This window comes from Rhizobium sp. P1_C7 (genome assembly GCF_056406295.1).
Genome location: NZ_JBFUAL010000021.1, coordinates 1 through 55536 on the forward strand (window position 1 = coordinate 1; position 55536 = coordinate 55536).

The 55536-nt window shown below is 59.4% G+C and carries 53 protein-coding genes and 2 pseudogenes (1 of these 55 only partly in view); 23 read left to right on the forward strand and 32 right to left on the reverse strand.

What is annotated here, in order from left to right; all coding sequences use genetic code 11:
- Window positions 1-574: 574 nt before the first annotated feature.
- The 11 genes from AC1D2R_RS25315 to AC1D2R_RS25365 all read right to left on the reverse strand — a co-directional run bounded on the left by AC1D2R_RS25315 (window position 575) and on the right by AC1D2R_RS25365 (window position 10794).
- Window positions 575-1852, reverse strand: a complete 1278-nt coding sequence (locus tag AC1D2R_RS25315; protein WP_477971654.1) for an L-fuconate dehydratase — start codon at window positions 1850-1852, stop codon at window positions 575-577.
- 79 nt (window positions 1853-1931) lie between these two features.
- A complete protein-coding gene (locus AC1D2R_RS25320; RefSeq protein ID WP_477971656.1) occupies window positions 1932-2777 on the reverse strand; it encodes a fumarylacetoacetate hydrolase family protein in 846 nt (281 codons plus the stop codon).
- A gap of 31 nt (window positions 2778-2808) precedes the next feature.
- Window positions 2809-3543 carry an SDR family oxidoreductase gene (locus AC1D2R_RS25325; protein WP_477971658.1) on the reverse strand — a complete coding sequence of 245 codons (735 nt, stop codon included), beginning with the start codon at window positions 3541-3543 and terminating at the stop codon, window positions 2809-2811.
- A gap of 13 nt (window positions 3544-3556) precedes the next feature.
- Complete coding sequence (locus tag AC1D2R_RS25330; RefSeq protein ID WP_477971660.1) at window positions 3557-4006, reverse strand: MaoC/PaaZ C-terminal domain-containing protein; 450 nt, start codon at window positions 4004-4006, stop codon at window positions 3557-3559.
- A 3-nt stretch (window positions 4007-4009) separates the two neighbouring features.
- Window positions 4010-5086 carry a Gfo/Idh/MocA family protein gene (locus AC1D2R_RS25335; RefSeq protein ID WP_477971662.1) on the reverse strand — a complete coding sequence of 359 codons (1077 nt, stop codon included), beginning with the start codon at window positions 5084-5086 and terminating at the stop codon, window positions 4010-4012.
- Complete coding sequence (locus AC1D2R_RS25340; RefSeq protein ID WP_477971664.1) at window positions 5079-5408, reverse strand: L-rhamnose mutarotase; 330 nt, start codon at window positions 5406-5408, stop codon at window positions 5079-5081. Before AC1D2R_RS25340 ends, AC1D2R_RS25335 begins: the two co-directional genes overlap by 8 nt.
- Before the next feature lie 11 nt (window positions 5409-5419).
- Entirely contained in the window at window positions 5420-6532 is a 1113-nt protein-coding gene (locus AC1D2R_RS25345; RefSeq protein WP_477971666.1) for a mandelate racemase/muconate lactonizing enzyme family protein, read from the reverse strand.
- 1 nt (window position 6533) lies between these two features.
- Window positions 6534-7631 (reverse strand): ABC transporter ATP-binding protein, encoded by a 1098-nt coding sequence (locus AC1D2R_RS25350; RefSeq protein ID WP_477971668.1) that lies wholly within the window; start codon window positions 7629-7631, stop codon window positions 6534-6536.
- 3 nt (window positions 7632-7634) lie between these two features.
- Window positions 7635-8501: a carbohydrate ABC transporter permease gene (locus AC1D2R_RS25355; protein WP_477971670.1), complete on the reverse strand. Its 867-nt coding sequence runs from the start codon at window positions 8499-8501 to the stop codon at window positions 7635-7637.
- Window positions 8501-9397: a carbohydrate ABC transporter permease gene (locus AC1D2R_RS25360; protein WP_477971672.1), complete on the reverse strand. Its 897-nt coding sequence runs from the start codon at window positions 9395-9397 to the stop codon at window positions 8501-8503. Before AC1D2R_RS25360 ends, AC1D2R_RS25355 begins: the two co-directional genes overlap by 1 nt.
- Before the next feature lie 77 nt (window positions 9398-9474).
- Entirely contained in the window at window positions 9475-10794 is a 1320-nt protein-coding gene (locus tag AC1D2R_RS25365; RefSeq protein WP_477971674.1) for a type 2 periplasmic-binding domain-containing protein, read from the reverse strand.
- A 169-nt stretch (window positions 10795-10963) separates the two neighbouring features.
- On the opposite strand from AC1D2R_RS25365, the gene AC1D2R_RS25370 reads away from it, so the two are divergent.
- On the forward strand, window positions 10964-11764 hold the full coding sequence (locus tag AC1D2R_RS25370) for an IclR family transcriptional regulator (protein ID WP_477971676.1): 801 nt from the start codon (window positions 10964-10966) through the stop codon (window positions 11762-11764).
- Between the two features lie 39 nt (window positions 11765-11803).
- Here AC1D2R_RS25370 and AC1D2R_RS25375 read toward each other — a convergent pair whose 3' ends face one another.
- The 3 genes from AC1D2R_RS25375 to AC1D2R_RS25385 are packed head-to-tail and all read right to left on the reverse strand — an operon-like array spanning window position 11804 to window position 14653.
- Window positions 11804-12940 carry an extracellular solute-binding protein gene (locus tag AC1D2R_RS25375; protein ID WP_477971678.1) on the reverse strand — a complete coding sequence of 379 codons (1137 nt, stop codon included), beginning with the start codon at window positions 12938-12940 and terminating at the stop codon, window positions 11804-11806.
- On the reverse strand, window positions 12937-14097 hold the full coding sequence (locus AC1D2R_RS25380) for a CaiB/BaiF CoA transferase family protein (RefSeq protein ID WP_477971679.1): 1161 nt from the start codon (window positions 14095-14097) through the stop codon (window positions 12937-12939). The genes AC1D2R_RS25375 and AC1D2R_RS25380 overlap by 4 nt, the downstream gene beginning before the upstream one ends.
- A 4-nt stretch (window positions 14098-14101) precedes the next feature.
- Window positions 14102-14653, reverse strand: coding sequence for a MaoC family dehydratase (locus AC1D2R_RS25385; RefSeq protein ID WP_477971681.1), 552 nt, complete (start codon window positions 14651-14653; stop codon window positions 14102-14104).
- Window positions 14654-14816: 163 nt separating this feature from the next.
- Here AC1D2R_RS25385 and AC1D2R_RS25390 point away from each other — a divergent pair, with 163 nt between their 5' ends.
- Window positions 14817-15005 carry an FCD domain-containing protein gene (locus AC1D2R_RS25390; protein WP_477971683.1) on the forward strand — a complete coding sequence of 63 codons (189 nt, stop codon included), beginning with the start codon at window positions 14817-14819 and terminating at the stop codon, window positions 15003-15005.
- 165 nt (window positions 15006-15170) lie between these two features.
- Here the strand turns inward: AC1D2R_RS25390 and AC1D2R_RS25395 are convergent, their stop codons facing one another.
- Window positions 15171-16067 (reverse strand): LysR family transcriptional regulator, encoded by an 897-nt coding sequence (locus AC1D2R_RS25395; RefSeq protein ID WP_477971685.1) that lies wholly within the window; start codon window positions 16065-16067, stop codon window positions 15171-15173.
- A gap of 670 nt (window positions 16068-16737) precedes the next feature.
- On the opposite strand from AC1D2R_RS25395, the gene AC1D2R_RS25400 reads away from it, so the two are divergent.
- From AC1D2R_RS25400 to AC1D2R_RS25410, 3 genes are all read left to right on the forward strand, one after another.
- Window positions 16738-18174, forward strand: coding sequence for a DUF6880 family protein (locus AC1D2R_RS25400; RefSeq protein WP_477971687.1), 1437 nt, complete (start codon window positions 16738-16740; stop codon window positions 18172-18174).
- Window positions 18175-18317: 143 nt separating this feature from the next.
- Complete coding sequence (locus tag AC1D2R_RS25405; protein WP_477971689.1) at window positions 18318-19139, forward strand: SHOCT domain-containing protein; 822 nt, start codon at window positions 18318-18320, stop codon at window positions 19137-19139.
- 148 nt (window positions 19140-19287) lie between these two features.
- Window positions 19288-19737 (forward strand): universal stress protein, encoded by a 450-nt coding sequence (locus AC1D2R_RS25410; RefSeq protein ID WP_477971691.1) that lies wholly within the window; start codon window positions 19288-19290, stop codon window positions 19735-19737.
- An 81-nt stretch (window positions 19738-19818) separates the two neighbouring features.
- Here AC1D2R_RS25410 and AC1D2R_RS25415 read toward each other — a convergent pair whose 3' ends face one another.
- The 8 genes from AC1D2R_RS25415 to AC1D2R_RS25450 all read right to left on the reverse strand — a co-directional run bounded on the left by AC1D2R_RS25415 (window position 19819) and on the right by AC1D2R_RS25450 (window position 26912).
- Window positions 19819-20166, reverse strand: a complete 348-nt coding sequence (locus AC1D2R_RS25415; RefSeq protein WP_477971693.1) for a hypothetical protein — start codon at window positions 20164-20166, stop codon at window positions 19819-19821.
- A gap of 363 nt (window positions 20167-20529) precedes the next feature.
- Window positions 20530-20859: a cupin domain-containing protein gene (locus AC1D2R_RS25420; protein ID WP_477971694.1), complete on the reverse strand. Its 330-nt coding sequence runs from the start codon at window positions 20857-20859 to the stop codon at window positions 20530-20532.
- Window positions 20860-20871: 12 nt separating this feature from the next.
- Window positions 20872-21627: a 2-dehydro-3-deoxy-D-gluconate 5-dehydrogenase KduD gene (gene kduD / locus AC1D2R_RS25425; RefSeq protein WP_477971696.1), complete on the reverse strand. Its 756-nt coding sequence runs from the start codon at window positions 21625-21627 to the stop codon at window positions 20872-20874.
- Window positions 21624-22466 carry a 5-dehydro-4-deoxy-D-glucuronate isomerase gene (gene kduI / locus AC1D2R_RS25430; RefSeq protein ID WP_477971698.1) on the reverse strand — a complete coding sequence of 281 codons (843 nt, stop codon included), beginning with the start codon at window positions 22464-22466 and terminating at the stop codon, window positions 21624-21626. Before kduI ends, kduD begins: the two co-directional genes overlap by 4 nt.
- A gap of 29 nt (window positions 22467-22495) precedes the next feature.
- Window positions 22496-23233 carry an ATP-binding cassette domain-containing protein gene (locus AC1D2R_RS25435; RefSeq protein ID WP_477971700.1) on the reverse strand — a complete coding sequence of 246 codons (738 nt, stop codon included), beginning with the start codon at window positions 23231-23233 and terminating at the stop codon, window positions 22496-22498.
- Window positions 23233-24180: an ABC transporter permease gene (locus AC1D2R_RS25440; RefSeq protein WP_477971856.1), complete on the reverse strand. Its 948-nt coding sequence runs from the start codon at window positions 24178-24180 to the stop codon at window positions 23233-23235. Before AC1D2R_RS25440 ends, AC1D2R_RS25435 begins: the two co-directional genes overlap by 1 nt.
- A gap of 142 nt (window positions 24181-24322) precedes the next feature.
- Window positions 24323-25273: a sugar ABC transporter substrate-binding protein gene (locus tag AC1D2R_RS25445; RefSeq protein WP_477971702.1), complete on the reverse strand. Its 951-nt coding sequence runs from the start codon at window positions 25271-25273 to the stop codon at window positions 24323-24325.
- Window positions 25274-25397: 124 nt separating this feature from the next.
- Window positions 25398-26912: an aldehyde dehydrogenase family protein gene (locus AC1D2R_RS25450; RefSeq protein WP_477971858.1), complete on the reverse strand. Its 1515-nt coding sequence runs from the start codon at window positions 26910-26912 to the stop codon at window positions 25398-25400.
- Between the two features lie 126 nt (window positions 26913-27038).
- Here AC1D2R_RS25450 and AC1D2R_RS25455 point away from each other — a divergent pair, with 126 nt between their 5' ends.
- Window positions 27039-27740 (forward strand): GntR family transcriptional regulator, encoded by a 702-nt coding sequence (locus AC1D2R_RS25455; protein WP_477971704.1) that lies wholly within the window; start codon window positions 27039-27041, stop codon window positions 27738-27740.
- Between the two features lie 784 nt (window positions 27741-28524).
- Here the strand turns inward: AC1D2R_RS25455 and AC1D2R_RS25460 are convergent.
- Window positions 28525-28854 (reverse strand): DUF982 domain-containing protein, encoded by a 330-nt coding sequence (locus AC1D2R_RS25460; protein WP_477971706.1) that lies wholly within the window; start codon window positions 28852-28854, stop codon window positions 28525-28527.
- Window positions 28855-29121: 267 nt separating this feature from the next.
- Here AC1D2R_RS25460 and AC1D2R_RS25465 point away from each other — a divergent pair, with 267 nt between their 5' ends.
- The 4 genes from AC1D2R_RS25465 to AC1D2R_RS25480 all read left to right on the forward strand — a co-directional run bounded on the left by AC1D2R_RS25465 (window position 29122) and on the right by AC1D2R_RS25480 (window position 34245).
- A complete protein-coding gene (locus AC1D2R_RS25465; protein WP_477971708.1) occupies window positions 29122-30264 on the forward strand; it encodes a M24 family metallopeptidase in 1143 nt (380 codons plus the stop codon).
- A gap of 189 nt (window positions 30265-30453) precedes the next feature.
- Window positions 30454-31365, forward strand: coding sequence for a dihydrodipicolinate synthase family protein (locus AC1D2R_RS25470; protein WP_477971710.1), 912 nt, complete (start codon window positions 30454-30456; stop codon window positions 31363-31365).
- Between the two features lie 113 nt (window positions 31366-31478).
- Window positions 31479-32507, forward strand: coding sequence for an Ldh family oxidoreductase (locus tag AC1D2R_RS25475; RefSeq protein WP_477971712.1), 1029 nt, complete (start codon window positions 31479-31481; stop codon window positions 32505-32507).
- A 199-nt stretch (window positions 32508-32706) separates the two neighbouring features.
- A complete protein-coding gene (locus tag AC1D2R_RS25480; RefSeq protein WP_477971714.1) occupies window positions 32707-34245 on the forward strand; it encodes a DHA2 family efflux MFS transporter permease subunit in 1539 nt (512 codons plus the stop codon).
- Here AC1D2R_RS25480 and AC1D2R_RS25485 read toward each other — a convergent pair.
- Window positions 34239-34526 (reverse strand): annotated as a pseudogene (locus AC1D2R_RS25485) (transposase); the annotation flags it as partial. The gene AC1D2R_RS25480 and the pseudogene AC1D2R_RS25485 overlap by 7 nt on opposite strands.
- A 33-nt stretch (window positions 34527-34559) precedes the next feature.
- On the opposite strand from AC1D2R_RS25485, the gene AC1D2R_RS25490 reads away from it, so the two are divergent.
- Complete coding sequence (locus AC1D2R_RS25490; protein ID WP_477971716.1) at window positions 34560-35495, forward strand: LysR family transcriptional regulator; 936 nt, start codon at window positions 34560-34562, stop codon at window positions 35493-35495.
- Here AC1D2R_RS25490 and AC1D2R_RS25495 read toward each other — a convergent pair.
- Entirely contained in the window at window positions 35446-36177 is a 732-nt protein-coding gene (locus AC1D2R_RS25495) for an SDR family oxidoreductase (RefSeq protein WP_477971860.1), read from the reverse strand. The genes AC1D2R_RS25490 and AC1D2R_RS25495 overlap by 50 nt on opposite strands.
- A gap of 478 nt (window positions 36178-36655) precedes the next feature.
- On the opposite strand from AC1D2R_RS25495, the gene AC1D2R_RS25500 reads away from it, so the two are divergent.
- Entirely contained in the window at window positions 36656-37933 is a 1278-nt protein-coding gene (locus AC1D2R_RS25500; protein ID WP_477971718.1) for a DUF3422 family protein, read from the forward strand.
- A 137-nt stretch (window positions 37934-38070) separates the two neighbouring features.
- Here the strand turns inward: AC1D2R_RS25500 and AC1D2R_RS25505 are convergent, their stop codons facing one another.
- Window positions 38071-39174: a saccharopine dehydrogenase family protein gene (locus AC1D2R_RS25505; RefSeq protein ID WP_477971720.1), complete on the reverse strand. Its 1104-nt coding sequence runs from the start codon at window positions 39172-39174 to the stop codon at window positions 38071-38073.
- Window positions 39175-39298: 124 nt separating this feature from the next.
- Here AC1D2R_RS25505 and AC1D2R_RS25510 point away from each other — a divergent pair, with 124 nt between their 5' ends.
- Entirely contained in the window at window positions 39299-39730 is a 432-nt protein-coding gene (locus AC1D2R_RS25510; RefSeq protein ID WP_477971722.1) for an Lrp/AsnC family transcriptional regulator, read from the forward strand.
- 71 nt (window positions 39731-39801) lie between these two features.
- Here AC1D2R_RS25510 and AC1D2R_RS25515 read toward each other — a convergent pair whose 3' ends face one another.
- The 3 genes from AC1D2R_RS25515 to AC1D2R_RS25525 all read right to left on the reverse strand — a co-directional run bounded on the left by AC1D2R_RS25515 (window position 39802) and on the right by AC1D2R_RS25525 (window position 42919).
- The gene (locus AC1D2R_RS25515) at window positions 39802-40752 is read right to left on the reverse strand and encodes a lytic transglycosylase domain-containing protein (RefSeq protein WP_477971724.1); all 951 of its coding nucleotides are present in this window, start codon (window positions 40750-40752) and stop codon (window positions 39802-39804) included.
- A 154-nt stretch (window positions 40753-40906) separates the two neighbouring features.
- Complete coding sequence (locus AC1D2R_RS25520; protein ID WP_477971726.1) at window positions 40907-41896, reverse strand: LacI family DNA-binding transcriptional regulator; 990 nt, start codon at window positions 41894-41896, stop codon at window positions 40907-40909.
- Between the two features lie 18 nt (window positions 41897-41914).
- On the reverse strand, window positions 41915-42919 hold the full coding sequence (locus tag AC1D2R_RS25525; RefSeq protein ID WP_477971728.1) for a Gfo/Idh/MocA family protein: 1005 nt from the start codon (window positions 42917-42919) through the stop codon (window positions 41915-41917).
- Between the two features lie 200 nt (window positions 42920-43119).
- Here AC1D2R_RS25525 and AC1D2R_RS25530 point away from each other — a divergent pair, with 200 nt between their 5' ends.
- The 6 genes from AC1D2R_RS25530 (at window position 43120) to gabD (ending at window position 49817) form a co-directional block, all read left to right on the forward strand.
- Window positions 43120-44412 (forward strand): ABC transporter substrate-binding protein, encoded by a 1293-nt coding sequence (locus AC1D2R_RS25530; RefSeq protein ID WP_477971730.1) that lies wholly within the window; start codon window positions 43120-43122, stop codon window positions 44410-44412.
- Window positions 44413-44495: 83 nt separating this feature from the next.
- A complete protein-coding gene (locus AC1D2R_RS25535; RefSeq protein ID WP_477971732.1) occupies window positions 44496-45383 on the forward strand; it encodes a carbohydrate ABC transporter permease in 888 nt (295 codons plus the stop codon).
- 1 nt (window position 45384) lies between these two features.
- Window positions 45385-46296, forward strand: a complete 912-nt coding sequence (locus AC1D2R_RS25540) for a carbohydrate ABC transporter permease (RefSeq protein ID WP_477971734.1) — start codon at window positions 45385-45387, stop codon at window positions 46294-46296.
- Between the two features lie 21 nt (window positions 46297-46317).
- Window positions 46318-47403 (forward strand): ABC transporter ATP-binding protein, encoded by a 1086-nt coding sequence (locus tag AC1D2R_RS25545; RefSeq protein ID WP_477971736.1) that lies wholly within the window; start codon window positions 46318-46320, stop codon window positions 47401-47403.
- A 13-nt stretch (window positions 47404-47416) separates the two neighbouring features.
- A complete protein-coding gene (locus AC1D2R_RS25550; RefSeq protein ID WP_477971738.1) occupies window positions 47417-48163 on the forward strand; it encodes a ThuA domain-containing protein in 747 nt (248 codons plus the stop codon).
- A gap of 199 nt (window positions 48164-48362) precedes the next feature.
- Window positions 48363-49817, forward strand: a complete 1455-nt coding sequence (gene gabD / locus AC1D2R_RS25555) for an NADP-dependent succinate-semialdehyde dehydrogenase (protein ID WP_477971740.1) — start codon at window positions 48363-48365, stop codon at window positions 49815-49817.
- Window positions 49818-49894: 77 nt separating this feature from the next.
- On the opposite strand, the pseudogene AC1D2R_RS25560 reads toward gabD, so the two are convergent.
- Window positions 49895-50056 (reverse strand): annotated as a pseudogene (locus tag AC1D2R_RS25560) (histidinol dehydrogenase); the annotation flags it as partial.
- 149 nt (window positions 50057-50205) lie between these two features.
- Window positions 50206-51285 (reverse strand): LacI family DNA-binding transcriptional regulator, encoded by a 1080-nt coding sequence (locus AC1D2R_RS25565; protein ID WP_477971742.1) that lies wholly within the window; start codon window positions 51283-51285, stop codon window positions 50206-50208.
- A 161-nt stretch (window positions 51286-51446) separates the two neighbouring features.
- On the opposite strand from AC1D2R_RS25565, the gene AC1D2R_RS25570 reads away from it, so the two are divergent.
- The 4 genes from AC1D2R_RS25570 to AC1D2R_RS25585 all read left to right on the forward strand — a co-directional run.
- Window positions 51447-52430, forward strand: coding sequence for an ABC transporter substrate-binding protein (locus AC1D2R_RS25570; RefSeq protein WP_477971744.1), 984 nt, complete (start codon window positions 51447-51449; stop codon window positions 52428-52430).
- A gap of 81 nt (window positions 52431-52511) precedes the next feature.
- Window positions 52512-54005 carry a sugar ABC transporter ATP-binding protein gene (locus AC1D2R_RS25575; RefSeq protein WP_477971746.1) on the forward strand — a complete coding sequence of 498 codons (1494 nt, stop codon included), beginning with the start codon at window positions 52512-52514 and terminating at the stop codon, window positions 54003-54005.
- 1 nt (window position 54006) lies between these two features.
- Window positions 54007-55005 (forward strand): ABC transporter permease, encoded by a 999-nt coding sequence (locus tag AC1D2R_RS25580; protein ID WP_477971748.1) that lies wholly within the window; start codon window positions 54007-54009, stop codon window positions 55003-55005.
- An 11-nt stretch (window positions 55006-55016) separates the two neighbouring features.
- Window positions 55017-55536, forward strand: partial view of an ABC transporter permease gene (locus tag AC1D2R_RS25585; RefSeq protein WP_477971750.1) — the 5' portion only. The gene runs 464 nt beyond the window's last position; 520 of the gene's 984 nt are visible here — the first part of the coding sequence; its start codon is at window positions 55017-55019; its stop codon lies off the right edge, out of view.

Consider the following 55536-nt stretch of genomic DNA (forward strand, 5'->3'; position numbering starts at 1 on the left):
AGTCAGACCCGGTCGAAATCCCACAAGCTCAAAGCCATAAAGCCCCGAACCACCCATCAGCCAACAAAGCCAATCTGGAAACCTGAAACAAGAGACATCGTCGCCAGCAGCGCCGCCGCCCTCGTTCAGTGAGGGGGCTTATACGGCCAACCCCTTTTCCAAGTCAACACATCCAAACGATGTTTTTTCACAATTTTGTAACATCCTGATTTGAATGACGGATTTCCAGCGTACCCGAATTCACACCCAGAACACACCCAAGCCGGCGGGGATCGGTGGCCGCGGAAAGTGAACCCCGACCCAACCGCATCTTCCATTGAGGGTCTGTTGGGCGGCTTTTGCGTAGGCGGACGGTTTGAGAACGGCGATCGTCCCTCGGTTCGAAGCTCCAGCGCCCATGCTGTCGGGTCCAGCCCGGGAGCCGCGGCTACAATTCCGCTGCGTGATTGGCAGGCTTGGTTTCGGTTGTCAGCGACGCGACCTATTGCGCTTCTTGTCGATTGGCAAAACCGCGCTCAACTGAACGCGGTTCATCTTCTTGCTCAGGATGAATGATTGCCCGCGGATAGCCACGCTACCCCTTGAACATATAACTCTCGATGGAGCCGCGCTTCATCTCGATCGAGAATCCAGGGCTTTCCGGCGGCATATAGGCGGCGTTGCGGATGACGCAGGGATCGACAAAATGTTCGTGCAGATGATCGACATACTCGATCACCCGACCCTCCTTGGTTCCCGAAACGGCGATATAGTCGATCATAGACAAATGCTGCACGTATTCGCAAAGCCCCACACCGCCCGCGTGCGGCCAGACAGGCAAGCCGAATTTGGCTGCCACGAGCAGCACTGCAAGAACTTCGTTAAGGCCACCCATGCGGCAGCTGTCTATCTGCACGATGTCGATCGCGCCTTCGGCGATGAACTGCTTGAACATGATTCTGTTCTGGCACATCTCACCGGTCGCAACCTTGACCGGACCAATTGCCTGGCGAATTTTCCGATGGCCTGCCACGTCATCGGGGCTGGTTGGCTCTTCGATGAAATACGGCTTGGCGAAAGCCAGCTTCTGCACCCAGTCGATGGCCTGCCCAACCTCCCAAACCTGGTTGGCGTCAATCATCAGATAGCGGTCCGGACCGATCACCTCGCGTGCGATGGTGAGGCGGCGAATATCGTCTTCAAGATCACGCCCGACCTTCATCTTGACGTGATTGAAGCCGGCATCGATAGCCTCCTGGCACAGCCTGCGCAGCTTTTCCTCGGAGTAGCCGAGCCAGCCAGCCGACGTGGTGTAGCACGCATAGCCTTCGCGCCTCAGGGTAGCGATGCGTTCAGCCTTCCCGGTTTCCGCCTTTTTCAGAATCTCTACGGCTTCATCGCGGGTCAGTACATCGGTCATATAGCGATAGTCGACGATATCGGCTATTTCCTCGGGCGACATGTCGGCGACCAGCTGCCAGACCGGCTTTCCGGCGCGACGCGCAAGCATGTCCCACACGGCGTTGACGACGGCGCCCGTTGCAAGATGGATGGCGCCCTTTTCCGGACCGATCCAGCGCAACTGGCTGTCGCTCGTCAGATGTCGCCAGTATTTGCCCGGCGCGGCGATGATCTCATCGAGTTCCGTTCCGACGACCAGATGTTCCATTGCCCGGATCGCCATGCAGCAGATGTCGTTGCCGCGACCGATCGTGAACGTCAGGCCGTGGCCTTCAAGCCCCGGCTCGTCGGTGCCGAGAATAACATAGGCGGCGGAATAGTCCGGATCCGGGTTCATCGCATCGGAGCCGTCGAGGCTGAGCGATGTCGGAAAACGCAAATCGAAGACTTGCATGCTGGTAATACGGGGCATTGAAACCTCCAGTGCTGGCGGGTGTCCGGGAATGGCGGAGTGCATCCCGGAGATGCAGGATGTCTACGAATGATGCGGCTCAGATATCGGCAATGACAGTCTGCTTCTGGCAGCCGAGCCGCTCGATGCCGAGTTCGACCACATCGCCTGGCTTCAGGTAACGCGGCGGCTTCATGCCCATTCCAACGCCGGGCGGCGTGCCGGTCGAAATGATATCGCCGGGCTGCAGCGACATGAACTGCGAGAGATAGGAGACCAGATAGGCAACGCCGTAGACCATCGTCTTGGACGAACCGTCCTGCATGGTTTCACCATTGACCTTCAACCACATGCCAAGGTTCTGCGGATCATCCACCTCATCCTTCGTCACGAGCCAGGGACCCGTCGGGCCGAAAGTGTCGCAAGACTTGCCCTTCGTCCACTGCCCCTGCCTCTCGATCTGGAAGGCGCGCTCCGAGACGTCGTGGATGGTGCAGTAGCCTGCAACGTAGTCGAGCGCCTCTGCCTCCGTCACGTACTTGGCCTTCCGGCCGATAACCACACCGAGCTCGACTTCCCAATCCGTCTTTGCCGAACCGCGCGGAATGACGAGATCATCATTGGGGCCGACGATAGCGGAGGTTGCTTTCATGAAGATGATCGGCTCCGGAGGAACGGTCGCGCCGGTCTCGGCCGCATGGTCGGAATAGTTGAGGCCAATGCAGATGAATTTTCCTGTACCGGCAACGCAGGGACCCAACCGCGGCGTTCCCGTTACCGCGGGCAAAGCCTTGATATCGAGCCTCGACAGGTCCGCCAGCTTCTCCGGATCAAGTGCTGAGCCGGACAGGTCGGAGATCTGCCCCGAAAGATCCCGAACCACACCGTCGGCATCAAGGGTGGCCGGCCGTTCATGGCCGGGCTCGCCGTAGCGAAGAAGCTTCATCATATTCTCCTGATGTGGCTATTTGACCGTGTTAGATCGTCCAGCCGCCGTCGATGGCAAAGGCTTGGCCTGTCGTATAGGTTGCGCCAGCGACATAAACCGCAAGATCGGCGATCTCCTCGGGAGTGCCGATGCGGCCGATGGGTTGCCGGGCGATGAACGCTGCGCGCGCAGCCTCGAAGTCTCCTTGTGCGCGCAGCCGGTCCTGCAGCGAAGGGCTCTCGACGGTACCCGGGCAGATTGCGTTGCAGCGAACGCCCCGCGCAACATAATCTGCCGCTATGGCCTTGGTGAGGCCGATCACTGCCGCCTTGGTCACTCCATAGGCGAAGCGGTTAGGAACACCTTTCACACTGGAGGCGACGGACGCCATGTTGACGATCGAACCGTCGTTCCGCTCCAGCATGCCAGGCAGCACAGCCCGTATCGTTCGGACCATGGCCTTGACGTTCAAATCGAAGGCGAAATCCAGATCCTTGTCCGGCATTTCGAGAATGCTGCCGCTGTGAACCACGCCTGCGCAGTTGAAGAGCACATCGACGACGCCGATTTCGGCAATGAGCGCCTTGACCTCCTCATCGTCCAAGACGTCGAGTTTGTGGCTGTTTATGCCATTTTCGCCGGAGATCTGAGAAAGAGCATCCGTGTTGATATCTGTGGCATGGACCCTTGCACCGGCCCTGGCAAAGGCAAGCGCCGAGGCGCGGCCGATGCCTTGTGCTGCTGCAGTGATCAGCACCGTCTTGCCTTTTAGATAGTCGGTCATTGTTTTTGGTCTTTCACTGGGATTTGCGTTCGACGATCAGGATGTGGTCGGCTGCCAGAACGACCTCGTTGCGTTGATTGAGAACTTCGCACCGTTCGACAACCCGACCCATGTGCTTTCGCTTGGGATCGTCCTCCTTGGCCGAAATCGTCACCCGCGTGCGGATCGTATCGCCAATATGAACAGGGCGGACGAAACGCAGGCGGTCGTAGCCGTATGAGAATGCGACCGGATTGATAAGGGATGCCGTCAGTCCGACGCCGATCGAAAAGACCATGGTACCGTGAGCGATGCGCTGGCCGCCCGGCAGGGACTTGGCAAACTCCGCATCCATATGATGCGGGAAGAAGTCGCCAGTATGGCCTGCATGTACGACGAAATCTGTCTCGGTGATCGTCCGTCCGGTGGTTAGCCTTTCCTGCCCGATCTGATAGTCTTCGAAATGAATGACCTGTTCGCCCATGTCTCAAGCTTTCGGAAGGGTTGCGAGCGGCGTCGCCGGCGCGGCGCTCGATTGATAGGCCGCCTCGACTAGCGCCATGGTGTGCCATGCGTCTTCGACCGAGCCGACGAGTTCCGCATCCTCGCCAGAAACAAAGCGCTGGAGATTTGCCATTCGGTTGACAAAGGCGTCCGGGAACCAGGCGCCCTCAAGGGCCACCTCTGTCCAGTCCTCACCTTCGGGCTTGATCCACAAAGCATCGGGCTCGCCGCGGGGGTAGTCGAGATTGATGCCGAGCTTGATATAGGCTGCACCCCCCGTGCCCGAGATGCGGAATTCGCAGGCCTGAAACTTGCGCCCGAAATCGTGGTCGTGATTGACCGACAGGACGCAGCGCACCTTGTTGCCATAGTCCAGGATGGCGGCAGTGCGGGTTTGCGCCACGTCGTGGTTCGGGTGACCCAATGTCTTGGCATGAACGCCGTCGGGGTTGCCCAGGAGACTGCGAACAAAGTCGAAATAGTGGATCGAGTGCATTGCGATCTCGATCCGCGGCAGACCCTTGAGAAAGGGCCACAGCCCCCATGGGGTCGAAAGCGCAAGCCAGGCATCGAAATCGACGATCTCGCCGAGATAGCCCTTGCCCACTGCATCCCTCAGCGCGAGCATCATCGGTGCGAACCGCAGCTGGAAATTGACAGCGGCCCGCAGATCGCGCGCACGGCAGATCGAGAGAATTTCACTGGCTTGCGCCAGATCGCTCCCCATTGGTTTCTGGATAAGGACCGGCGAACCTGGCGGCAGTTGCGACAAAATGCCTGTATGGGCCGCAGGTGGTGTCGCAAGATCGAAGATGGCGCCATCGACGGCGACGGCCTCCTCGCAGCTTGCGAAGGCGGCGATACCCCACTGAGCCGCGAGCTCGCCTGCCTTGTCGCGGTTCGGATCGTAAAGCCCGGCGACAGGAAAGCCGCCCTTCCTGTAGGCCGGCAGATGCGCATCGCCGACGATGCTGCCGGCGCCGAAAATGACAATCGGTCTCGGAGCCGCAGGCCGTGGCCACCATTGCTGCAAATTGCGCGGATCGAATGACTTAGTCATGATGGAAGACCTCCTCCATCATCGCCCACCACTCGCCTTCCTTGCGCGTTTCCAGCGGCTGCTGGCAAGGCATGCAAACCGCCCACCATTCCTTGTTCTTGGGATGGCTGGCCATCCTTGCCATGTCTGCCTCGACGTCCGAGCCAACATAGTCCCATACCCCGAACAACAGGTTCTCCGGTTCCTTCAGGAAAATCGTATAGTTGGCAATGTTGCACTCGGAAATCAGCGCCAGGATTTCTGGCCACACCGCTGCGTGAAGCCGCTTGTATTCAGCGATCTTCCCGGGTTTCAGCGCGATCACCATTCCCATACGCTGCATGGCAATTCTCCTTAAGCGCGGAACTCGGCGGTGAATTCGGTGATCGAGCGCGCTTTGACTGCGTCCCAGTCCCAAGCGATGCCGATACCGCTCTCCATGGGGGCGATAGCCTTCCCGCCGATGATCTCCATGCCTTTCACGGTGAGATCGTCGAGCTGGGGAATATACTCGACAAACCTCCCGTTCGGCACGGCACAGACGAGGCTGACATGCAGCTCCATCAGGAAGTGTGGGCAAACGGGGATGTCGAAGGCCTCTGCCGCATGTGCTACCTTCAGCCACGGCGTGATGCCACCGATCCTGGCGACGTCCACCTGCACGATCGAGCATGCACCCTTCTGCATGTACTCACGGAAATGACGGATCGAATAGATCGACTCGCCCACCGCGATCGGCGTCGGCGTCGAACGTGTGAGCCGGATATGGCCGTCAAGGTCGTCGGCTGGCAACGGCTCCTCGATCCATGCAAGGTCGAGCTCCTTCAGCCGCGCGGCGCGGCGGATTGCCTCGTCAACGGTAAAGCCCTGGTTGCAGTCGGTCATGATCTCGAAGCCATCGCCCAGGGCGGCACGCATCGCGGACAGACGCGCGTAGTCTTCGGCGCCATGCGGCTTGCCAATCTTGACCTTGGAACCCGAAAAACCCTTTGCCTTGGCCTGCAAGGCGTCCTCGACCAGCGCTTCCTTCTCGATATGAAGCCAGCCGCCTTCGGTGGTGTAAAGCGGGCATCGATCCTTGGCGCCGCCGGCAAGCTTCCATAGCGGCAGGTTCTGTTTCTTCGCCCGCAAGTCCCAAAGTGCCGTGTCGACCGCCGCCAGCGCCAGCGCGGTGATGACGCCGATGGTCGTCGCGTGCGTCGCAAATTCCAACTTGTGCCATATGGCTTCGATGCAGTCGGCATCTTCTCCGATCAAAATCGGAACCAGATGGTCCGACAGCAGCCGCATCACGGACGAGCCGCCCGTCCCGATCGTGTAGCTGTAACCTGTACCGACCGCCCCGTCGCTGTCGGTAATGGTGACGATCGGCGTCTCCTGGCTGACGAAGCTCTGGATGGCATCCGTGCGCTTAACCTTCGGGGGAAGGTCGACCATTCTCAGTTCGATTTTTTCTATTTTTGCCATGTCAGATGTCCAGAGTCTTACCGGTCTCGATATCGAAGAGGTGCGCTTTCGACAGATCGAAGCTCATCGGCACCCTCTCTCCAGTTTGCAGTGGTCGCGGATTGAGCATGCGCGAGACCCAGTCGCGACCATTGAACTGTGTGAAAACCAGTGTTTCGTTGCCGAGCGGTTCGGTGATTGAGACACTCAGCTCGGATTGGTGGACAGCACTTGCCTCACCACCGTGCAAGCCATGACCGGTCGGGTAAAGATCGTCGGGGCGCAGTCCGAAGGTCACCCTCTGTGCTTCGCTGACACGGGTGCTGAAGCGTGGCGGGACCGGCAGCCGCGCACCGCTGGAGAACACAAGTTCCCCGCCGCTGACCGTAGCCTCGTCCATATTCATCGGCGGGGATCCGATAAAGCCCGCCACAAATTTGGTTGCCGGCTTCCTGAACACGTCTTCGGGCGTTCCCACCTGTTCGATATGGCCATCCCGCATGATGACAATTCGATCCGAGAGCGTCATCGCTTCGACCTGATCGTGGGTCACATAGATCATGGTCGCCTGCATGCGTGCATGCAGTTTCTTGATTTCGGTGCGCACCTGCGTGCGCAACTTGGCGTCAAGGTTCGACAGCGGCTCGTCGAACAGGAAGACCTCCGGTTGCCGAACGATGGCGCGACCCATGGCCACGCGCTGCCGTTGACCGCCTGAAAGCTGCGCCGGTCGGCGCTCGAGAAGATGAGACAGGTCGAGGATCGTCGCAGCCTCGGCAACGCGCTCCTTTATCTCGTCTGCGGACCGGCCAGCGATCTTAAGGGAGAAGCCCATGTTCTCGGCCACGCTCATATGCGGATAGAGCGCATAGGACTGGAAGACCATGGAGATATTCCGCGCTCTGGGGGGCAGGTCGTTCACCACCGTGTTGCCAATCTCGATCTGGCCGCCGCTGATATCCTCTAGCCCTGCGATCATGCGCAACGTAGTGGATTTTCCGCAACCCGAGGGACCCACCAGCGCGATAAACTCGCGATCCTTGACCTCGAGATCAATGCCGTGAACGACCTCCAAGGCGCCGTAGCGCTTGACGAGTTTCCTGAGCGTGACGTGAGCCATGAGTTATCCTTTTACCGCACCGAAGGTGAGGCCCGAGACCAGATGTTTCTGGATGATGAAGGTGAGCGTCAGCGCCGGGACGATCATGATGACCGCAAGGGCGCACATCCCGCGCCAGTCGATGGTAAATTCTGCGGTATAGTCGAGAAGCCCGACAGGCAGCGTCTTGGAGTTGACCGACCGGGTGATCTGCGAGGCGAGCGCATACTCGTTCCAAGATGTGAGGAAGGCAAATATCCCTGCCGAGGCGATGCCGGGGCCAGCAAGCGGAAACTCCACCTGCCAGAATGCTTGCCAGGGCGTGCATCCGTCGATCTGCGCGGCTTCAGCCAGATCCTTCGGCACCTGTCTGAAGAATCCATCGATCAGCCAGATCGTGAAGGGGACGTTCAGCGCGACGTAGGTGATAATGAGCGCGAAATGCGTATCGATAATGCCGGTGCGCGCATAGATCATGAAGATTGGCAGTGAGAGTGCTATACCGGGCACCGCGCGCGTCAGCATGAAGCCGAGGAAGATCGCCGACTTCGCCTTGAACCGGTAGCGCGCGAAGGCATAGCCGCCGGCCATCCCGATCGCGAGCGCGATCAGCGTCGACGTAACGGATATGATCAGCGAATTGCGGAAATAATCCCAAACCGGAATCCCGCCCTGCCCTGCGCCAGAAAACATGGCGCGATAGGCGTCGAGCGATAGCGTTTCCGGTATCCACACTGGCGGCTTGGCCATGATCTCGACTGTGGGGCGCATCGACGACAGGACAATCCAGATGCCCGGCAGACAAATGACGGTCATTGCCAGGAACAAGCCGATGAGGTGCGCGACCTTGAGTATCCGGCGGCGCAGACGATGTGAGGAGACGACGTCCATTACCACTCCGCTCCGATCTGCTGGCGGGCAGCCGCAAGCTTGCGAAAGAAATACACGGTGAAGAGAATAGAAAGGAGGATCGCGACATAGGCCATGGCATTCGCCATACCCATTCTCGCATCGCTGTAGGCGGTGCGGCCGATCAGGGTCCACAGCAATTCCGTCCGCTTGGCTGGCCCACCGTCTGTCATGATTTTCACGATGTCATAGGCGCGGGCAACGTCGAGCGAGCGAATGGTCATCGCGATATAGGCAAACGGCATCAGGTAAGGCCAGGTGACGTAACGGAACGTCTGCCAGGGCGTGCATCCATCGACATGCGCCGCTTCCACCGGATCCTTGGGCATCGCCAGCAAGCCTGCAAGAATGAGGATCGCGAAGACGGCTGTCGATGACCACACTTCCGCGATGACGATCGAGATCAATGCCAGATTTCCATCGATGAGCCACGGTATCGCCTGATCGGTGATGCCCAGCGACTGAAGTGCATTGTTGACGAAGCCGATATTGTCGTTGAACAGGAATTTGAACTGGAAGCCGACGAGAACCGGCGAAAACATCATCGGAAACATCATCACGGTGCGCAGCACGCGCTGCCCGTGCGTCGCCTTGTTGACCAGCAGCGCCAGGCCGAGGCCAAGCAGCATTTCCGCATTCAACGCAACCGTCAGCAATACCACCGTGCGGGCGAAAGCGATCCAGAACTCCTGATTGGTCAGGACGCTGGCATAGTTTCGCAAGCCAATGAAAACGAAGAGCGAATCGGGCTTTGTCAGCCGGAACGGCGTGAAACTTGAATACAAAGAGAAAAGGAGCGGCAATATGATCACGGCCGCCAATACGATGAAGGCCGGCGTCAGCAACAAGACTGGTGCCGAAAGTCTGGAGATCTTCATCGAAGGTCTTCCTGAAATTCAATGAATGGAAAGGCGGCGCCGACATGCTTGCCGACGCCGCCTCGGGAATGCGAAGTTTAGAGTTTTCCGGCGTCCTGGAGAATGGCTGTGGCTTTTTCAGCCGCAGTATCGAGCGCTTGCTTCGACGTCTTGTCACCGAGGATCGCCGCCTGAAGCTCAGGATAGACGGCATTCGAGATCTCGATCCATTCAGGCGTCTGCGGGACCGGGAAGGCATGCTTGGCCGCTTCCTGGAAGGCTTGCAGAACCTCCGTCTTGTAAGCGTCTCCTTCGGCAGCCTTGATGTTGTAGTCCCAAACCGCGCTGCGGGTCGGCAGCGGTCCGGCCGCCGATTCCAGCTTCTGGCTGTCCTCGTTGGTCAACCACCACACGAGCGAGGCGGCAGCATCCTTGTGAGCGCACGACTCGGTCACCGAGAAGCCATGATGGCCTGACCAGCCGGTGCGCTTGCCGGAAGATCCTGCTGGCTGGACCTTTACGCCAACATTGCCCGCGACTTTCGAAGACTTCGGATCGTTGAAGAAGCTTGCCCAGCCGGGCCAGTCAAGATTGAGCGCGATCGAGCCGGAGGCAAAGCCCTGGCCAAGATCGTCCCACAGATAGTTGGTCGTGCCCGGCGGCACCGCCTTTGCCTTGTAAAGATTGACGAACCAGTCGAGCGCCCTGACACCGGCATCCGAATTCAACGCAGGACGGCCGTCCTTGTCGAGATATTCGCCACCCTCGGCAACCAGCATCTCGAAGAAGCGACCGTTGATGGCCTCTTCCTTTCCTGCAAACTGGGTGCCGTAGAAATTCGGTGGAGACGCGAAGAACTCCGCCTGATCCGTCACCTGCTGCCAGGTGTCCGGCGGCACTAGGTCATAGCCGTACTTCGCCTTGAATGCGGTCTTCTTGGCTTCGTCGGTGTAGAGGCTCTTCTGGTAGTAGAGCGCGGACACATCAAACTGCGCACGCGGCAGCATCACCAGCTTGCCATTCAGCGTCGACGCCTTGATGACGGCAGGAACGAAGGCGGCAACCTCCTCAGCGGGCAACAACGTCGACAGATCCGTATAGATGTCAGGATACTGAGGGGCGAAGGACGAGTGGTTGGAAGCAACGCACCAGCTTAGGCCGCCGGTCGCGATGTCCGACTTGATCTCCTTGTCGAGTTCGAAGTGGTTTTTCTTGGACAGGATGTTGACCTTGGCGCCGGTCTCCTTCTCCCACTCGCCGATCCGCTCGTACAGCTTTTCGTACTGCTGGCCACCGATCAACTTCGCATCGATGGTCACGCCTTCAAACTTGCCCGGCAGGTCGGCGGCATTTGCCGCACCACATGCCAATGCAAGTGCAATCACCCCGGCCGACACGCCGGAAAGCAGCTTGTTCATGTACTTCCTCCTCCCCTCGCCTCGACCTCTCTCGGTTCCGAGGCGTCCTCATGTGTGAGAAACTGATTTATATACAAACAACATTTTCACGGGAGGTCAAGCGGTAAGTTCGTTTGTCAAAGCACCGATATTCGTATACGGCTGGGAGTATTCACGGAGAAAGACTGCCATGGAAAATGACGATTCAGACCGTTATCGCGCGCCCGCGCTCGACAAAGGGCTGGACATTCTGGAATTGCTTGCCAGCGTTGACGGCGGGCTGACGCAGGCGGAAATTTCGAAGAGACTCGACAGAAGCCCCAACGAGTTTTACCGGATGCTCGACCGGCTTGTGCGGCGCGGCTACGTGACGCGTATTGATGGAGACCGCTATTCGCTGACGCTGAAGCTCTTCGGGCTCGCGCAACTGCATGCGCCCGTTCGCCGGCTCGCGTCCTATGCCACGCCGCTGATGCGTGAGCTTGCAAACAACTCCAGGCAAGCCAACCAGCTCGCTGTGTTCGACCGCGGTTCCGCGGTGGTCGTCGCGCAGCAGGAAGCCCCGGAATATTGGGGGATCTCGATCCGTGTCGGCTCTCATATCAGCCTGTTCGACACTGGATCCGGCCACGTCCTTCTCGCATTCCGTTCGCCGGAAGAACGAGAAATGATGATTTCGGAACACGTGAAAAGTCGCAATGACGTTGTCCTGACCGACGACTTCTATGCGCGCCTGGATCAGATCCGCGAGCGCGGCTACGAAATGATGGCCAGTATCCAAACCGCAGGCGTCTACAACCTGTCGGCTCCGGTCCTCGGCCCCGATGGCAAGGGCATTGCCGCGTTGACCGTTCCCTACATCACACTCGTCAATAGCCCAGCCGCGCCCGATATAACGAAGACGATTTCGTTGCTCGTCGAAACCGCCAAGCAGCTTTCCCTTCTGGCGGGATCCGACGTGGCACGCCCGCAGGCTGATCAGGTCACATGAATACTCATATATGAATAAGGGCCTCTTTGGCTGGCGCAATCAGGATGCGAAACTTGCAACGAACAGCCTGTTCAGCATCTCGACGATCTGCTCGGGCGCTTTGCCGCTGAGCAATCCGCTGTTGATGCAATCCGATCCCTGCTGCTGGAACGCCATGTAGCCATCGTGCCTGGGCCTGATCCACGAGGTTTCCAAAGTATCTCGGGTCCCACGGTAGAAGTTTTCAGTTGCAGCGTTGACCGTGTCGTCCTCCCAAGCCAGGGCGTTGCCAGGCTGCCCGCCAGCTGCCGCATAAGGCCCGCTCTGGACGTCGCCGCTTGCCACCCAATAGGCGAAATCGACAGCCTGCGCGCATGCCTCGGAAAACGCCGATACTGCGATACCCGTGCCGCCGAGCGCCGAGCCCGCCGGGCCGAGGTTGCCGGCCGCGGGAATATTGCTGAAGCGCAAAGGGTGATGCCTGAAGCCGGCGATCGAATAGCTGACATAGCCATAAAGCAGCGGTGAGCACGCGACCGTCGAGCCTTGGGCCGACATTCGTTCCAGAACCGCGATCGGGTCCAGGTCAAAGCAGACCGGGTCGAGACGTTCAACCAAGTCACGCATCAAGCCCACCACACGTTCTCCGGCAACAGCATCAATGAGCGGACCCTTGTCGTTGCTGCGGCAAGGCGTACCGAGGTTGGCGGCAAGTGTATAGAAGGTCATCAGCGAATGCGGCGGCCGCAAAGGAAGCAGCACGCGGCCTTTTGCAGCAAGATCGAGAACGTCGCTCCAGCGTGACAGCGGCTGGTCGACAAGATCGGGACGAACGGCTTGAACCTGCGTTGCCGCATCGATCGGGAAAGCCCATTGGCGGCCCTGCCACTCGTAGCTTTCGTAGGAGCCGCCGACGCTTGTCGCGCGAAGTGCCAGCCGTTCAGCCTCTCGCCCGGCAACATCGAGCGGCGCAAGGCAACCCTCGCCGGTGATCTGGCCGACGTGCGGATGATCGATGACAATCAGATCGAAGGCTCGCGCGAGTTCGTCAACGGGATAGGTCTCGAAATCCTGCAGCGACCGCTTCTCCCAGATCACGTTGACGCCGGTCTTTTCCTGCCAGATATGCGAGCAGGCGACCAACGGGTCATATCCGCGCGGATGGCTCCAGGTCATGCCCTTCAACGTGACGCTCATAGGCCGAACTCCTCGCGGATGGCGGCACTGTGCTCGCCGATTCGGGGCGCAGCGCGCTCGAACTTTGGACGCCGGCCGTTTACCCGGAGCGGAGAGCGGGTCGTGTGAATGGTGACATTGTCATCACGGGTGACGGTCTGAAGCATGTCGAGGACGGAGAAGCCTTCGCTTTCCAGAAGCTCGTTCCAGTTCAATACCTTCGCGCACCAGATATCGGCAGGCTCAAGCACCTCGAGCCACTCAGCCACCGTTGCCGTTGCAATCTTCGCGGCGATGAGGGCCTTGATGGTGTCGCGGCTGGTGAACCAGGAGGCCGAGTCGTTGCGGTATGTATCGAGCTCCGGCATATCGAGCAGGTCGGCCAACTTCGGAATCGGCGTCATGGCGATGGCGAGATAGCCGTCCTTGGCAGGATAGACCCCATAGGGCGCAGAAAGATAGGCATGGGCGCTGCGGAAATCCGCGCGCTTGGGAAGGCGGCGGCCGTCGTTCAAAAACGTCGTCAGGACCTCAAACTGAAAGTCGACAAGCGCCTCGAGCAGGCTGGTTTCGACAAGGCTGCCCTTGCCGGTGATGCCACGTCGAACGAGCGCTGCCAAGAGGCCCTGGGCGAGCGCCGCACCGGCCAGCATATCGCCGACGGCAAGACCGAAGGGCACGGGCCCTTGGCTTTCGTCGCCATTCAGCCACATCACACCGGAGCGCGATTGCGCCAGGAGATCCTGGCCCGGACGCTTGACCCACGGTCCTTCCTCGCCGTAACCGCTGATCGAGCCGTAGACGATGCGCGGATTGATCGCCTTCACGGCGGAATAATCAAGCCCAAGGCGCTCGATGACGCCCGGGCGGAAATTCTGGATCACCACATCGGCCTTTGCCAGCAATGTCTTGAGCGACCGCATGTCGGCGTCGTTCTTCATATCGATGGCGAGACTTTCCTTGGCTCGGTTGATCGCGTGGAAAATGGTCGAGTCGCCGCCGATTTCCGTGTCGCTGAGGTAGAGACGGCGGGACAGATCCCCACCGTCAGGGCGCTCGATCTTGATCACCCGGGCGCCGAGATCCTGCAGGCGCAGCGAACAATAAGGACCCGACAGGAATTGGCTCATATCCACGACGACCAGGCCATCGAGTGGCAAGACATTCTCTTCCAACATGTTGCTATTTCTCTGTCTTGCCGATGAAATCGGCGGGATTTGCGTATTTGACGGTCTGAAGATGCTCGCAGTAGAGCACCAGCTCGCCTTCGTTCTTGAAGACCTCGTAGCTCGCCCGGATCAAACCGAGATCCTGGTAACGCGGTCGTTTGTCGAGGTTTGTCCGGATGGTGTAGATCGTGTCTCCGATGAAGACAGGTTTTATAAAGCGCAACCTGTCGTAGCCATAGGAAAACGCGTTCACGCAGTTCGTCGCGACAAGTCCGAGCCCGGCTGAAAAGACGAATGCACCGGCCACGAGCCTGCGCCCGAAGAGACCTTCCGTCTCAGCGAAGATCTGATCCTGCACGTAAGGATGGATGTCCGTAACCAGGGCGTTGAAGAGATGGCTATCGCCCTCACCCAGGGTTCGGCGCAACGATCTAATCTTCTGTCCGACCGGCCAGTTTTCATAATACCAGTTCTCGGCGTTCCACACCGGTATCCGGGCATGATCCTCGGGCATCGTCTTCGTTCCCCTCGAAGACGCGCCGGCGGCGGGCGCAAGTTCGGTCATAGGCTCCTCCTGCTCTCAACCATGCGCGCGGATACCTGCTCGGTAAGCGGCTGGACGGTCGCAACCCACTTCAATCTTCTCATGTGAAGATAATGTTCACATATGGATTTGTTTTACAAGACCGAAATATCCTCGCGCCGTCGTTGCACGAGACGCTTACGCCATGATCGAGGCGAACTGGGAGTTTCACGTCGCGATCGCGGAGAAATGTGGCAATCCGTATATACTGCGTTCTCAATGGTGGCCGCCGAATGCTCAGGCTCTGCTACTCGACCTTCACGACAGACTGCCTCGTCAATATGTGGATGAGCATGGGGCGATAATCGCTGCGATCGAAGGCGGCGACATCTAAACTGCAGATCGCGTGGCAATCGAACACGCCGCCCAGACCGTCCCACAGATCAGGAATTATTGCCCGCGCGGCCGACAATGCTCGCGAGATAGAAAACCCTGACTTGGTCATTTGCCCGTGACCGAAGCGCGAGGCGCCTGCCGGATCGGGCGTTTGCCTCCCGCTTTAACCCTGCCTGCCCGGCCGTGCCAGCGATCGGGCAATATCGACGATGTCATCGCGCGAGGCAGTGGGATCCTCCTTATTCCAGGCAACCCCAAGCCCGATCCGGAAATCAATCCCCCTCACCTTCTTGAGCTCGAAGGCACGGTTGGGCAGATCGCGAACCCACTCAGGGGCAAAGCCGATGCCGAGCCCTGCCGAGACAAGCGACACCAGTGAGTAGGTGTCGTCGCAGGTATAGGCAATATTGCGGGTCAGATCATACGCCTGGAACTTCTCGTTGAAGTACCTCTCGGTGTAAGACAGGTTCTGCCTGTTGAAGGCGATGATCTTCTCATCGCGCAGATCCTCGATGCCGATCTCCTCTTGCGTTGCCAGCGGGCTCGCCTTTGAGACCGCCAGCAGATAGCGCTCATGGGCAATCGAGAAGAACCGCAGCGAGCCGATGTTCTCGACGGGTCGGATGAAGCCGAGATTGATCTGGCCGCTTTCCAGGCTGCGAATGATATCGCTGGTGTTGCCGCTGGAAATATGGATGCGCACATCAGGATACTTGCGGGCAATCTTTGCCAGGAACGCCGGCAGCACCCCTGTGGTAGCCGGATAGACGGTACCGATCCGGATCTGCTTCATCGTCTTGCCGGCAACCGCCCTGGTGATCTCGGTGGTCAGATCGATCTCGCTGAGGATCCTGATGCAGCGATCATAGAAGGTTTCACCCGCCTGCGTCAGTTCGACCCGTCTGGTGGTGCGCACCAGAAGCTGCAGGCCGAGCTCCCTCTCCAGCGCCTGCACCTGCGTGCTCAGCGCCGGCTGGGCAATGCGGATCTTGGCAGCAGCCCGGCCGAAGTGCAGTTCCTCGGCTACTGCCACGAAATATGAAAGCTGGCGTAGTTCCATACAAGGCTTTCCCTTTCGCCTGCCAGTACCGCGAGCAGACAGGAGAATACTCACCAGACGCACGACGCCCAGTGGGGATGTTGATGTAAAAATGGATACAGTGTATCTATATCGACATGGAACATTTGTCAATACCCTGTATCGAAATAAATACGAGGTCTTCGTGAATCCTATCCAAGCTCGGGCAGCGCGTGCGATTTTGAAGCTCGGAGTACGGGAAGTGGCTGAGCTCGCGAAGGTTACTGCGAACACAGTAAGCCGGGTCGAGCAGGAAGATTCTGGTCCGCGCGGTCCCCAGCCGGTCACAATTGACGCAATCAAACGCGTTTACGAGACTCGCGGAATCATTTTTTTCGAAGAGGGACCAGCGCCAGACGGGGGCACCGGGGTTAGGCTTCGAAAGGCTGACGATCTCTGAGCTCGTTCCGAACTATTTCGCTGAACGAGCGAAAGGCAATAGCAGCGTGTTGGGTCATTGCCTGGGCGAAGTCCAAAGAGACGATAAAGGCGCACACGTAAAAATGGAGTCCGATCTTGTCACGTTTTCCTTGAGCCCGGTGCGGCGCGGGAGATCGAGCCGAGCACGCTGCCGAAACCAGCGGGTGAAATTTGCGGGCCGCACCTATGTGGTGACCGGGTGACTTTATCCTTGAAGCGATAGTGGACGCGAATGGCAGCCAAAATAACACTCAATGCGAAGAACCTTGAGGCACTCGGTACGCCGCGCCTCGCCGAGCTGCTGATCGAGATCAGCACCGGTAGCGCCGCCCACAAACGCCGGCTTCGCATGGAGCTCGCCGGCAACCACAGCAGTGCCGAGGTGGCGCGCGAGGTGCGCAAGCGGCTCGCAAGCATCGCTCGCTCTCGCACCTTCATAAACTGGCGAAAGGTGAAGGCGCTTAGGACCGATCTGGAAACGCATCGCAAGACGATCGTCGATCTTGCAACCGCCGACGATCCGAAAGAAGGTTTCGAGCTGATCTGGCAATTCCTCGCGCTTGCCGATTCAATCTTCGCGAGATCCGACGATGGCAGCGGCTCGCTTATCGAGTGTTTCCATCAGGCCTGTACGGATGCCTGCGTCATTGCCAAAGCAGCAAATGTTGCTGCCGACATCTTAGCCGACAAGATTTTCGCAGCCTTGCAAGACAACCCCCACGGCCAATATGACCGGCTGCTAACCGCAATGGTCCCGGTACTTGGTACGAACGGTCTTGAACGTCTCAAGGTCCTGCTCGTGCAATGGTCAAAAGAATTTGACGACAGGCCCGCACAGAGCCAGCGCCAGCTCATCGGCTGGAGCAGCAAACCACAAATCTCAATGGATGAAATCTACGGCAACCATCGGGAGCTGACGGTCCGCATCGCTCTGCAGGAAATCGCCGACGCCCAGGGCGACGTAGATGCATATATTGCGCTGCAGCCTGAAAGGACCCGTAGCGCGCCCTTGGTGGCCGTGGACATAGCTGGCCGTCTACTTACTTCGGGACGAGCTCATGAGGCGCTCGAGACGCTGGATAGGGTCGATACCAAAGGCCGAGCCGACGTTCCCATCGAACTGCAACTTGCCCGCGTCGAGGCGCTCGACGCGTTGGGACGGGGGGACGAAGCGCAGACCTATCGATGGAAGTGCTTTGCGGAGTCATTGAGCGACGCGCACCTGCGTGCCTTTCTTAGACGGTTGCCGGATTTCGACGATCTCGAGGCCGAGGAGAAAGCATTCGGCTATGCCCAGGCTTTTCCAAACGTCCACAGGGCGCTCGCTTTTTTCCTGGTCTGGCCCGCACTCGGTGAAGCGGCGAAGCTCGTCGTCAATCGGAAGTCGGAATTGGACGGCGATCTCTACGAACTGATGACGTCGGCTGCCGACACGCTGGCTGAGAAGCAGCCGTTCGCGGCAACACTCGTTCTGCGCTCGATGATCAACTTCACGCTCGATAGTGGGCGATCCAGTCGCTACAAGCACGCGGCCCGGCACCTCGTGCGATGCGCATCCCTCACCCCACACATCAATGACTTCGAAAACGCCGGGTCTCACGATGTCTATGTCGCGGCACTGAGGCGCCGGCATGGCAAGAAGCACGGCTTCTGGAGCTTGGTGCATTAGCAAGGGCGCCTCGCGACACGGCTTTGCATGGCAGCGTTTTGCGTGCCACGTCCGCCGACGGCTCCGCGGCAGCGCACAGTGCGCTATCCTTAAGGTCACGCAAATGTAATAGATGAGGCCTGTGGCCCAATGGAGAGAAGTCTGTGATCAGAGATCCCCAGGAGCAGAGCGTTATCGAGAGCCTTTCCCAGCGGCACGGCTTCAGCTCTGGCGTCATCGAGCACCTTGTTATGGCCTTGATCGCCGGGAACGCCAGCCAGGCGCAGTTCAACCACGCCGAGCTTGGCGGGATGGGGCAATGGTCAAACGGCGGCATGGTCATGGTCAGTGACATGTTCAATAATGGTCTGAAGCACCGCGTGGACCTGCTTTGCTCGGAGATCGCCGCTTGTATCCGGTCTGGTGAACTCTCCGGCCCGAAGGTAGATCGGCCCTATCAATCTCAGAGCCAGGGAGACGGAAACAGCTTCTCCTACCAAGCAAGTTCGCATAATAGCTCGTGGCCGCAACACCTCGGCCAGCCCTCGTCGACCGGCGCACAGAACAACCTCCGCTACGCCTTCTTTCCCGCAAGCCGCCGCCTGGCCATCGATGTAAACGGGCAGATCACGGTTTACGATACAAGGGAGCATAGTATTGGCGGTTTTTCCCAACAGCAGGGCGGCGACCAATCGTTGACCTTCACCTCGCAGCACGGCCTCGTCCGCGTATCGGACCTGGAGATTGTATCGGAAGCTGATAAGCGGCCGGAGCCGGAAGAGCGGGAAACGCCAGCAAGTCAGAGCGATCGCGTCGAGGTTCCATCGATGGCGCCTCCAAACACAAATATCCTCTCCGCTCGAGCAGGCTTCGATCCGGACGATATCTTCAGCAAGATTGAACGGCTCGCTGATCTGCATTCGAAAGGCATACTTTCCGACGACGAATTCGCGGCAAAGAAGACGGAGCTGCTTCAACGACTGTAGGGTTCAGAGACGCATTTCATAGACAACACGCAGGCAGAGCTCGAGTTTTCCTGGCCTATAAGCGTATCGATTGATGCGGAACAATAGTACCCTGCCGCGAGGCCCAACTTGGTAAATGCCCTGGGTTTGCTGTTGGGGGGAGACAAGGATGTACGAACATATCCTCATTTGCACTGACGGATCCGAATTGGCCCGGAGAGGTGTTGATCATGGGCTTTGGCTTGCAAAGAGCCTCAAGGCCCGCGTGACTATAGTCATGGCAACGGAAAAATCCCCTCTCTACGCGCACGCCGGAATTGTCGGCGCATCTACTCCCGGGCCGACTGATTTTCAGTATGAAGCCGGTCAAAAGGAAACAGCCCAAAAAGTGCTGGCAGCGGCCAAGATGGCGGCAGAAAAACTCGGCGTGACGGCGGAAACGGTGCTTGTCCCGGAGGCCCATCCGGCCGAAGCGATCATTGAATTGGCAATGGCTCGTGATTGCAACTTGATCGTTATGGCGTCACACGGGCGCAGAGGTTTAAGAAAGTTGGTGCTCGGAAGCCAGACATCGGAAGTCCTCGCGCATAGCCAGATACCTGTACTGGTTGTTCGATGAGCCGTCGACGCAGGGCTGAGCCCGGACATCTGGATCCTCCAAAAAAAGGTTCAGATGAGTATTCAAATTCGTCAGTCTAATTTACGGGCAGGGGAAGCGTTCCTTCAGTCCGAGGAGCAAAACCACCGGGAAGCGATGCCAAGTGGCCTCTTTGTAGACCGAATGCTTTTGGACATAGCTTCGCAAGATTGAAACATATACGTCATCCGGAATTTCGATCGCCTTCGGTGGGCATATGAGCCCCTTTTGCTGGTGAGCCTCCAAGTCCGAATTCGCAGAGAGAATGGCATTGCCGGCCGCACCGACGACATTCCTGGCGAAATCGCAGTTACATTCCACCAGCTCGTTGATGGATTCTACGGGCTTGGCAAAGGTCGGCGAGGAATAAAGTGCGAAGACGCACGCCACGGCAATTTCAACTGTTTTCATGGCTCCTTCCCCTTCCCGCTCAAGTTGGCGCAAGGAGCGAGGCTCGGCAAGACATATTCACTTATCGGTGCCGAGCACTTGCCAACCGCATTGCTCGATCGCTCGACAACAAATATCATCAACAGAGCGAAAGAGTTAATGAAAAACCTCCAGCTCGGCATCTGCGAAGCGTTCCGCCAGACGAGATCGATGTCCTGCGTGGGCAGCTGCGTATCGGGGTACATAGCGACGTGGAAGCCATTGAAGCTGTGGGACCGAAACGGCCGCAAGCCTCACAGGACGGTCCGCTAAAGTGACGGGCCGGTTCCTCGTTGGGAATTGTTCGCGTCACTAGATCGAAGGTGCCAAAACTCACCAATCACATCATAAAAAATCGTCCCGTCTGGGCGTGAACGTGTCGATCAGCAATCCATCCTCGAGCGCGACGACACCGTGGACCAGATTTGGTGCGACAATGAAGCTGCTGCCCGCAGGCAGCGTTGTTGTCAGCCCATCAACTGTCACCTCGAAGACACCCTTGGCCACATAACTAACCTGTGTGTGAGGATGTGAATGGAGCGCGCCAACTGCTCCCTTGTCGAAACTGAAGGCGACAAGCATCATTTCAGGGCGATGAGAAAGAACGGCGCGGCGGTTGCCGGGCGAGGGTTCCGACCAGCTCAGGTCGTCAGGCAGTGTGTAGAAATCAGACATCGGTTACTCCCATTATCGTGCCATCCATCCACCATCCACGGGAAGGACCGTGCCATGCACATAGTCCGACGCGCTTGATGCAAGGAAGACGGCGGCTCCAGCCATATCATCGGCCCGCGCCCAGCGCCCCGCGGGAATGCGTTTCAAGATATCGGCATTGCGTTCGGCATCCGCCCGCAACGCCGTGGTGTTGTTTGTCTCGACATAGCCGGGGGCAATGGCGTTGACGTTGATGCCATGCGCCGCCCACTCATTGGCCATCAGCCGCGTCAGGCCCGCAACACCACTCTTGGCCGCCGTGTAGGATGCAACACGAATGCCGCCCTGGAAGGACAGGAGAGAGGCGATGTTGATGATCTTGGCCGGCACCTGTTCTTCAATCGCCATTCTGGCGAAGGCCTGACAGAGAAAGAACACCGACTTCAGATTGGTGTCCATGACGGCATCCCAGTCCTCCTCGCGAAAATCGATCGCATCGGCCCGGCGGATGGTTCCGGCATTGTTGACCAGAATATCCAGGCGCGGCCGAATGACGGCCGCGCGCTCGATGACGGCGCGCACCGCGTCCATTGTGGAGAGATCCGCAAGAAGAGGATGAAACGCCTGGCCGCCGGCTGTTACGAGCGCGGCGGTTTCTTCCATTGGCGAGCGCCCAACGCCTATGATGTCGGCCCCTGCCCCAGCAAGCCCGACGGCGATCGCCTGGCCGATGCCGGTGTTTGCGCCGGTGACAATGGCGCATCGGCCCGAGAGATCGAAAGGGTTCATCGCAAATTTTCCATTGGCACCTTGTCCATGTCGGTAAAGCTCATGTTGTCGCCGGCCATCGCCCAAATGAAGGAGTATCGACCGGTGCCGACACCGGAGTGAATGGACCATCCCGGCGACAGCACCGCGTCATGGCTTTTCAGCACGAGATGTCGCGTTTCGTGCGGCTCTCCCATGAAATGGAAGATACGCGTCGCCTCTTCCATGCCGAAATAAAGATAGACCTCCATGCGCCTGTCATGCACATGCGCCGGCATGGTGTTCCAGACCGAGCCGGGCTCGAACATGGTGAGACCCATCAGCAGCTGGCAGCTTTCGCAGACATCCGGGTGGACATACTGGTTTATGGTGCGGGCATTCGCCTCGTCGGCGGTGCCCGTGCGTACCTTCTTTGCCATGTCGAGTGTGATGAGCACGGTCGGGCAGGCACGATGAGCAGGCGCGCTCAGCAAATAGAACTCGGCAGGATTGATGGGGTCTTCGCTCTGGAAAGTCAGAATTCCTTGTCCCATGCCGACGTAGAGTGCATCCTGAAAATCGAGCGTATATTCGACGCCGCCAACAATGATCTTGCCCTTGTCGCCGATGTTGAGAATGGCCACCTCTCGACGTTCCAGGAACTGGCTGGTGCCGGTCTCCTTCACTTGATCGATCACGAGGTCGTCCCCGACCGGGACGATACCACCGACAATCATTCGATCGAGATGGCTGTAGGTGAGATTGATACTTCCTTTCGAAAAGAGCCCTTCAATGAGGAACCCTTCGCGCAGAGATTGCGTGTTTCGCCTGGCAGCGTCTTCTGGGCCAACGACCTGGCGTACGTTTGCGGAAAATGTCACGGAATTTGCCCCTTGGCGTTTGATAAATGTCAGGTGAGGACGACGTACTCAGTGAGCTGGCTGATGCTCGTGTCTGCTTTTTTCACGTCGAAAACCTTCGTTCCGTGGCTCATGATAACAAACCGATCGCAGACCTGATAGGCGTGATAGAGATTGTGTGTCACAAGCACGCTCGACACGTTTTCCGCCTTCAGCTTCAGCACCTGCGCGAGCAGCGCTTCGGTTTCGCGCACCGACAGCGCCGAGGTTGGTTCGTCGAGAAGCAGCACCCTGCGCTTGAAGAACACGGCACGCGCGATGGCGACGGCCTGCTTCTGCCCGCCCGACAGGTCGCCCACCAGCTTGTCGGGAGAGTCGATGCCGGAAATATGGACGGCCTTCTCCAACACCTCCATCGCAATGTCGCGCATCTCGGCCTGCTTCAGAAACCCGAATGCGTCGGTGCGCTCGCGGCCCATGAAGATGTTGCGCGTGATCGAGAGCGAATCCACCAGAGCGGTATTCTGGTAGATGGTTTCGATGCCGGCATCCGCTGAATCGGACCGGCAGGTGAACATCGTCTTTTGACCGTCGACGCTCAGGTGACCGGACGTCGGCTTGTGAATCCCCGAAATAAGGTTGACCGTGGTCGACTTGCCGGCGCCGTTGTCGCCAAGAAGACCGACAACTTCGCTTTGACCGATGTGGAAGCTCAGGTCCCGGAGCGCCGTGAGCGCGCCAAAGCTCTTGGTGATATTGTGCAGTTCGAGAAGATTGGGTGCGGACATCACGCAGCCCCCCGGCGTTCGATGAGATGGTTGAAGGCGGCAGCGACAACGATCAGCGTTGCGATAAACATGTCGAGATAGAAGCCCGGCGCTCTCAGCAGAAGAAGGACATCGGTAATGGTATGGATCAGCATGACACCAAGGAAGATACCGATGATCGAACCGCGCCCTCCGCGCAGTGAAAGCCCTCCGATAACGCAGGCGGCAATCGCCTGGAGCTCGAGACCCGCACCCTGCCCTGGCTGGACGCTACCGACACGCGCAGTGGCGATGATGCCGGCCACAGCGGCCATGCCGCCGGCGATTGCAAAGGCAACAAGCTTGACGTGATCGGTGTTGATGCCGATGGCCGTTGCCGCGGCTGGATTGCCACCGGTGGCAAATACATGGTTGCCGAACTTGTGACGGTGCAGCAGCAGATAGAAACCGACAACAAACAAGACAATCCAGACAAAGGCCGCGTTGATGCCGAAGATCGTACCGGCAAACAGGCTGGAAAAGGCGGGCTCCGGATCGAACCGGACCTGAACGGCGCCGTTGTAGAGAAGCACGGCGCCGCGCCAAAACAACAGGCCTCCAAGCGTGACGATGAAGGACGGCAGGCCGAAACGCAGCGTGATCGTGCCGTTGAGAAGGCCGATCAGGACGCCAAGGAGAATGCCGAGCGGCGCTGCAATGAAGGCGCTCATGCCGCCATCGACGAGGCTCGCCATCAGGACGGCGGTCAAGGTATAGACGGAGCCGATCGACAGATCGAACTCGCCGGCTATCATCAGGACGCCAGCTCCAAGCGCCAGGCAACCGAGCACCGGAACGGCCTTCATCAAAATCGTCAGGTTTTGCGGCGACAGATAGCGGAAGTCGTCGGGATAGGCGAGCGCGCCTGCGATGCAGACGACCTGCAGAGCGGCGAAAACCAGAAGAATGGCCCCGGCCGGCATGGTCATTACCTGCTTCAGCAGCGATTGTTTTCGGGTGCGCGATTTCGGCACGGCGCTGTCGGTCATGGTGTAGGTCACTGTCGTTACTCTGTTCCAGGGATCGAAGTGACCTTCCGGCTTTCGCCGGAAGGTCTTCAAGCGTGATGCTCTATCGATAGCTACCGATCAGAGGCTTGACGGAGCTGATGCGCGACTTGTCGAGAAAGGCGCCTTGACCCGTATCGACATCCGTCGGGGTCAATCCGTATTTCTTCGCCAGCGCAATCTGGGCGATCGGATAGTAACCCTGCAGGTAGGGCTGCTGATCCATCGTGGCGAACATGGCGCCCGATTCAACAGCGTTGACGATTTCGACCGCCAGATCGAAGCCGCCGAAGGGAATTTTGACGCCCGCATCCTTGATGGCGCCTGCGCCGACCGTCGAGGTAACGGACCCCGTACCGAACAGCGCCTTGACGGTTGGGTTGGCGATCAGGAATTGGGCAATGATATTCTGCGCTTCGGCCGGATCGAGCCCGGAGCGAACCGTCTCTACCTTGATGCCCTTTTCGGTCATCGCTTTCTCGATGCCACCGCCGCGCGCGACCGCGAAGCTGGCTTCGGGGATCTCGCGCGGATTGAAAACCACGTCGCCGTCCTTCAGCCCAAACTGCTCGATCATGCGATTACCAAGCTCATAGCCCGAGGCGAATTCATCCATGCCGACATAGGCCTGACGGCAATTGCCCTTGGCGCCCTCGAGATCGTCATTGTTGAAGCCGATGACGATGATGCCGGCCTTGACGGCAGCGCAGATGCTGGCATCGAAAGCATCCGAACTGGAGATCGCAACGGCGATGCCGTCAACGCGGCTGACGGTAGCGCTCTCGATCAGGTCGTTCTGGCGCACCGGATCGTTGTTGGCATATTGCACGTCGAGATCCACGCCGAACTGCGCCGCAGCATCTTGTGCGCCTTTGACAACGGGATTAAAGAACTGGACACTTGGATCGAGGTAGATGATCATCGTCGCCTTGACATCGGCCGCCAAGGCGGTGGATGTAAAGGCCATAGCTGCGCACGCCGCAAGCATTGCGGTTTTCAGTTTGGTCAATTTCATTTGCGTATCCTCCCTTTGGATGTGCAATCAGGGTCGAAAGACCCATTTCTCGGCTGTCGGGCTCCGACCAAAGATCGCGCCAGCCGAGATTCTCCTCCTCTGCCTCAGTTTCGTATGATCAGCATCACCCGAACCAAGGATCCGGCCGGCCCAAGGTCACGTGAATGCCCTTAAACTGCGAATACTCGTCAAAACCGTAGCGGCCGAGTTCCCTGCCGAGGCCGCTCTTTTTGTAGCCGCCGATCGGCAGTTCAGGGGCGCCGTCGATAACGCTGTTGATCCAGCACCGCCCGGCCCGGATGCGTCGAATGCTCTGTAGCGCGTTCTCGAGATTGGTCGACCAGACGCTCGCCGACAGACCGAATTCCGACGCATTTGCCAAAGCGACTGCCTCGTCGGCCGTCTTGAAGGTCAGTGTCGAAAGGACCGGCCCGAAAATCTCCTCCCGGGCGATCGACATGTCTGCGGTCACGCCCGAAAATACAGTGGGGGCGTAGTAAAGCCCGGTGCCTTCTCCGACCCTGGATCCGCCAAGCAGCAGATCAGCGCCGGCGGCCTGTCCCGCCTCGACATAGGAATGAACCTTGGCGGCATGCGCTTCCGAGATCATGGCTCCGACTTTCGTCCGCTCGTTCAATGGATCGCCAAAGGTGACCTTGCGGGAAATATCGAGCAGGCGGTCGAGCAGCGCGTCGCGGATACCCTCCTGCACAAGCAGGCGGCTGCCCGAAATGCAGCACTGGCCGGCATTGTGGTAGACACCATAGGCAATGCCATCCGCGGCCGCCTCCAGATCAGCATCGGCAAAGACGATCTGTGGACCCTTGCCGCCCAGTTCGAGGCCGACGCGTTTGACGCTTCGGGCAGCGATTTCACCAAGCTTCGTTCCGACCCGCACCGAGCCGGTAAAGGCGATCATGTCGGTGCCCGGATCTTCCGCCAAGACTTGGCCGGCCGGATCGCCGTAGCCGGTGACGACATTGAAGACGCCGTCGGGAATACCGGCATCGCGTGCCAGTTCCGCCATGCGGATCGAGGTGCCGGAGGTGAACTCAGACGGCTTGAGCACGACCGTGCAGCCGCCACCGATCGCCCACGGCACCCGCTCGGAGGCAATGATGAAGGGAAAATTCCAGGGCGTGATGATGCCCACGACCCCGACAGGCTCTCTCAGTACCAGACCGAGCCTGTTGTCACCGATATTGTTGTGGGTCTGGCCTTCCAGTGCCCGGGCCTGGCCGGCCGCATAGGACCAGAGATCGGCGCAGAACGTGATTTCACCCCGTGCCTGGGCGATCGGCTTTCCAACCTCCAGACTTTCGATCAACGCAATTTCTTCCACATGGGCAAGGATGAGCTCGGCCGTCTTGAACATCAGGCGCGACCTTTCGGCACCCGACATACGGGGCCATGGCCCGGTATCGAAGGCGCGGCGGGCAGCGCCGATTGCTGCGCGAACATCGTCGGCAGACGCGTCGGGCCACGTGCCGACGAGAATGCCGGCGTGGCCTGGGCTCACCCGGTCTATGGTCTTGCCCGAGGCAGCATCTATTGACTTGCCATCGACAAGCATCCGGTAGCGGGATTTACTCCGCAAACGCGGATCACTAGAGTCGGGACTTATGAAATTGGACTGTATCGTCATCAACCAACCAGGGTTTTGTGCCCCGGCTCCTCCATCCTGGCCCGGCATATCGAGCGCCGTGCTTGTGCTGTCGTTAAGTTGTATGGTACTGTATGGTGGTTTTTAACTGATGTCAACGAGATGACGGTGGCGCGAAGCATGACCCTTGAGACATTGAAGATCGAGACCGGGGAGACGACCGCTGCTCAGGTCGAACGGGATTTGCGCGAGGCGATCATCCGTCTCGATCTTGCGCCCGGCTCGCGGTTGTCCGAACAGGAGATCGCGTCCCGCCTGGGCGTCTCCAGGCAGCCGGTTCGCGAGGCACTGATCGCTCTTGGAAAGTCCAAGCTTGTTGAAATCCGGCCGAACCGCGGTACGGTCGTGGTTCTCATCTCCGCACGCCAAATGATGGAGGCCCGCTTCGTGCGCGAGGCAATCGAGGTCGCGGTCGCCCGGCGTGCCAGCGAAAGCTTCGATACCTGGACACGGCGGAAGATCGACAGCATTCTCGAGCGCCAGAGAAGCGCGATGAAGGCACATGATCACAATGCGTTTCGTCGAGAGGACGAGCAGTTCCATATCGCGATTGCCGAGGGTGCCGGGTGTGGATTGGCCTGGAACGCAATTTCAGACATCAAGGCTCACATGGACCGGGTTTGCAATTTGCAACTGCGCAACCCCACTTCCATGAACAATCTCATCGTTCAGCACGAAAACATCGTCGCCGCGATCGACGCTAGGAATGCAGATGCGGCGGCAGACGCCATGCGGGCGCACCTGAATGGCATTCTTATAGACCTACCAGCCATTGAATCTGCCAACCGCGAGCTTTTTGAATAGCAACCTGCGGAATTGTTTAGCACGTCTCGTTCGTCCGAAATCGGCATCCAGAATACGAGGAGAGCTCACGACAGGACGCACGGCACTAGCAATCGACGCGCGAGCCCGGGAAGCTCCAGGAGCGCTCCAGGAATTCGCTGACATCAAAAGCAGAGAGTCATCTTTAATGCCGACGCATTGCCAGTTCAAGGATGTGATTTGGTTAGGTGTGAGCTTTCAGGAGGATCGCTCCGAATGAACATTCACAAGAATGCCCGACTGACGCCTTTGCGTCGAGAAGAAACGGCCTTGGCTGACCGGCGGTCAGTTGTCCCCAACGCGGGACGCCAGCTACATCTCGATATCAAGCGTCTCGGCCGCTATTTGGCTTTTTCCCCTCCAAACCATTAGCTGTGGCCACCAAGTTGCTGCATGATTATCGCTGCCGGCGCTAAAGGACGTCGTGAAGGCCAGGCTGTGTGACCCAAGCAGTTTTAAGTATATCGATACTGTTATCTCGTCTGTGGACGATGGAGACCATAAGGTCGTCATGACCTATCGCGCCAACAACGGTTTTGGCGGCAAGACATTCGAGAGAGCCGAGGCACGCGTCTATCCCACGTCCTGCGGACTTATTGTCTGGTAACAACTCTCGAACTAGCTGGATAGCCGAGGCAAGAGTCAACCTTGCCCAGAGTTAGTAGATTCCCAGCACCTTCAAGGCGACCGCTACAAACACTCCAAGTAGCATAATTTTCGTCATGTCGGGCGTAAGATGAAAATAGCCCATGCGACAAACCTCCTATCAATGCGTTGTTGGCGAATCTCCGCGCTTGGTCTTCCGTGCGCGGGGCTCAGGGTGCTCCTGGATATACTCTTCCCTGACCATGAGCATTCCCGCCGCCTGCGCTGCGGCGACAAATGCCGCCCTCGCCTGCTCAGGATCGCGGATACCCTCCATTGCCTCAAGACACGTTTGTTGCGCGACAATCCACTCTTTGCCGCGGTCGTCTTCAGGCCAGCGATAAAGCAGGCTGCGGGCCAGGCTATCGAGCGTGTCATGGCAACGCATAGTGACGCCGTTGCGTCGCTCCACGGCAACGATGAGCTCTCTGATGCGCAGGTGCTCGTTCATCGGAATCCTCCAAAGGAAGAATCAGATGAGAGCAGCTGCGCCACATGTCAAGATGCTAATATAACAATCTTCTAAATGATCATTTTTAGCAGGGAAACCCATACAACCTCGGAGGTCCCTTCAGGAGATACATGGCCTGCTTCACTCGCATTGGGCGGCGGAGTCAAATCGTTGTCGACAAACTGGCGACATCGCGTGTATAGTTTTTTGCCGCCATCGTTGGGGCAGCCCTCCGAAAATCGATTGATCAAGATTGGAACCAGAGAAATGTCCTGGCCTCATCCCGTCCCTCCCATCAACGACACCGAACGGCAGGAGCGCATCGCCCACCTGCGGACCAAGCTCGAGGATAAAGATATCGGTGGCATTTTGCTCGGCCCGACGGAAAGTTTGCGTTATTTCACAGGCCTTGTGTGGCACCAGAGCGAACGCCTGCTGGGCGCGCTGATCACGCCCACGGAATTCTACTACATCGTGCCCGGCTTCGAGCGCAGTCGCGTCGACAGCCTGCCAAAGCTTGCTGGTGAAATCCTCGCCTGGGAGGAAGACGAGAGCAGCGCGGCCCTGGTAGCAAAGCTCCTCGGCTCCAGGAAGCGCCTGGCTCTCGACGACGCCTTGCCCCTGTTCGTCTACCACGCCCTGGCTTCGCACATTGGACCCGAGTGGCTGCTTGACGGGGGCCGGACGATCCGCGATCTGCGCCTTTGCAAGTCGCGGCCTGAAATCGACATCATCCAATATGCGATGAACCTCACGCTGGAGGTGCAACGGCGTACCCACGACGTCATCAAGCCGGGCATCCGCGCATCCGAAGTGGTCCGTTACATCGACGAACAGCATCGGGCTCTGGGCGCAGAAGGCGGTTCCTCCTTCAGCATCGTTTCATTCGGCCAGGCAACGTCGCTTCCCCACGGTGCTGACGGCGATCAGGTATACTCGCCGGGAGACGTCGTGCTGGTGGACACCGGCTGCCGCATCGATGGCTATCATTCAGATCTGACCCGCACATACGTGCTCGACACTCCGAGTGAGGCCTTTGCCCGCGCATGGGCGATCGAACGGGAAGCGCAGCAGGCTGTCTTCGATGCGGCTGCGCTGGGGGCGGCATGCGGCAGCGTCGACGATGCAGCACGGCGTGTCTTGCTGAGCCACGGGCTCGGTCCAGACTATAGCCTTCCCGGTCTGCCACACCGCGCAGGGCATGGGCTGGGCCTCGAAATTCACGAAGAGCCTTATCTCGTCCGCGGAAATGCGATGCGGTTGAAAAAGGGCATGTGTTTTTCCAATGAGCCGATGATCGTCTTTCCCGATCAGTTCGGGATCCGTCTGGAAGACCATATTTACATGACCGAACACGGTGCTCGATGGTTCACCAAGCCCGCAGAGAACCCGCTCGAGCCGTTTAGCTGACGCTTCCGCACGCGCCGAATGCGCCGGTCCGACACGCCGACCCGAGGGCGAAAGTGCCTTGCCGCAACATCGCTGGCCTCCCGTTTCCCATCGCTTCGGGCATGCCGGGCGATGTCAATTTTGACCGGGCACTTGATTTTGTCGACAGTTTGTATACTGATGTTTGCAACAACATGATAGGAGGCTGAAATGACCACTGGCTGGCGCGGCGTTTTCCCCGCTGTAACAACGCAATTCCATGAAGATCTGTCGGTCGATCTCGACAACACCCAACGCGTGCAGGACGCGCTCGTCAACGATGGTGTCACCGGCCTCATCGTGATGGGCACTTGCGGCGAGAACAACTCGCTCGATCCCGAAGAGAAGCGCACGATCCTCAAGGCCGCCGTCGAGGTGGTGAACGGTCGTGTGCCTGTCGTCACCGGTGTCTCCGAGTTCGACACCCGCCGGGCTATCGCCTACGCAAAGGATGCCGAGAAGCTCGGAGCCGATGGTCTCATGCTGTTGCCGGCCATGGTCTATGTGCCGAAGCCGCACGAGCTGGTCGCCCATTTCAAGGCGGTTGCCGAGGCAACTTCGCTGCCGATCATGCTCTACAACAATCCGCCCGCCTATCGCGTCAACATCGGCGTCGACGTGCTGCGCGAGCTCGAAGGCGTCGAGAACATCAAGGCCGTCAAGGAAAGCGCACCGGATCCGCGCCGCTTCACCGACCTCATCAATGAGTTCGGTGATCGTTTCGACCTTTTTGCCGGCCTCGACGACGTAGCCCTCGAGGGCATGATGCTCGGCGCCAAGGGCTGGGTCTCGGGCCTCACCAGCGCCTTCCCGCAGGAATCGGTTCAGCTCATCGCGGCAGCCGAGCGCGGCGACTGGGAAGAAGCCCGTCGCATCTACCGCTGGTTCATGCCGCTACTTCATCTCGATGCAGAACACGATCTGGTTCAGTCCATCAAGCTCGCCGAGCAGATCATGGGCCGCGGCACGGAACGTGTGCGCATGCCACGCATGCCTCTCACGGGTGCACGCCGCGCCGAGGTCACTGCCATGGTCGAAAAAGCCGCGGCCACGCGCCCGTCGCTCAGCAGGAAAGCAGCCTGACCCACAGGCTGTCACCTTTGTTCAACGAGTGATCCGGTTGGGGTCGCCCGGTACAAATCGCAAAGAGGCGCGTCACAGCGCCTCTTCCTGTATTTGACAACAGGCTAGCTCTCATGTCTTCCAGCATCACATATCTCTCGCGCGAAGCCGCGCACACGCTCAGCACCCAGATCCTCCTGGAAGCAGGTCTGACACCCGATCACGCCCGGACGGTGACAGCGTCCATCGTGGCCGCGCAACAAGACGAATGCTATTCGCATGGGCTCTATCGCCTGCTGGGCTGCGTGCGGACCATCAAGGCCGGAAAAATCGATCCAAACGCCGTCCCGGTCGTTGATGACGCGGCGCCTGGGATCGTTCGGGTCGATGCCAACCTCGGCTATTCCTTGCTGGCATTCGAAACCGGGCTGCCGAAGCTGGTCAGCAAGACGCGGCAGCAGGGCATAGCTGCGATGGCCATCACGCGCTGCTTTCACTTTTCCGCTCTCTGGCCGGAGGTCGAGGCGATCGCCGACGCTGGTCTCGTGGCTTTGGCACTCACGCCAAGCCATAGCTGGGTTGCCCCCGCAGGAGGCATCAGACCCGCCTTCGGGACCAATCCTCTGGCCTTTGGCTGGCCGCGACCGGACACGCGACCATTTGTCTTCGACTTCGCCACCAGTGCGGCAGCCCGTGGTGAAATTGAGCTTCACCGGCGTGCAGGAAGGCCCCTGCCCATCGGTTGGGCCATCAACAGCGAGGGCCAGGACACGACGGATCCCACCGAAGCGCTGCAGGGTGCGATGCTGACTTTTGGCGGCCACAAGGGTTCGGCCCTGTCGGCGATGATCGAGCTTCTCGCCGGTCCGCTGATCGGGGACATGATGAGCACGGAGTCTATGGCCTTTGACGAAGGCGCCGGCGTTACGCCTTGCCACGGTGAACTCATCATTGCGCTCGATCCACACTCCTTCCTCGCAGGAGGCGTCGCGCAGAACCTTCAAAGGGCCGAGGGTCTGTTCCGTTCCATCACCGACCAGGGCGCGCGCCTTCCATCGCAGCGGCGCTATGAAGCCCGGGACCGGAACGAGGCGCTTGGCATTCCGGTTCAAACCGAGCTGCTTGCCGAACTGGAACGTCTGCTCCTTGATCTGCGCACCTAGTACACGCATCGGCTTTCGGCAGCGATGATCCACGGTGCAGCCAGCGCGCCTGTCGCGGGCTGTTGGCCACCTTCTGGACATGCGGTTGAAACGCTCCCCTCGGAGTCGATAGTCTCGAAGGCCTCTATCGATTCTGCCGTCATCCGAACTATGTTGTCGGTGTAAGCGAGGGACACCATCGCGCGCTCAGGATCGTCAAATGTCGGAAAGATCTGAAGCTGCTCATCCAGACGAAAGAACTGCCATTGTCTGGATTGGCTTTATTGCCATGTGCGCCGGCATGTTCATGGCGATCCTCGACATACAGGTCGTCGCAACGTCGCTGCCCACCATACAGTCCGCGCTTGAAATCGGCCCCGATCAAATGAGCTGGATACAAACGGCCTATCTGATCGCCGAGGTTGTTGCGATCCCGCTTACCGGCTTCCTTACGCGGTTCCTCACGATGCGATGGCTCTTCGTAACCGCTATCACCTTGTTTGCGATAGCCTCGGCAGGCTGCGCGGCCAGCGGCAGCTTTGGCGCGCTGGTGGCCTGGCGGGTGCTTCAAGGCTTCTCGGGCGGCACCATCATTCCGGCGGTATTTTCCGCCGTGTTCATCCTGTTTCCCGACAGGCGTCAGGCGTTGGCGACGACGATCGCTGGTGTTCTCGCAGTGCTCGCCCCGACGATTGGACCGATCGTCGGCGGCTGGATCACCGAAACCTATTCATGGCACTGGCTGTTCCTGATCAATGTTCTCCCTGGTCTCGGCGCGGGCGCCGTCGCCGCGCTTTCCCTGCCCAGACAACGGGTGGATGCGTCGCATATCAGGCACCTCGATGCCTTGTCATTGGTGACGATGGCAACGGCGCTCACAACCCTTGAGCTCGCAATGAAGGAGGCCCCGACAGGCGGCTGGAGCTCGGCATATGTTGTCGGCTTGCTCCTCGTCAGCCTCACATCAGGATCGGCATTTGTGGTGCGAACACTGCGCCGTGCGCGGCCGCTGGTCGATCTCGGGAATTTCGGTGACCGAAACTTTCTCGTGGGTTCAATTCTCAGCTTTGTTCTCGGAATCGGTTTATTCGGCTCCGTCTATCTGATGCCGGTGTTTCTCGCGTTTGTCAGGGGCCATAGCGCCCTGGAGATCGGAGAGACGATGCTGGTTACAGGGATCGCTCAGCTGCTAACGGCTCCGATCGTGGTCGCGCTGGAGAAGCGGACGGACGCGCGCCCACTATCGGCGATAGGATTCGGCCTCTTTGCTGTCGGGGTCGGCATGAGTGCTTTCCAAGACCCCGGTACCGACTACGACGCGATGTTCTGGCCCCAGGTCGTGCGCGGCGTTGCAATCATGTTCTGCCTGCTGCCGCCAACGCGCCTCGCGCTTGGCACGCTTTCACCTGAACGCGTGCCGGATGCGAGCGGCCTCTTCAACCTGATGCGAAATCTTGGCGGAGCGATTGGTATCGCTTTGATCGACACCATCATCTACACGCGATCGGAGCCCCTGGGTCAGGATTTATGGGCTCGTCTTCAGGCCGGTGACGTTGCGGCCGCATCATTCGTCGGCGCGCCGGCGCAAGCCATTGTCGGTCATGTGGGAAGCTTCGATGCGGACACGACGGCGATGCTCGATCCGTTGATCCAGACCGCCGCGAGCGTTCAGGCCATCAACGAGGCCTGGATGGTCATTGCCGTGCTCACGGCCTGCGCCCTGCTTTGCATCCCGATTGCCCGGCGTCAGCAAAGGTAGGGCCAGTCGCCTGAGATGGGCCGGGAAAGAAAAACCTTCACTTTATCGTCGATCTCTTCGCAAGGCCGGGAAACCTGGCTTTCGTATGCCGCTCATGCCCATGGCCTTGACCAGCTCATCGACCGAACGGGTCGAAACGCCTTGGGATACGAAGCTCGGCGGTGCCAGCTCGGGTCTCCCAGTCGCGATCGCGATAACCGTTGCGCTGCAAGTCGCAACGCGTTCTTCTGCCCGTAGTCCGCGCCTGGACCGGATTTTGGCTGGACGCTCAAAAGCAGTTCCTTTTCACCAAAACGCGCACTATTGGTAAGTCCATGAATCCGAGGCTCCTCAAGACATTCCTAGCGGCCGCTCGACATCGAAACCTGACGCGCGCGGCCGAGGATATCCATCTCGCTCAATCGAGCGTGAGCGACCAGATCCAGTCACTGGAAGCTGAACTTGGAACCGCGCTTTTCGTGCGGTCGAAACAGGGCCTCGCCCTGACGCAGGCCGGTGAGGTATTGCAGCGCTATGCCGAAGAAATCCTTGGCTTGGTCGAGGAAGCTCGCGCCGCCGTCGGCGCGTTCTCGGCTCGGGAGAAGACTGTTCGTATCGGTACGCTTGAAACGATCGCTTCGGCTCGACTTCCAGGTTTTTTGTCGATCTTCCAAAGGAAACATCCGGCGATCGATGTGCAGCTCGTGGTGTCCGGTAGTGGCGACTTGCTTCGCAAACTGGGCAACAGCGAAATCGACATTGCAATCTGCCTCGGTGCCGTTGGCCACGACGAGCGTTGGAATAGGAGAGTGCTCTTCGACGAGCCTCTCGTCCTGATCACGCCCCCTCAAAGCGAGCATGCCTCGCAAGCGTTGGCCTTGCAGGACCTTGCCTCGATGCGCTTTCTGTCGACCGAGGCCGGATGTGTCTATCGGCGTCTGTTCGACAGTGCATTTTCTGAGGCGGGAATGGCAGCACCCAAGTTGGTTACCGAGGTTGGCAGCATCGGGGCGATCGCGCGAATGGTGGCCGCAACGGGAGGGTACGGGCTTGTTCCCAGGGTGGCAGTCCAAGACGCCCTTGGTCGGGGGGAGATTGAAGAGATGTTCTGGCCAGGTCCAACGCGGTCCGTCGAAGTGTCAATGATCTGGCGACGCAAGCGCGTGCAGCCGCCAGTACTAAGGACCCTGTTGACCGCCGTCAGCGACGATTTCTCGGCACTCAGATCAATCGATGACCGCCCTCGACATGCAGTGTCGTCCCCGTTGTAAACGGATTGTTCATCAGAAATTCAATCGCGTGTGCAATGTCGTCTGGTCGTCCCACGCGCCCCAGCGGCAGACGCTGCGCCATGGCGTTTAAAGTATCGTCTTTCCTGTCGCCCGCCACGAATTTCCAGATCGGTGTATCGACCCAGCCCGGAGAAACCACGTTCACGCGTATGGGTGCGAGTTCGATCGCAAGTGCGCGCACCAGACCTTCCAGGGCGGCATTGACCGCTGCGACGACCGAGCCCCTGGCTGACGGCCGATAGGCCGCAATTCCGGATGTAAACGTCATTGATCCACCGGTGCGCATTGCAGTTGCCCCATACTTTGCAAGTAGAAGCGGACCATAAAGCTTGCTCTCGATGACCCGTTGGGCAGCGCGCAAATCAAGGGAGGGCAGAAGCTCATAAGCACCGGCAATTTCAGCTGCGGTACTCACGATGTGATCGAAGGGATCGAAACTGCTGAAAAGACCGGACACTTGATCTTCTTGGCTGGTGTCGAGTGCAGCTGTCACAAGATTCTTTGGCTTTTGAAGCTCTGAACGCGCGCGTTCCAGCTTTTCCTCGCTGCGCCCGGCGATGACGACGTGGCGACCGGCGGCAAGCGCCCTTCCTGCCAGCGCCAAGCCCATCCCGGAGCTGCCTCCGACAATCAGTACCCTCGAATTTCCAATGACACTCATCTTGGTGTTTCCCGTTTTTAACTCGATAACGTCCCGGACAATGGGGTGAAGACGGCGCGGAAGGGAAACGGAGAAAACCGATAGCGCCATCGGCAAAAACGATGATTGTTTCATCACAAGAAAAGCCTCGCCTATGGCCGAGGTTAGCAGGTTTTCGTGCTTCATGAACATGCGCTCGCCCTTGATGTCGTCGGGCGCGGATGGCGCAGGGACATCATCCACCTACGCCAGACATGGTTCATGACTGCCGCGCCTCAATGAACGGTCTTTGTGCCGACCAGGAGTAATTGACCGTCGGCCTCAATGTCGCAAGGCCGGGTCGCTGCGGCATTCTGTCGGCTAATCGATTGAATTGCTTACTGAGGCGGCACCAACCTAAGTGCATGATTTACATCGCATTTATTGTGTGCGATCTGTCCATGGCCAGGACGCGCCGGCATTCCTGGCTTGAAAAACGGGCCGATCGAAAGGATGATCGATGACACGAGGAAGCTTTGCCTTCCCTCCTGCTGAACTGCGCGCACGTGCGATCGGCGAAATTCATGCACGACCATTTGCGCTTGTGACCGCCCCGCGCGTCATCTTCCAACTCGCCTTTCTGACGGACTCGGCTGCCGACGCAGACCAGGAAACACTTGCCGGCCTGTCGCGCTCAAGTGGCGTCGCACCGCCCGCCCCTGAAACAAGCCATCACGCGATAAGTTGGGGTCAGGGAACCCTGAGATGGGAACGGCATACCGAATTCTCGACCTATTTCTGGGACAGTCCGGCGCCGGAACGGTTTGGGATCGATATCCCCGTGCACCCCTTCGGCGATGGCTTTTCTGCGCCGGGACCGTTCATTTCGGGAATTCGACTGGAAATTAGACCCGACACAACAGCGACCGACGAGGACATCGTCGTTTTCGATCCGACGAGCCTGTGCCGCAGCGACCTCAAAAACGGTCAGGCAACGATCCTCACCGACTTTCGTCAGGACGGCCACGGACTGACGAAAATCCTCGTCATTGACCGTGGCATGAGCGACAGCGCCCGCGGTGCCCTCGTCCAGCGACTGCTCGACATCGAGACCTACCGCACACTGGCGATGATGGGCCTGCCGCTGGCGCAATCGCTTTCGCCGGAAATTCGCCGCATCGAATCTGGCTTGACCGCAATCACGCAGCGGATGAAGCAGCATGCCCGTGACGAGGCAGACCAGATGCTGTCGGAGATTACGCGCCTGGCGGCCGACCTTGAGGCCAATGCGGCCCTGAGCCTCTACCGTTTCGGCGCAAGCCGCGCCTACAACGAAATCGTGCAGGAGCGGATCCGTGCGCTTGCCGAGACCGCCCCGTCGGGGAGCGAAACCCTTGGCTCCTTCCTCGATCGGCGGCTGGCACCGGCAATGCGGACCTGTCAATCGGTGGAGGAGCGGCAGGCGAACCTGTCGCGCAAGCTCGCCCGCGCCACGGCCCTGTTACGAAGCTGGATCGATGTCGAGCTCGAGCGCATCAACTCGACGCTGCTGAATTCGATGGATCGGCGCGCCCAGCTCCAACTGCGCCTGCAGCAGACGGTGGAAGGGCTCTCGGTCGCGGCGATCTCCTACTATGTCGTCGGCCTGCTTGGATATCTGGCGAAGGGCGCCCACATCGCAGGCTTCGATGTCGCGCCCGAGGCGTTGACAGGCCTCTCGGTGCCGCTTGTCGTCGCCGGCATGTGGCTGGTCGTGCGCAACATTCGACGACGGCACGCAGAAGAGGACAAGCATTGACATTTTGTTGCGGCGCAGGACGCGGTTGCGTCCGGCGCCTCGATCCGGGGTGGATCCGACGTTCCAGGTTCGCCAGATCGCTTGCCTTCAGTTGGACGAGGCAACCTCGCTCTTGGCGAGACTGCGGTTCGATCCCTCTAGCTGGCGACCCTGTCGGAGTATGACTTCTGCTCATAATGATGGCCGAAGCGGCTCTTCAGGAAGGCATCCAGGCTAATATCCTCCTGGCGGATGAAGCCGTTGGCAGGAAGTACGCCCTGTGACAGCATGTCGAGGACAGCACAGATGCTGCACGCCGTGGTGATCTGGATTGCGCTCATCATGCGGCCGCCTATGACGGCGCTATAGACCTTGTTGGCGTATGTTTCCTGGACCAGCCGCCCCTCCTTGCGTCCGGAGACGGTAACGAAAATGATCACGACGTCCTGCATGGTCGAAGGCAGCGCGTTCTCGAAAATGTCCTTGAGCACCTCGCGGCGATGGCGCAGCCCCAGATCGTTGAGAAGTGCCTTCATGATGGCAGCATGGCCGGGATAGCGGATCGTGCGGTAGTTCAGCGTCCGAACCTTGCCCTTCAGGGTCTCACAGAGCGTTCCCAGCCCACCTGATGTGTTGAACGCCTCATAGGTTACGCCATCAAGTGAGAATTCCTCGCGTTCTTCAAGTGCCGGAACCTTGATCAACTGCCCTTCGACAATCGCCTCGCAGGGCTCGATGTATTCGTTTATGACGCCGTCGGTGCTCCAGGTCAGATTGTAGTTGAGGGCATTGGACGGATACTGCGGCAGCGCGCCCACACGCATGCGCACGCTGTCGAGCGTGTCGAAGCGGCTGGCAAGGTCATTTGCAACGATCGAGATGAAGCCGGGCGCCAGTCCGCATTGCGGAATGAACGCAGTCGTGGCGGTCGCAGCGATCGCCTTGACCTGGCGGGTCGATTCCACATCCTCCGTCAGATCGAGATAGTGTACGCCGGCCTTGGCAGCCGCTTCTGCGATCGGGATCGTCAGGTGATATGGCGCAGCACTGAGAACGGCAAATTTGCCGGCGAGCAGACGTACCATGGCGGCGCTATCGGAGATGTCGATCTCGGCAACGGAAATGGCGTCATGCTGTTCGATCTGCGAGAGCTGCTCGGCGCTCCTGTCCGCCAAAGTGACGTGATAGTCCCCTGAATAGGCAAGCAATCTCGCAATCGTCGATCCGATCTTGCCTGCACCCACTACAACAACACTTCGCATTTGAACCTCCTCTGCCGGCCAATCTTTATGGTTTTTTTATTCAGTCTCCGCATGTTGAATCCAAGCGCCATAATGACTAATTCTACTAATTAGTTTGAACAGATCGACGATAAGATCGTACAATATGACGCTAAACGACAAGGATCGGGATCTGCTTGCGCTGTTGAGCGAAAACGCTCGGATGCCGGTTGCCCTCCTGGCGCGCAAGCTCGGCCTGTCGCGCACGACCGTGCAAGCAAAGATCGAGCGCCTGGAACGTGACGGCGTGATTTCAGGCTATGGCGTGCGCCTGTCTGATGATTTCGAAAAAGGGCTCGTCAAGGCGCATATACTCATCACGCTCGCCGCGAAATCGCTGGGAGGCGTGACACGGGACCTTCACGCCATTTCACATGTTCGCTCGGTCTTTTCCGTCAGCGGAAGCTTCGACCTGATCGCCATCGTCGCTGCAAATTCCATCAGCGAACTGGACAAGATCATTGATCAGATCGGCGAGATTGACGGCGTGGAAAGAACGTTGTCCTCGATCATATTGTCGACGCGAATTGATCGCTAGATCGCCCTGAGCCCTATGGATCGCCGCAGATGCGGGTATCCGGCTGTCGTCAGGCTGCGCCACCGCCGATTTCAGTTCTTGAAGACAAGGCAAGTCCTGTTGCTCTTGCGGATTTGAGTGCACAGGTCATTTGCCTGCGCCCTCGTCTGGCGCGCGATGCGGGTAACATAGCGCGGGCGGTAGCCGAAACTCCGGTCGCGTTGACGCAGAATAAGCGGCTGCTCCTGATTGAGCGGCGCGGGCAGCCCCTGTACCGCTTCGAAAAATAGCCGACGGGCAACGTCGGGGCTGGCGTGCGCCGCAATCTGTACCCCCCAGGGTGCCCAGGCACCCTCCGTTTGCCAGGCCGGCTGGCTCCAATTGCGGCCGGAAGCGAGTGCCACACAGCTTTCGACGAAGGGCTTGTTCTCGTCGAGCACCCGTGTTGTCTCATCCGAGTTGCCGGACTTCCAGTCATCGACGCTGCGGGCGGTAATGGCCATCACGTAGCTTCGTGTCTCGGACGGCAGGTTTGCGCCGCCAAGATAGTTCGACACTCCATTCTCGCCGGCATTGTAGGCGGCGGCAGCCAGTCCGAGATTGCCAAAGCGGTCGCGAAGTTCATCGAGATACTCCGCCGACTTCTGCAAAGCCTCCAGCACATCGTAGCTGTCTCGCAGGCCACGCAACTTCGCCGTCCCCGGCATGAACTGTGCGATGCCCTGCGCTCCCTTGTAGCTCAGGGCATCCGCACGAAATCTGCTCTCGCGCCAGATCAACCGCGCAAAAAAGTCCGGCGGCAGATCGTGATCCGTAGCGGTGCGCTCGATCGCGCCGCAGAGGTCGCTTACAAAGTTGTCCTTTCGAATACAGAGCATCTCCCCGGACGAGGATACCGACCGGGTATAAAGGCAGGCGACCGGAGCTGGGCTCTGGGAGGGCTCGCCAAGGCAGATCGAAGCCGAAAACAGAAAAAAGAGCAGGGAGGTCAAAGCCTCGACTGCCCGAAGGTCGAAAGTGTCGCGTCGATTTTCCGCGGTCATGTGGTTCCGGCGCTGCTGCCGCAACGCCGCCATCGAGTAGCACTGGCCGCTTATACCATTTCTTTTGCCAGCTGCCGTCAAGACATCGTCGTCAAAAGCAGCGACCGCTGGCGATCGTGCCGATTGCGAAGGGGGCGTTGGCAGATGCTGTGGCCTATGCTGTCGAGCCCCAACGCGCCGTGCAGGTGAGCGTTATGCTGTGTGGCCCTTCCAGATCGGCATCATGGCGCTCGATCAGATCCACAACCGCATCCATGAACGCAGCGTGGTCGAGGCTCAGCGTGGTCAGGTCGTTGCAGTCCCAGCCGGCCATGGCGATGCCATCCTGCCCGACGATTGCGAGATCATCGGGCGTGTTCTTTCCGAGCACGCGCCGCGCAGCATCCCGGGCGCCGATCGCCATGACATCGTTGCCGCAGATGATGGCGTCGACTTTCGAGCGATGCAGCAGGAGAATCGCCTCCTTGAAGCCGGAATCATAGCTGTAGTCGCCAAAGGCCTCGGCCTCGAGCGGCAGGCCGCGCTTTGCAAGCGCATCGGCGAACCACTTCCGACGCAGCTTGTCGATCCAGCTCGACTTTGTGCCGGACAGATAGGCAAAGCGTTTCTTTCCATCGCGGACGATCTTGTCGATGATCTCGTCGGCCGCAGCGGAACCATCGATACGGATGTTGGAGACGTTTTCGTTTTCCAGCGGCTCGAAGGAAACGATGATCGGCTTCGTCGTGTGAAAGATATCGACGGCATCCTGCATCGAGACCATGTCGGAGAAGACCACGACATGGTCGACCTGATAGGTGGATGCAAGACGCATCAGTTGCAGCCGGTCGTCGTGATCTGCGCAGCAAAGAATGATCGGCAGAAGCTGCCGTGCCTGCAGGCGGTGGACAAGGAGCTGCTGCTCCTCGGCTTCGCAAGGATTGCCGATCGCGTTGACGACGAGCGCCACGAGACGGGAGCGCTGATTGTTCAGCGAACGGGCAATCGCATTCGGCTGATAGCCGTATTCGCGCGCAACCGCGAGAATACGGTCGCGGGTGGCGCTGCCGATCCTGGAATCGGGCGAGAAGGCGCGCGAAATAGTCGCGGAAGACACCCCGGCCAGCTTTGCCAGTTCCTTGGAGGTGATCCGCCGCTTGCTCATTTCCGATAGTCCACGCGTTTATGTGGCAATCCTGACAGGTGCCCCGTCGGATGCTGCCGATTCCTTGATTGCATCCCACAGCCTAGCGAATCGCAAGCCCATTTCAACGGAGCCGGTGTTTTCCATCGTGCCGGCCCGAATGGCGAGGAAGTTCTTCATCGGATTGTCAAGAATCTCGGCCTCCTCACGGGGCTCGCTGATGCGGCCGACACTGACCTCGCGCCAGCCGCCCCACGCATCGATCCGCACGATGGCCCTGGAATAGAAGAATGTGATGTAGGAAGCGCAGCCGGGAGGCCCCTCGCCTGCGGCAGTCAACGTCGCCAACGCGCCGTTCTTCAGGCGAGCCGAGACCGCCGTTGCGATATCGACCTTCTTGCCCTGGTTGTTCATATAGGCCGAGACGCTGTCAAAATCCGAGTTCGCAAGCAGGCAAACCGTGTTCATCATGTGCGCGCCGGTATCGAACATGAACCCGCCGCCGGAGATTTCGGGCTGCTGCTTCCAATGACCGTCGTAATTATCAGACCAACTCTCCCAGATCATGCCTGCAATGGCGATCAAATCACCAAACTCCCCCGCGAGTGCACGCTTGCGCGTATCGACCACCAGCGGCGAAAGCCCCCCTTGGAAAGCCGTGACAACAGTCACCCCGCTCCTCTTCTGGGCGGCAATCAGCCTCTCTGCTTCGGCCACGGTGGTGACCATCGGCTTTTCGAGAAACAGATCGAGGCCGGCCTCGGCAACCGCTACAGCCTGTTCGGCATGGAACGCGTGCGGGGTCGAGACATAGACGATGTCGAGGTCATCGCGGCACGTGGATAGCATCTCCCGATAGTCCGCGAAGCTCCTTGGCTGCGCATTTCCGGCGGCGATGCAGACATCGATCAGGCGCTGGCGCGAGGAGGGAACCGTGTCGGCGAGCGCAACGAATTCGATCTCGGGCATCGTCGCCCAGCTTGCAGCATACTCGGCCGCCTTCAGGCCCGCGCCAACGACGCCAAGCCGCAATTTCTTTGACATGAAAACTCCTCCCGAAAGCATTGTGTATACGGTTACACAATCGCAAACATGATGGCAAGTTATATTTAACTGTTTATAATCAATGCATTACTAAATGACTCAACACCATCATAAAAACCTTCTTGCCTGATTTCAGAATGCGTGTACATTTTTGATCACGGTGCTGGAGGGCGCTGTAGAACCAAAAGGGAGGACTTCCGTTGAAGAAGACGGTCATTGGTGGCCTGTGCGCCATTTTGCTCAGCGCTGTGTCGACGCTGGCACATGCCGAGACAATCCGAATTGCAAACCACGGCCAGGCCGGTATCGACGCCATGAAGTCGACGGTCGAGGCGATCGAAAAGAAATACGGCGTGACCGTCGAGGTTATCGAATACCCCGCGCCGGACAAGGATTACCTGACGAAGCTTCTCACCGAGCTTGGCGCCGGCAACGCGCCGGATATCTTCTCCATCCCGACGACAGCTGCGGTGGCCGATATGGTCGCCGCCGGCTACTTGGCGCCGGTGACCAAGGACATCAACGCCTGGGACGGCTACGCCAATTTCTATGACGTCGCCAAGCAGCTCGCCGTCAGCCCCGATGGCGAGACCTATGTGATGCCGTTCATGCTCGGCATCCAGGAAATCTATTTCCGCAAGGACGTGCTGGACAAGGCCGGCATCTCGACCGAACAGCCGAAGACCTGGAAGGACCTCCTCGATCGTGCCGCCGAGGTCAAGGCGAAGACCGGCGCCTACGGTCTGCTCTTTCCAGCAGGCGTTTCCTGGGGCAGCGGCGCGTTCGACGAAGGTTTCCAGCACCTGCTCGTTGGTTCCAAGACGCCGCAGTTGGTCGATCCCGACGGCAAGCTCGATCTGAACGGCGAAGGCATCAAGGACGTGTTCGGCGTCTACAAGGAGCTTATCGACAAGGAGCTGATGCCGACGCAACCGCTACTTGGGCCTGAACCCTGGGTCGTACCGAAGTATGAAATGTTCCCGCAGGGCAAGCTTGTGGCCACCACCTGTGGCTCCTGGTGCTACATCTTCGACTGGGGTCGCGAGAGCAAGAACCCCATCCCTGATGTGACCAAGATCGTCGGCACCTGGACCGTTCCGGGTCAGGACAGCGGCCAGTATGTGCTGGCCAACCTGGCCGCTCCGTGGGCCGTCAATGCCAAGTCGGCGAATGTCGAACTTGCCACGAAGGCACTGATGGAAATTGGCTCGGTGGACACCCAGGTTTCCTATGCAGCGCGCATCGGCAATATTCCGGCCAGCAAGGACGCGGCCAAGAATGCCGCGTTCCAGAAGCTGACGGAGCTGGTTCCGATCCACGCAGCGGCCGGTAACGGCGTCTTCCTGAAGCAGGCGTCGGGGTTCGGCACAGTCGCCGAAGGTGTCGCCCGCGCAACGGAAGCCTTGCTGCGCAAGGAAACCGACGCCGCTGGCGCCCAGAAGATCCTTGTCGACTACGTCAAGGAAACGCTCGGCGACGACGCGGTCAAGTAAGCCAAAGGCTTTCAACTTCCGCCCAAGACGGAGGCGCGGCCGATCTGCCGCGTCTTCGCTGATCTGACAAGGTTGTGAGCTTCATGGTCCTCAATTCTCACGAACGACGCGTCGAGCGTCAGCTTCTCGTGATCCTGCTTCCATCGCTGGTGCTGCTTCTGGCTTTCGTGATCTATCCGGCGCTTTATTCCGTCTATCTGAGCTTCACCAACGAAGCGCTGACGGGCGCTGCGGCGCTGCGGCCGCGCTTCGTCGGTTTGCGCAACTATGCCCGGCTTCTCAACGACGCAAAATTCTGGAATGCGCTGCTCGTCACCTTTTTCTTCGTGATCGGCTCGGCCGTGATCGGTCAGTTCGTTCTCGGCCTGATCTCGGCGGTCGCGCTGCGTCGGAACATTCGCTTCCGGCAGATATTCTCTTCCATCATTCTCTTGCCGAACGCGGCCCCTGAAGTCGTCGCCGGCTTCATGTGGATCTCGATGCTCGCAGGCGGCGAGCACGCGACGCTCAGCCGCATTGTGAGCTTCTTCGGCGTCACCCCTGCCGATTGGCTGCAGGTCTTCCCGCTGTCGATGGTCATCATCGTCAACACCTGGCGCGGCATCGCCACCGCCATGATCCTTTTGACCGCCGGCCTTAGCACTATTCCCAATGAAATCTATGAGGCAGCCCGCATGGATGGTGCGACCCCTTCGCAGATGTTCCGCCGCATCACCCTGCCGTTGATGATGCCGACGATCCTGCTCTACATGCTGATTTCGGCCGTTTCGACGATTGCCGTGTTCGGCCTCGTCTATGCCCTGACGCGCGGCGGACCGGGTGGCGCAACCGAGGTCATCAGTATCTACATCTACAACCAGTCCTTCACCGCTTTCCAGCTGGGCTACGGAGCAGCCGTCGCAGTGGTCGCCCTGTTGATCTCGCTCGTCCTCGGCATCGCCTATGTCCGGGCCATGAAGGTGGAGGTCTGACATGGCCGCGATGTCTCCTACCGAAAATGCAAACAAGACCCGGTCGGACCTGCTTGCCTATGCGACGCTGTCACTGATCTCGATCTTCTGCGCCATCCCCTTCTTCTGGGTGTTGCTGGCATCGCTTGACGGAAATGCGCAGCTGTTTGTGCGGTGGCCGGAACAGTGGACTTTTGCCAATTATGCCAGGGTCTTCACCAAGGAAGACGGGGCAAGGTGGTTGTTCAACTCACTCTTCGTCGTTGGCGGAGCGACCGTTCTGGTCATGGTGCTCGCCGGGCTCGGCGGCTATGCGCTATCGCGCACCCGCGCCTGGTGGAAGCTGCCTTTCCTCTATGCCATCCTCCTGATCCGCGTCCTGCCGCCGACGGCGCTCGTCGTGCCGCTCTACAAGTTCCTGCTGATGCTGAACAATATGGAGGGCGCCATTCTTCGGCCGATCTTCGGCGAATACGCCCGGCCGATCATGCGCTGGACGGGTTTCATCGACGGCTATCTCGGGCTGATCCTGGTGCTCGCGACGATGCAGCTTCCCTTGGCGCTGTGGATCATGAAGACGTTCTTCGATGGCCTGCCACGCGACTATGAAGAGGCCGCGTTGATGGACGGCGCAACACTTATGCAGCGCATTCGCCGGGTGCTGATCCCGCTGGCCCTGCCAGGCCTGGCGGCCGCCGGGCTGTTCGCCTTCATGTCGGCCTGGGGCGATTTCCTGCTGCCGCTGATCTTCCTGTCGTCACCGGAGCTGCAGACGCTGCCGCTCGGTCTTTTCCGAGCGTTCCTGCGCATCAACGAAATCGACTACGGCCTGCTTGCCGCACTTGCCTTCATCTATCTCCTGCCGGCAGTGATCGCCTTTGGCTTCGCGCGGCGCTTCCTCGTCCAGACCTTCGCGGGCGGCGTCAAAGGCTGATAGCCAGAAAGAGTTCCAACGATGATCAATCTCAACAACGTTCGCAAATTCTACGGTGCGCTGGAGGTCATCAAGGGCGTCGACATCACCGTCGAGGACGGCGAATTCGCGGTGTTCGTCGGCCCATCCGGCTGCGGCAAGTCCACGCTTCTGCGCATGATCGCGGGCCTCGAGGGGATAGACGACGGTGATCTCATTCTGAATGGCCGACGCATCAACGACGTGCCGCCGGACAAGCGCGGCATCGCCATGGTGTTCCAGTCCTACGCCCTTTATCCGCACATGACGGTTGCACAGAATATCGGCTTTTCGCTGAGCCTGAAGAAGGTACCGGAAGCGGACATTCGGAAGCAGGTGGAGGGTGTGGCCGAGATTCTGCAGCTGACCGACTATCTCGATCGCCGGCCCGCGGCCCTCTCCGGTGGCCAAAGGCAGCGTGTCGCGATCGGCCGGGCGATCATCAAGAAGCCGTCGCTGATCCTGTTTGACGAACCGCTCTCCAATCTCGATTCCGCTCTGCGCGTTCAGATGCGCGCAGAATTGCAGCGCCTGCACCGGGAGCTGAAAGCAACGGTCGTTTATGTCACCCACGACCAGGTCGAGGCCATGACCATGGCCGACCGCATCGTCGTCCTGAACAAGGGGCTGGTCGCCCAACAGGGTGCGCCGATGGACCTTTACCATCGGCCTGACAATGAGTTCGTCGCGACCTTTATAGGCTCGCCGCGGATGAACACCATTCCGGTGACGATCACCAGGCCGCAAGCCGGAGAACTGCGCGCGCAAAGCCCGATCGGCCTTGCGTTGGACCTCGCAGATGCAACCGGTGCGGTGCCGCAAGGTGAGGCCACGCTCGGCATTCGGCCCGAGCACTTCAGGATCGCACCCGACGGACAAGGCAACTTCACCGCCGACGTTGTCATCGTCGAGCGCCTCGGCGTCGAAACCTACATGACCGTCGGCTCGCAGGAGCAGCCGATCGTCGTGCGTGCGGAGGGTGACGTTGCCGTACGACCCGGCGACCGCGTCTCCCTCACCGCAGATACGTCCGCCTGCCACCTGTTCGATTCCGCAGGACGGGTTATCCGCCAGGCCCAAGCTTCATAACATCGAGGATATCATGACAATCAAGGTCACCATCTGGAACGAGGGACGCCACGAGCAACTGCACAAGGAAGTGCAGGAGATTTACCCCGACCGCATCGACGGCGCAATTGCCGCCGGCATTGCGCATCCCGACTTCGAGATCCGCCGCGGGACGCTCGACGACCCGCACGAAGGTCTGCCCGACTCGGTCCTCAACGATACCGACGTGCTGCTCTGGTGGGGCCATATGGCCCATGACGATGTCAGCGACGGGCTGATCGACCGCGTGCAGCAGCGCGTGCTCAAGGGCATGGGGCTGCTGGTGCTGCACTCCGGCCACCACTCCAAGCTCTTCCGCCGCCTGATGGGCACGAATGCCAATCTCTCCTGGCGAGAGACGCCCGATGGAGACCTCGAACGGGTCTGGGTGGTCAATCCGTCGCATCCGATCGCCGAAGGCCTGCCGCCCTATTTCGAGGTCAACGCATCGGAGATGTACGGCGAACCCTTCGACATCCCCCAGCCCGACGAACTGGTGTTCATCTCCTGGTATTCAGGCGGCGAAGTCTTCCGCAGCGGCTGCACTTTCCAGCGCGGGCGCGGGCGCATCTTCTTCTTCAGCCCCGGCCACGAGACCTACCCGATCTACCACGACAAGACCATTCACAAGGTCATCTCGAACGGCATCCGCTGGGCAAAGCAGACGCATACCGACGGCCGCATCCTGGAGAACTGGCACCGGGCAGAGCCGATCCACGGCCGTCTGACAAAAAAGTCCTAGAAGTCGAGGTGCTTTTTACGATCAGACACGCTGGGCGCAAACGGGTTGGTTTGCGCCCAGGGAGGAACCGACCTGTTGTATTCCGTCGTCAAGCGGGCCAATTTGACATGACTGAAAAGGACGCCAAAATTTGCCTTTGACGTCGTTGGACACGGCCACCCGGCCAAGGTCCGGTGAATTCTCGCACAGGATGGATAATATGAACCTCAAAGACCCCACTCTCTTTCGCCAGGCAGCGCTCATCGGCGGCAGCTGGATCGAAGCCGATCCTGCCAATGCGATCGAGGTGACCAATCCTGCGACCGGCGAGATCATCGGCCGTGTTCCGAAGCTCGGTGGCAGGGAGACGAAAGCGGCGATCGAGGCCGCGCGCCTTGCCCAGAAGGGTTGGGCGGCGCGCACTGCCAAGGAGCGCGCTGGCATCCTTCGCAAGTGGTTCGAGTTGATGATCGAGAACAAGGACGATCTCGGCCGCATCCTGACGCTTGAGCAGGGCAAGCCGCTGGCCGAAGCAACCGGAGAGATCGTCTACGGCGCCAGCTTCATCGAGTGGTTCGCCGAAGAGGGCCGCCGCGTGTATGGCGATCTCATCCCGGGCCACCAGCCCGACAAGCGCATCATGGTGATGAAGCAGCCGATCGGCGTCGTGGCGGCAATCACGCCCTGGAATTTTCCGAATGCGATGATTACCCGCAAGGCCGGTCCGGCGTTTGCTGCCGGCTGCGCCATGGTGCTGAAGCCTGCCTCGCAGACGCCGTTCTCGGCAATTGCAATCGCGGTTCTGGCCGAGCGCGCCGGGCTGCCGAAGGGATTGTTTTCCGTCGTTACCGGCTCGGCGGCGGCCATCGGCGCAGAGATGACGGCGAACCCCACGGTTCGCAAGCTCACCTTCACCGGCTCCACCGAGGTCGGAGCCGAACTCTACAAGCAGAGTGCGCCGACGATCAAGAAACTGGGCCTCGAGCTCGGCGGCAATGCGCCTTTCATCGTCTTCGACGATGCAGATCTGGACGCCGCCGTGGAAGGCGCGCTGATAGCCAAGTTTCGCAACAACGGCCAGACCTGCGTCTGCGCCAACCGGCTCTACGTGCAGGAGGGCGTCTATGAGGCCTTCTCGCAGAAGCTCGGCGCAGCGGTCGGCAAGCTCAAAACGGGTAACGGCTTCGACGAGGGTGTCATCCTCGGACCTTTGATCGACAAGCCGGCGCTGGAAAAAGTCGAGGAGCACGTGGCCGACGCGCTCGCCAAGGGCGCAAGCGTGGTAAAGGGAGGCAATCGGCACGCGCTGGGTGGCACCTTCTACGAGGCAACGGTGCTGGTCAATGTGACCAGAGAGATGGCCGTTGCGCGCGAAGAGACCTTTGGGCCAGTGGCGCCGCTCTTCCGGTTCAAGGACGAGGCTGACGTCATCGAACAGGCCAACGACACCGAGTTCGGGCTCGCCTCCTACTTCTACGCCAAGGATCTGGCCCGTGTCTTCCGGGTGGCCGAGGCGCTTGAATATGGAATGGTTGGGGTCAACACCGGCCTGATCTCGACGGCCGAGGCGCCGTTTGGCGGCGTCAAGCTGTCGGGCCTTGGCCGCGAGGGCTCGCGCTACGGCATCGAGGAATTCACCGAGATCAAATATGTCTGCCTCGGTGGGATTGGCTGAAGATTTGGCTCGTCCACAGTCGGCTCACAAGCCGAGACAGTCGGACGGTGTACCCGCCCGACTGCAAACCCTGCGTCTCAGGCGTCGGTCTTCAGGCGCAACAGCCTGCGATGGCCTTCCATTCCTTCCGTCGCACTCTGCCGCACAGCCAGGGCAACGCCACGCTCGTAAAGCCACTGATGCGTGCAGATCTTCACATAGGAGCCAACCCACAGGCCACCAGTGCAGCGGCCGGCAGCCTCAGGTGCGATTAGACCAGCCTCGCGTGTCAGGGCAGACACCATCTTTCGCCCGTTCTGGTAAAAATGCTGCGGCACCAATCACACGCTGCCGACAATGCATACGCGACGTCAGCCGCTAGCCGGGGCGAGAACCGTATGACAAACGTTTACGCTTTCGGCTGCGGTCTCGACGTCGAGCTTCTGACGACGAGCGGACCGTCGACCTTGATGGTCATAGGTCGCAACGCCTTGTCATGGACGGCCATGTCGATCAGCGTCTCGGCTGCTTTCTGCCCCATTTCATAGTTCGGCAGAACCAGTGTCGAGAGTGGCGGATGCGTGTAGCGGGCGAGTTCCTGGTCGTCGTACCCCATGACGGAAACATCCTGAGGCACGCGAAGGCCTTTTTCAGCTGCGGCCTCCATGACGCCGATGGCCATCAGGTCGTTGCCGCAAAGGATAGCTGTGGGTGGATTGGGTATGGAGAGCAATTCCAACCCGGCTTCATAGCCCCTGAGCGGCAGCCAATCGCCGTCGCGTACAAGGCTCTCGTCGAAGGCGACATCAACGGTTGCCAGCGCCTGCTTGTAACCCTTGAGGCGATCGATCGCGGCATCCATCCACGATTCGCCGTTGATGAAGCCGATGCGCCGGTGCCCGAGAGACGTCAGGTGCGCTGTTGCGGAAAATCCGCCGGCAACCTCCCCAGGAACGATCGCCATGTGCTGACGCGGTTCGGCGTAGCAATTCAACAGCACCGTCGGAACGTTTCGCAGCTGATCGGGCACATGAACCTTGCGGGTGAAAATCGTCGCGTAGATGACGCCAACGATCGTCGGGTCGCGCAATATCGAGCGCAGCACCGCCTCCTCAAGATCGGGATTGGAACGGGTCGCATAGGCGGAAACCAGAAAACCCTGCTCGAAGGCATAGTCACGTACGCCGTCAAGACTGACGACAGGATGCGGGCTGGTGGAGATTTCATCGACGACAAAGGCGATGGTGTCCTTTTCTACCGCGGCCTCCGAGGAAGGCTCGTGTCGAACACTTGGTAATTTATAACCAATTTTATTAGCAGCTTCCCGAACCTTCGCCTGGGTATCGGGTGAGATGCGAGATCCAGACATCTCGTTGAGAACGAGAGAGACACTGGACTGGGAGACCCCGGCTATCTTGGCAATATCGGTCATTGTCGGTCGGGTTTTCCCGCTTCTGCGGCCAGTATCTCGGCCGTTATTCTTCCCCATTCCGCTCCTCCGAGATTGCTGCGCCGCAACCGAACATATTGCAAGTGCTCATAAAATGACGCTTGACTGCTAATATTATTAGCGACAGTATCGCCTCATGTGAAGCACTTATCGCTCACTGCCGGTGGAGGCTACCGGAAAATTTGGGAGGAGAAACTGAGATGCCCGCATTCTCACGTCGCACATTCATGCTAGCTGCAACCGCACTCGGCGCGATCGCCGCCGCCGGAACCACTGCCATGGCGGAGGTTCCGAAGCTCAAGCAGAAGGAAAAGTACAAGGTCGGCTTTGCGCAGACCGAATCCAACAATCCGTGGCGCATAGCGCAGACAAACAGCATGAAGGAAACGGCAGAAAAGCTTGGCTACCAGCTTGTCTACACCGATGCTGCCGGTTCAGCTGCCAAGCAGGTTGCCGACGTCAACTCGATGATCGCCCAGGGCGTGGACGTCATCTTCCTTGCTCCGCGCGAAGAAAAGCCGCTTATCCCCGCTGTCATGGCAGCCAAGAAGGCCGGCATTCCGGTCATCCTGCTTGACCGCAGCGTCGATCCGAAGCTCGCAAAGGCCGGTCAGGACTACCTGACCTTCATCGGCTCGGACTTCATCAAGGAGGGCCAGCGCGTTGCCGAATGGCTGGCAAAGAACGCCAACGGCAAGACGAAGATCATCGAACTCGAGGGAACGACCGGTTCGTCGCCAGCAAACGACCGCAAGAAGGGCTTCGACGATGCGATCAAGGCCGCAGGCGGCTTTGAGATCGTGGCCTCGCAGTCGGGTGACTTCGCACGCGACAAGGGCCGCCAGGTTGCCGAAGCCCTGCTCCAGGCTCATCCTGACGCAACCGTCGTCTACGCGCACAACGATGAGATGGCTATCGGCGCGATTTCAGCCATCGAAGCCGCCGGCAAGGTGCCAGGCAAGGACATTCTTGTCCTGTCGATCGATGGTGGCAAGGAAGCCGTTCAGGCCGTCGTCGACGGCAAGATCGGCGCCGTCGTGGAGTGCAATCCGCGCTTCGGACCGAAGGCTTTCGCGACCATGGCCCGCTACGCCAAGGGCGAAAAAATCGAGCCCTGGGTGATCAACGACGACAAGTTCTACGACGGCACGAATGCGAAAGCAGAGCTGTCGAGCGCGTACTGATCCTTAAGGCGGACCGTCCCGGCCGGAGTGGCTCAGCCACGCCGGCCGGCATTCCATTGCAATAAAAAGAGGTGGATCGGCATGCTGCTATCCATGCAGGGAGTTTCCAAGTCCTTCGCCGGAATTGCCGCCTTGCGATCGGCTTCGCTGGAAATCGCCGCCGGTGAGATCATGGCGCTGGTCGGCCAGAACGGGGCCGGGAAGTCGACCTTGATCAAGATCCTGACGGGCGCCTACCAGCGCGACGAGGGCACCATCCGGCTCGATGGGCAGGATGTATCCTTCTCGTCGCCGGCCGAAAGCCAGGCTGCGGGAATCGCCACGATCTACCAGGAAATCAACCTGGCGCCGCAGCGCTCGGTCGCCGAGAATATCTTCCTGTCGCGCGAACCGCGAAAATTCGGCTTCCTCGACCGTCGCGCGATGCGCAATGGGGCGCGCAAGGTTTTGCAGACCTTCAAACTGGATATCGATGTCGATCTGCCGGTGTCGCGCTTCAGCGCGGCAACGCGACAGATGGTGTCGATTGCCCGTGCGGTTACGCAAAGCGCTCGGCTGCTGATTATGGATGAACCGACATCGTCGCTCGACGAGCGCGAGGTCGCCGTCCTGTTCGAGACAATCCGCATGCTGCGCACGAATGGGGTCGCCGTCATTTTTATCGGCCACCGGCTCGACGAGCTCTACGCGATCTGCGACCGGGTTACGGTCATGCGGGACGGCCAGACCGTTGCTGTCAGCGCCATGAAGGACATTCCGAAAATGGAGCTCGTGCGCCATATGCTCGGGCGGGAGCTTGCAGCTTTCGAAGCCTTGAGTCGCGACAAGGATCGCGGAGCCGAACGGCCCGTGCGCCTTCAGCTTGAAAACGTCGGTTCGGGCCTGCGCGTACGCGATGTCAGCCTCACCATTCGCGAGGGCGAGATATCGGGGCTGGCGGGACTTTTGGGGTCGGGCCGCACGGAAACCGCCCGCATCATCTTTGGCGTCGACCGGATCGAACGCGGAGCCATGCGGTTTGCCGGCGCAGAACGGCACTATCGGGAGCCCGCCGCCGCCATCGCCGATGGCATCGGCCTGGTGTCTGAAGACCGCAAGTTGGAGGGGATTATCCCTGATATGAGCATTCGCGAGAACATGACGCTCGCACTCCTGCCAAAACTCAAGAAGGCTGGCATCGTTGACCGCGCACGCCAGGACGAGATTGTGAGGCGCTTCATAGCCGCGCTCGGCGTCAAGTGCGCCTCGCCCGACCAGCCGATCAAGGAACTGTCGGGTGGCAACCAGCAGAAGGTGCTCCTGGCCAGATGGCTTTGCACCGACCCGCGCATCCTGATCGTCGATGAACCGACCCGTGGCATTGATATCGGCGCAAAGTCGGAAATCCTCAGGCTATTGCGCAGTCTGGCGGACGAGGGTCTCAGCGTATTGATGATCTCCTCCGAACTGGAAGAGCTATTGGCAGCTGCCGACCGTGTCACCGTGCTGAGCGACGGGATGTCCGTCGCGGTACTGCCGCGCCAGGAGCTCTCGGAGCAGTCACTGCTGGCAGCAATGGCGCATCAGGTAGATTGACATGACCATCACCGACACATCCCTCAAGGCTGGCGCATCAAAGGTTTCGGCAATGCAGATCGCCAGCCGATACGGCACCTTCGTCGCTTTCCTGTTGCTGATCGCGTTCAACGTCGTGGTAACGCCGAATTTCCTCTCCTGGCAGACACTCAACGTCAACCTCACCCAGGTCGCGACAATCGTCATCGTCGCCTCGGGCATGACGCTGGTGATCGCAACCGGCGGCATCGATCTGTCCGTCGGATCTCTCATGGCAATTTCCGGCGCAATCGCACCGATGATCTTTCTCGGAACGCTGGTGCCGATCGACGACCCGGCGCTTGCTGTCGGGCTGGCCTTCGTCGTTCCCGTCGTCGTCGCAATGCTCTTTGGCTGGTTCAACGGCTTTCTTGTCACGCATTTCGCCATCCAGCCGATCGTTGCGACCCTGGTTCTCTTCATCGCCGGGCGCGGTATCGCGCAGGTCATGACGAACGGCAACCTGCAGGTCTTCAAGAACCCGGCCTTTCAGTTCATCGCCCTTGGCCATATTGGCGGGGTCCCGGCGCAGGTTGTGCTGATGGTGATCGTCTCGTTGCTCGCCTATTGCCTTGTCCGCTTCACCGTAATCGGTCGCCAGATCATTGCAGTCGGTGGCAACGAGAAGGCGGCACGCTTGACAGGCATTCCTGTTAAGCGCGTCAAGACGCTCGTCTATGTGATCAGCGGCGCGCTCGCGGGCATTGCGGGCTTGGTCGTCGTCGCCCGAAATTCCGCCAGTGATGCCAATCTCGTCGGCATGGGTATGGAGCTTGACGCAATTGCTGCGGTTGCCGTGGGGGGATCTCTTTTGACCGGTGGCCGGGCAAACATATTCGGCACTCTGCTCGGGGCCTTCGTGATCCAGCTGGTGCGATATACGCTGCTCGCCAACGGTGTACCGGATGCGGCTGCACTGATCGTCAAGGCCGGGCTCATCGTGATTGCAGTCTTCATCCAGCAGCGCGCCGACAACTCGTGAGGTCCAGCCACATGTTCTCTCTCATCCTCAGACCTCTGGCACCGAAATCTTCCGGCGATCTGGCCCGTCTCGGCGTGCTGATCGCCCTTGCTGGCCTGCTTGTCTTCGGTGCACTTCGCTATGACAATTTCATTTCGTCGTTCAACGTCCTGAGTTTCCTGCGATACAATTCGATGTTTGCCCTGATCGCACTCGGCATGGCCTTCGTGATCATGACGGGCGGAATCGATCTTTCCGTTGGCGGCGTGGCAGCGCTTGCAAGCGTCGTCTCCGCTCTGCTCTCACCCTACGGGTGGGCGGCGGGCCTGGCTGGCGGCGTCGGTGCGGGGCTGTCGGTCGGCCTTGTCAACGGCTTCGTGATTACGCGGATGCGCATCCAGCCGTTCATCGCAACGCTCGCTGCCATGCTGGCCGCCTATGGGAGCGCGTTGCTCATAGCCGACAACCAGTCCGTTTCAGTCTCTTACGACACGGGGTTCGTCTCGATCGGTCAGGATGACTTGCTAGGGTTCCCGGTACCGGCCTGGATAG

Excerpts from the sequence above, each read along its gene's own strand:
- AC1D2R_RS25315 (WP_477971654.1), bottom strand. The coding sequence starts at position 1,852 with ATGCCCCGTATTACCAGCATGCAAGTCTTCGATTTGCGTTTTCCGACA.
- AC1D2R_RS25320 (WP_477971656.1), bottom strand. The coding sequence starts at position 2,777 with ATGAAGCTTCTTCGCTACGGCGAGCCCGGCCATGAACGGCCGGCCACC.
- AC1D2R_RS25325 (WP_477971658.1), bottom strand. The coding sequence starts at position 3,543 with ATGACCGACTATCTAAAAGGCAAGACGGTGCTGATCACTGCAGCAGCA.
- AC1D2R_RS25330 (WP_477971660.1), bottom strand. The coding sequence starts at position 4,006 with ATGGGCGAACAGGTCATTCATTTCGAAGACTATCAGATCGGGCAGGAA.
- AC1D2R_RS25335 (WP_477971662.1), bottom strand. The coding sequence starts at position 5,086 with ATGACTAAGTCATTCGATCCGCGCAATTTGCAGCAATGGTGGCCACGG.
- AC1D2R_RS25340 (WP_477971664.1), bottom strand. The coding sequence starts at position 5,408 with ATGCAGCGTATGGGAATGGTGATCGCGCTGAAACCCGGGAAGATCGCT.
- AC1D2R_RS25345 (WP_477971666.1), bottom strand. The coding sequence starts at position 6,532 with ATGGCAAAAATAGAAAAAATCGAACTGAGAATGGTCGACCTTCCCCCG.
- AC1D2R_RS25350 (WP_477971668.1), bottom strand. The coding sequence starts at position 7,631 with ATGGCTCACGTCACGCTCAGGAAACTCGTCAAGCGCTACGGCGCCTTG.
- AC1D2R_RS25355 (WP_477971670.1), bottom strand. The coding sequence starts at position 8,501 with ATGGACGTCGTCTCCTCACATCGTCTGCGCCGCCGGATACTCAAGGTC.
- AC1D2R_RS25360 (WP_477971672.1), bottom strand. The coding sequence starts at position 9,397 with ATGAAGATCTCCAGACTTTCGGCACCAGTCTTGTTGCTGACGCCGGCC.
- AC1D2R_RS25365 (WP_477971674.1), bottom strand. The coding sequence starts at position 10,794 with ATGAACAAGCTGCTTTCCGGCGTGTCGGCCGGGGTGATTGCACTTGCA.
- AC1D2R_RS25370 (WP_477971676.1), top strand. The coding sequence starts at position 10,964 with ATGGAAAATGACGATTCAGACCGTTATCGCGCGCCCGCGCTCGACAAA.
- AC1D2R_RS25375 (WP_477971678.1), bottom strand. The coding sequence starts at position 12,940 with ATGAGCGTCACGTTGAAGGGCATGACCTGGAGCCATCCGCGCGGATAT.
- AC1D2R_RS25380 (WP_477971679.1), bottom strand. The coding sequence starts at position 14,097 with ATGTTGGAAGAGAATGTCTTGCCACTCGATGGCCTGGTCGTCGTGGAT.
- AC1D2R_RS25385 (WP_477971681.1), bottom strand. The coding sequence starts at position 14,653 with ATGACCGAACTTGCGCCCGCCGCCGGCGCGTCTTCGAGGGGAACGAAG.
- AC1D2R_RS25390 (WP_477971683.1), top strand. The coding sequence starts at position 14,817 with ATGATCGAGGCGAACTGGGAGTTTCACGTCGCGATCGCGGAGAAATGT.
- AC1D2R_RS25395 (WP_477971685.1), bottom strand. The coding sequence starts at position 16,067 with ATGGAACTACGCCAGCTTTCATATTTCGTGGCAGTAGCCGAGGAACTG.
- AC1D2R_RS25400 (WP_477971687.1), top strand. The coding sequence starts at position 16,738 with ATGGCAGCCAAAATAACACTCAATGCGAAGAACCTTGAGGCACTCGGT.
- AC1D2R_RS25410 (WP_477971691.1), top strand. The coding sequence starts at position 19,288 with ATGTACGAACATATCCTCATTTGCACTGACGGATCCGAATTGGCCCGG.
- AC1D2R_RS25415 (WP_477971693.1), bottom strand. The coding sequence starts at position 20,166 with ATGAAAACAGTTGAAATTGCCGTGGCGTGCGTCTTCGCACTTTATTCC.
- AC1D2R_RS25420 (WP_477971694.1), bottom strand. The coding sequence starts at position 20,859 with ATGTCTGATTTCTACACACTGCCTGACGACCTGAGCTGGTCGGAACCC.
- kduD (WP_477971696.1), bottom strand. The coding sequence starts at position 21,627 with ATGAACCCTTTCGATCTCTCGGGCCGATGCGCCATTGTCACCGGCGCA.
- AC1D2R_RS25435 (WP_477971700.1), bottom strand. The coding sequence starts at position 23,233 with ATGTCCGCACCCAATCTTCTCGAACTGCACAATATCACCAAGAGCTTT.
- AC1D2R_RS25440 (WP_477971856.1), bottom strand. The coding sequence starts at position 24,180 with ATGACCATGCCGGCCGGGGCCATTCTTCTGGTTTTCGCCGCTCTGCAG.
- AC1D2R_RS25445 (WP_477971702.1), bottom strand. The coding sequence starts at position 25,273 with ATGAAATTGACCAAACTGAAAACCGCAATGCTTGCGGCGTGCGCAGCT.
- AC1D2R_RS25455 (WP_477971704.1), top strand. The coding sequence starts at position 27,039 with ATGACGGTGGCGCGAAGCATGACCCTTGAGACATTGAAGATCGAGACC.
- AC1D2R_RS25460 (WP_477971706.1), bottom strand. The coding sequence starts at position 28,854 with ATGAACGAGCACCTGCGCATCAGAGAGCTCATCGTTGCCGTGGAGCGA.
- AC1D2R_RS25465 (WP_477971708.1), top strand. The coding sequence starts at position 29,122 with ATGTCCTGGCCTCATCCCGTCCCTCCCATCAACGACACCGAACGGCAG.
- AC1D2R_RS25470 (WP_477971710.1), top strand. The coding sequence starts at position 30,454 with ATGACCACTGGCTGGCGCGGCGTTTTCCCCGCTGTAACAACGCAATTC.
- AC1D2R_RS25475 (WP_477971712.1), top strand. The coding sequence starts at position 31,479 with ATGTCTTCCAGCATCACATATCTCTCGCGCGAAGCCGCGCACACGCTC.
- AC1D2R_RS25480 (WP_477971714.1), top strand. The coding sequence starts at position 32,707 with ATGTCGGAAAGATCTGAAGCTGCTCATCCAGACGAAAGAACTGCCATT.
- AC1D2R_RS25490 (WP_477971716.1), top strand. The coding sequence starts at position 34,560 with ATGAATCCGAGGCTCCTCAAGACATTCCTAGCGGCCGCTCGACATCGA.
- AC1D2R_RS25495 (WP_477971860.1), bottom strand. The coding sequence starts at position 36,177 with ATGAGTGTCATTGGAAATTCGAGGGTACTGATTGTCGGAGGCAGCTCC.
- AC1D2R_RS25500 (WP_477971718.1), top strand. The coding sequence starts at position 36,656 with ATGACACGAGGAAGCTTTGCCTTCCCTCCTGCTGAACTGCGCGCACGT.
- AC1D2R_RS25505 (WP_477971720.1), bottom strand. The coding sequence starts at position 39,174 with ATGCGAAGTGTTGTTGTAGTGGGTGCAGGCAAGATCGGATCGACGATT.
- AC1D2R_RS25510 (WP_477971722.1), top strand. The coding sequence starts at position 39,299 with ATGACGCTAAACGACAAGGATCGGGATCTGCTTGCGCTGTTGAGCGAA.
- AC1D2R_RS25515 (WP_477971724.1), bottom strand. The coding sequence starts at position 40,752 with ATGACCGCGGAAAATCGACGCGACACTTTCGACCTTCGGGCAGTCGAG.
- AC1D2R_RS25520 (WP_477971726.1), bottom strand. The coding sequence starts at position 41,896 with ATGAGCAAGCGGCGGATCACCTCCAAGGAACTGGCAAAGCTGGCCGGG.
- AC1D2R_RS25525 (WP_477971728.1), bottom strand. The coding sequence starts at position 42,919 with ATGTCAAAGAAATTGCGGCTTGGCGTCGTTGGCGCGGGCCTGAAGGCG.
- AC1D2R_RS25535 (WP_477971732.1), top strand. The coding sequence starts at position 44,496 with ATGGTCCTCAATTCTCACGAACGACGCGTCGAGCGTCAGCTTCTCGTG.
- AC1D2R_RS25540 (WP_477971734.1), top strand. The coding sequence starts at position 45,385 with ATGGCCGCGATGTCTCCTACCGAAAATGCAAACAAGACCCGGTCGGAC.
- AC1D2R_RS25545 (WP_477971736.1), top strand. The coding sequence starts at position 46,318 with ATGATCAATCTCAACAACGTTCGCAAATTCTACGGTGCGCTGGAGGTC.
- AC1D2R_RS25550 (WP_477971738.1), top strand. The coding sequence starts at position 47,417 with ATGACAATCAAGGTCACCATCTGGAACGAGGGACGCCACGAGCAACTG.
- gabD (WP_477971740.1), top strand. The coding sequence starts at position 48,363 with ATGAACCTCAAAGACCCCACTCTCTTTCGCCAGGCAGCGCTCATCGGC.
- AC1D2R_RS25565 (WP_477971742.1), bottom strand. The coding sequence starts at position 51,285 with ATGGGGAAGAATAACGGCCGAGATACTGGCCGCAGAAGCGGGAAAACC.
- AC1D2R_RS25570 (WP_477971744.1), top strand. The coding sequence starts at position 51,447 with ATGCCCGCATTCTCACGTCGCACATTCATGCTAGCTGCAACCGCACTC.
- AC1D2R_RS25575 (WP_477971746.1), top strand. The coding sequence starts at position 52,512 with ATGCTGCTATCCATGCAGGGAGTTTCCAAGTCCTTCGCCGGAATTGCC.
- AC1D2R_RS25580 (WP_477971748.1), top strand. The coding sequence starts at position 54,007 with ATGACCATCACCGACACATCCCTCAAGGCTGGCGCATCAAAGGTTTCG.